This window comes from Nitrospira sp. (genome assembly GCA_029194665.1).
Taxonomy (GTDB): Bacteria; Nitrospirota; Nitrospiria; order Nitrospirales; family Nitrospiraceae; genus Nitrospira_D.
The window spans coordinates 1-57,671 of sequence record JARFXO010000001.1 but is presented as its reverse complement, the minus strand read 5'-3'; the positions used below and the strand labels follow the sequence as shown (position 1 = coordinate 57,671).

53 protein-coding genes, 4 tRNA genes, 1 other RNA gene and 1 pseudogene (1 of these 59 running past the window's edge) are annotated in these 57,671 nt (G+C 55.6%); 21 read left to right on the top strand and 38 right to left on the bottom strand.

The window, feature by feature from the left end; genetic code table 11:
- Positions 1-2,240 carry the 5' portion of a PAS domain S-box protein gene (locus tag P0119_00295; GenBank protein MDF0664490.1) on the bottom strand. It extends 2,023 nt beyond the left edge of the window, so 2,240 of the gene's 4,263 nt are visible here — the first part of the coding sequence; its start codon is at positions 2,238-2,240; its stop codon lies beyond the left edge, outside the window.
- A 268-nt stretch (positions 2,241-2,508) separates the two neighbouring features.
- Positions 2,509-2,592 (bottom strand) — tRNA-Leu (locus P0119_00290).
- Between the two features lie 130 nt (positions 2,593-2,722).
- Here P0119_00290 and P0119_00285 point away from each other — a divergent pair.
- The 5 genes from P0119_00285 to P0119_00265 all read left to right on the top strand — a co-directional run bounded on the left by P0119_00285 (position 2,723) and on the right by P0119_00265 (position 7,477).
- Positions 2,723-3,238, top strand: a complete 516-nt coding sequence (locus P0119_00285) for an HAD-IB family phosphatase (protein ID MDF0664489.1) — start codon at positions 2,723-2,725, stop codon at positions 3,236-3,238.
- A 240-nt stretch (positions 3,239-3,478) separates the two neighbouring features.
- On the top strand, positions 3,479-4,114 hold the full coding sequence (queE, locus tag P0119_00280; GenBank protein MDF0664488.1) for a 7-carboxy-7-deazaguanine synthase QueE: 636 nt from the start codon (positions 3,479-3,481) through the stop codon (positions 4,112-4,114).
- A gap of 99 nt (positions 4,115-4,213) precedes the next feature.
- A complete protein-coding gene (locus tag P0119_00275; GenBank protein MDF0664487.1) occupies positions 4,214-5,719 on the top strand; it encodes a leucyl aminopeptidase in 1,506 nt (501 codons plus the stop codon).
- Between the two features lie 23 nt (positions 5,720-5,742).
- Positions 5,743-6,840, top strand: coding sequence for a beta-N-acetylhexosaminidase (nagZ, locus tag P0119_00270; GenBank protein ID MDF0664486.1), 1,098 nt, complete (start codon positions 5,743-5,745; stop codon positions 6,838-6,840).
- Positions 6,841-7,033: 193 nt separating this feature from the next.
- Positions 7,034-7,477: a hypothetical protein gene (locus P0119_00265; protein ID MDF0664485.1), complete on the top strand. Its 444-nt coding sequence runs from the start codon at positions 7,034-7,036 to the stop codon at positions 7,475-7,477.
- A gap of 25 nt (positions 7,478-7,502) precedes the next feature.
- Here the strand turns inward: P0119_00265 and P0119_00260 are convergent, their stop codons facing one another.
- The 4 genes from P0119_00260 to P0119_00245 all read right to left on the bottom strand — a co-directional run bounded on the left by P0119_00260 (position 7,503) and on the right by P0119_00245 (position 10,807).
- Positions 7,503-8,951, bottom strand: a complete 1,449-nt coding sequence (locus tag P0119_00260) for an amino acid permease (protein ID MDF0664484.1) — start codon at positions 8,949-8,951, stop codon at positions 7,503-7,505.
- A 132-nt stretch (positions 8,952-9,083) separates the two neighbouring features.
- Positions 9,084-9,824: a gamma-glutamyl-gamma-aminobutyrate hydrolase family protein gene (locus tag P0119_00255; protein ID MDF0664483.1), complete on the bottom strand. Its 741-nt coding sequence runs from the start codon at positions 9,822-9,824 to the stop codon at positions 9,084-9,086.
- 14 nt (positions 9,825-9,838) lie between these two features.
- Complete coding sequence (locus P0119_00250) at positions 9,839-10,219, bottom strand: hypothetical protein (GenBank protein MDF0664482.1); 381 nt, start codon at positions 10,217-10,219, stop codon at positions 9,839-9,841.
- Positions 10,220-10,336: 117 nt separating this feature from the next.
- Positions 10,337-10,807, bottom strand: coding sequence for a hypothetical protein (locus P0119_00245; GenBank protein MDF0664481.1), 471 nt, complete (start codon positions 10,805-10,807; stop codon positions 10,337-10,339).
- Positions 10,808-10,878: 71 nt separating this feature from the next.
- Between P0119_00245 and P0119_00240 the strand changes: the two genes are divergently transcribed.
- Together P0119_00240 and tatA are read left to right on the top strand one after the other, a co-directional pair.
- Positions 10,879-12,081, top strand: coding sequence for a M24 family metallopeptidase (locus P0119_00240; protein ID MDF0664480.1), 1,203 nt, complete (start codon positions 10,879-10,881; stop codon positions 12,079-12,081).
- A gap of 111 nt (positions 12,082-12,192) precedes the next feature.
- Positions 12,193-12,993: a twin-arginine translocase TatA/TatE family subunit gene (gene tatA / locus P0119_00235; GenBank protein ID MDF0664479.1), complete on the top strand. Its 801-nt coding sequence runs from the start codon at positions 12,193-12,195 to the stop codon at positions 12,991-12,993.
- Positions 12,994-13,122: 129 nt separating this feature from the next.
- Here the strand turns inward: tatA and P0119_00230 are convergent, their stop codons facing one another.
- The 6 genes from P0119_00230 to P0119_00205 all read right to left on the bottom strand — a co-directional run bounded on the left by P0119_00230 (position 13,123) and on the right by P0119_00205 (position 17,792).
- Positions 13,123-13,641: a PilZ domain-containing protein gene (locus tag P0119_00230; protein ID MDF0664478.1), complete on the bottom strand. Its 519-nt coding sequence runs from the start codon at positions 13,639-13,641 to the stop codon at positions 13,123-13,125.
- 48 nt (positions 13,642-13,689) lie between these two features.
- On the bottom strand, positions 13,690-14,208 hold the full coding sequence (locus P0119_00225) for a TIGR02266 family protein (protein MDF0664477.1): 519 nt from the start codon (positions 14,206-14,208) through the stop codon (positions 13,690-13,692).
- A 173-nt stretch (positions 14,209-14,381) separates the two neighbouring features.
- Positions 14,382-15,638: an ATP-dependent Clp protease ATP-binding subunit ClpX gene (clpX, locus tag P0119_00220; GenBank protein ID MDF0664476.1), complete on the bottom strand. Its 1,257-nt coding sequence runs from the start codon at positions 15,636-15,638 to the stop codon at positions 14,382-14,384.
- Between the two features lie 13 nt (positions 15,639-15,651).
- A complete protein-coding gene (gene clpP / locus P0119_00215; protein ID MDF0664475.1) occupies positions 15,652-16,290 on the bottom strand; it encodes an ATP-dependent Clp endopeptidase proteolytic subunit ClpP in 639 nt (212 codons plus the stop codon).
- Positions 16,291-16,354: 64 nt separating this feature from the next.
- Positions 16,355-17,665: a trigger factor gene (gene tig, locus P0119_00210; protein MDF0664474.1), complete on the bottom strand. Its 1,311-nt coding sequence runs from the start codon at positions 17,663-17,665 to the stop codon at positions 16,355-16,357.
- A gap of 44 nt (positions 17,666-17,709) precedes the next feature.
- Positions 17,710-17,792: transfer RNA gene (locus tag P0119_00205), tRNA-Leu, on the bottom strand.
- A gap of 822 nt (positions 17,793-18,614) precedes the next feature.
- Between P0119_00205 and P0119_00200 the strand changes: the two genes are divergently transcribed.
- Both P0119_00200 and P0119_00195 read left to right on the top strand, forming a co-directional pair.
- Entirely contained in the window at positions 18,615-19,040 is a 426-nt protein-coding gene (locus P0119_00200) for a hypothetical protein (GenBank protein ID MDF0664473.1), read from the top strand.
- Positions 19,041-19,048: 8 nt separating this feature from the next.
- Complete coding sequence (locus P0119_00195) at positions 19,049-19,327, top strand: transposase (protein ID MDF0664472.1); 279 nt, start codon at positions 19,049-19,051, stop codon at positions 19,325-19,327.
- Between the two features lie 56 nt (positions 19,328-19,383).
- Here P0119_00195 and P0119_00190 read toward each other — a convergent pair.
- A pseudogene (locus P0119_00190) lies at positions 19,384-19,878 on the bottom strand (IS3 family transposase).
- Between the two features lie 221 nt (positions 19,879-20,099).
- On the opposite strand from P0119_00190, the gene istA reads away from it, so the two are divergent.
- Entirely contained in the window at positions 20,100-21,368 is a 1,269-nt protein-coding gene (istA, locus tag P0119_00185; GenBank protein ID MDF0664471.1) for an IS21 family transposase, read from the top strand.
- Complete coding sequence (gene istB, locus P0119_00180) at positions 21,365-22,147, top strand: IS21-like element helper ATPase IstB (GenBank protein MDF0664470.1); 783 nt, start codon at positions 21,365-21,367, stop codon at positions 22,145-22,147. The genes istA and istB overlap by 4 nt, the downstream gene beginning before the upstream one ends.
- A 66-nt stretch (positions 22,148-22,213) precedes the next feature.
- On the opposite strand, the gene P0119_00175 is transcribed toward istB, so the two are convergent.
- Positions 22,214-22,450, bottom strand: coding sequence for a hypothetical protein (locus P0119_00175; protein ID MDF0664469.1), 237 nt, complete (start codon positions 22,448-22,450; stop codon positions 22,214-22,216).
- A gap of 344 nt (positions 22,451-22,794) precedes the next feature.
- On the opposite strand from P0119_00175, the gene P0119_00170 reads away from it, so the two are divergent.
- Complete coding sequence (locus P0119_00170) at positions 22,795-23,136, top strand: hypothetical protein (GenBank protein ID MDF0664468.1); 342 nt, start codon at positions 22,795-22,797, stop codon at positions 23,134-23,136.
- 68 nt (positions 23,137-23,204) lie between these two features.
- On the opposite strand, the gene P0119_00165 is transcribed toward P0119_00170, so the two are convergent.
- Positions 23,205-23,651, bottom strand: coding sequence for a transposase (locus tag P0119_00165; protein ID MDF0664467.1), 447 nt, complete (start codon positions 23,649-23,651; stop codon positions 23,205-23,207).
- A gap of 604 nt (positions 23,652-24,255) precedes the next feature.
- Between P0119_00165 and P0119_00160 the strand changes: the two genes are divergently transcribed.
- The gene (locus tag P0119_00160) at positions 24,256-25,854 is read left to right on the top strand and encodes a hypothetical protein (GenBank protein ID MDF0664466.1); all 1,599 of its coding nucleotides are present in this window, start codon (positions 24,256-24,258) and stop codon (positions 25,852-25,854) included.
- Positions 25,855-25,898: 44 nt separating this feature from the next.
- On the opposite strand, the gene P0119_00155 is transcribed toward P0119_00160, so the two are convergent.
- From P0119_00155 to P0119_00130, 6 genes are all read right to left on the bottom strand, one after another.
- A complete protein-coding gene (locus P0119_00155) occupies positions 25,899-26,348 on the bottom strand; it encodes a TraR/DksA C4-type zinc finger protein (GenBank protein MDF0664465.1) in 450 nt (149 codons plus the stop codon).
- Positions 26,349-26,435: 87 nt separating this feature from the next.
- Entirely contained in the window at positions 26,436-27,038 is a 603-nt protein-coding gene (recR, locus tag P0119_00150; GenBank protein MDF0664464.1) for a recombination mediator RecR, read from the bottom strand.
- A gap of 2 nt (positions 27,039-27,040) precedes the next feature.
- Positions 27,041-27,364, bottom strand: a complete 324-nt coding sequence (locus P0119_00145) for a YbaB/EbfC family nucleoid-associated protein (GenBank protein MDF0664463.1) — start codon at positions 27,362-27,364, stop codon at positions 27,041-27,043.
- Positions 27,361-29,154 carry a DNA polymerase III subunit gamma/tau gene (gene dnaX / locus P0119_00140; protein MDF0664462.1) on the bottom strand — a complete coding sequence of 598 codons (1,794 nt, stop codon included), beginning with the start codon at positions 29,152-29,154 and terminating at the stop codon, positions 27,361-27,363. The genes P0119_00145 and dnaX overlap by 4 nt, the downstream gene beginning before the upstream one ends.
- Before the next feature lie 113 nt (positions 29,155-29,267).
- Positions 29,268-29,367, bottom strand: an RNA gene (ffs, locus tag P0119_00135) — signal recognition particle sRNA small type.
- 245 nt (positions 29,368-29,612) lie between these two features.
- Positions 29,613-29,702: transfer RNA gene (locus tag P0119_00130), tRNA-Ser, on the bottom strand.
- 188 nt (positions 29,703-29,890) lie between these two features.
- Here P0119_00130 and P0119_00125 point away from each other — a divergent pair.
- Together P0119_00125 and P0119_00120 are read left to right on the top strand one after the other, a co-directional pair.
- Positions 29,891-29,966, top strand: a tRNA-Ala gene (locus P0119_00125).
- Between the two features lie 390 nt (positions 29,967-30,356).
- Positions 30,357-32,198, top strand: a complete 1,842-nt coding sequence (locus P0119_00120; protein MDF0664461.1) for an ABC-F family ATP-binding cassette domain-containing protein — start codon at positions 30,357-30,359, stop codon at positions 32,196-32,198.
- A 68-nt stretch (positions 32,199-32,266) separates the two neighbouring features.
- Here the strand turns inward: P0119_00120 and P0119_00115 are convergent, their stop codons facing one another.
- Positions 32,267-32,626 carry a PilZ domain-containing protein gene (locus tag P0119_00115; protein ID MDF0664460.1) on the bottom strand — a complete coding sequence of 120 codons (360 nt, stop codon included), beginning with the start codon at positions 32,624-32,626 and terminating at the stop codon, positions 32,267-32,269.
- An 83-nt stretch (positions 32,627-32,709) separates the two neighbouring features.
- Entirely contained in the window at positions 32,710-34,005 is a 1,296-nt protein-coding gene (locus tag P0119_00110; GenBank protein ID MDF0664459.1) for a replication-associated recombination protein A, read from the bottom strand.
- Between the two features lie 79 nt (positions 34,006-34,084).
- On the opposite strand from P0119_00110, the gene P0119_00105 reads away from it, so the two are divergent.
- The gene (locus P0119_00105) at positions 34,085-34,912 is read left to right on the top strand and encodes an alpha/beta fold hydrolase (protein MDF0664458.1); all 828 of its coding nucleotides are present in this window, start codon (positions 34,085-34,087) and stop codon (positions 34,910-34,912) included.
- 32 nt (positions 34,913-34,944) lie between these two features.
- Here the strand turns inward: P0119_00105 and folE are convergent, their stop codons facing one another.
- The 9 genes from folE to P0119_00060 all read right to left on the bottom strand — a co-directional run bounded on the left by folE (position 34,945) and on the right by P0119_00060 (position 43,512).
- Complete coding sequence (folE, locus tag P0119_00100) at positions 34,945-35,511, bottom strand: GTP cyclohydrolase I FolE (protein ID MDF0664457.1); 567 nt, start codon at positions 35,509-35,511, stop codon at positions 34,945-34,947.
- Positions 35,512-35,609: 98 nt separating this feature from the next.
- A complete protein-coding gene (locus P0119_00095) occupies positions 35,610-36,014 on the bottom strand; it encodes a 6-carboxytetrahydropterin synthase (protein ID MDF0664456.1) in 405 nt (134 codons plus the stop codon).
- 124 nt (positions 36,015-36,138) lie between these two features.
- Positions 36,139-36,459 carry an iron-sulfur cluster insertion protein ErpA gene (gene erpA, locus P0119_00090; GenBank protein ID MDF0664455.1) on the bottom strand — a complete coding sequence of 107 codons (321 nt, stop codon included), beginning with the start codon at positions 36,457-36,459 and terminating at the stop codon, positions 36,139-36,141.
- A gap of 76 nt (positions 36,460-36,535) precedes the next feature.
- A complete protein-coding gene (locus P0119_00085) occupies positions 36,536-36,871 on the bottom strand; it encodes a 2Fe-2S iron-sulfur cluster-binding protein (protein MDF0664454.1) in 336 nt (111 codons plus the stop codon).
- An 8-nt stretch (positions 36,872-36,879) separates the two neighbouring features.
- On the bottom strand, positions 36,880-38,184 hold the full coding sequence (nuoF, locus tag P0119_00080; protein MDF0664453.1) for an NADH-quinone oxidoreductase subunit NuoF: 1,305 nt from the start codon (positions 38,182-38,184) through the stop codon (positions 36,880-36,882).
- Between the two features lie 232 nt (positions 38,185-38,416).
- Positions 38,417-39,004: a urate hydroxylase PuuD gene (locus tag P0119_00075; GenBank protein MDF0664452.1), complete on the bottom strand. Its 588-nt coding sequence runs from the start codon at positions 39,002-39,004 to the stop codon at positions 38,417-38,419.
- A 141-nt stretch (positions 39,005-39,145) separates the two neighbouring features.
- The gene (gene mdh / locus P0119_00070; protein ID MDF0664451.1) at positions 39,146-40,093 is read right to left on the bottom strand and encodes a malate dehydrogenase; all 948 of its coding nucleotides are present in this window, start codon (positions 40,091-40,093) and stop codon (positions 39,146-39,148) included.
- Between the two features lie 14 nt (positions 40,094-40,107).
- Entirely contained in the window at positions 40,108-40,515 is a 408-nt protein-coding gene (locus P0119_00065; protein MDF0664450.1) for a hypothetical protein, read from the bottom strand.
- Between the two features lie 12 nt (positions 40,516-40,527).
- Entirely contained in the window at positions 40,528-43,512 is a 2,985-nt protein-coding gene (locus P0119_00060; protein ID MDF0664449.1) for a VWA domain-containing protein, read from the bottom strand.
- A 108-nt stretch (positions 43,513-43,620) separates the two neighbouring features.
- On the opposite strand from P0119_00060, the gene P0119_00055 reads away from it, so the two are divergent.
- From P0119_00055 to P0119_00040, 4 genes are read left to right on the top strand one after another with little or no spacing between them, the layout of a single operon-like run.
- Positions 43,621-44,061, top strand: a complete 441-nt coding sequence (locus tag P0119_00055; protein MDF0664448.1) for a ferredoxin-thioredoxin reductase catalytic domain-containing protein — start codon at positions 43,621-43,623, stop codon at positions 44,059-44,061.
- The gene (locus P0119_00050) at positions 44,058-44,675 is read left to right on the top strand and encodes a hypothetical protein (protein MDF0664447.1); all 618 of its coding nucleotides are present in this window, start codon (positions 44,058-44,060) and stop codon (positions 44,673-44,675) included. The genes P0119_00055 and P0119_00050 overlap by 4 nt, the downstream gene beginning before the upstream one ends.
- A gap of 51 nt (positions 44,676-44,726) precedes the next feature.
- Entirely contained in the window at positions 44,727-45,410 is a 684-nt protein-coding gene (locus P0119_00045; GenBank protein MDF0664446.1) for a response regulator transcription factor, read from the top strand.
- Positions 45,407-46,843, top strand: a complete 1,437-nt coding sequence (locus tag P0119_00040) for an ATP-binding protein (protein ID MDF0664445.1) — start codon at positions 45,407-45,409, stop codon at positions 46,841-46,843. Before P0119_00045 ends, P0119_00040 begins: the two co-directional genes overlap by 4 nt.
- 1,579 nt (positions 46,844-48,422) lie before the next feature.
- Here P0119_00040 and smpB read toward each other — a convergent pair.
- Positions 48,423-48,896, bottom strand: a complete 474-nt coding sequence (smpB, locus tag P0119_00035) for an SsrA-binding protein SmpB (GenBank protein ID MDF0664444.1) — start codon at positions 48,894-48,896, stop codon at positions 48,423-48,425.
- A 61-nt stretch (positions 48,897-48,957) separates the two neighbouring features.
- On the opposite strand from smpB, the gene P0119_00030 reads away from it, so the two are divergent.
- The gene (locus P0119_00030) at positions 48,958-49,461 is read left to right on the top strand and encodes a DUF721 domain-containing protein (GenBank protein MDF0664443.1); all 504 of its coding nucleotides are present in this window, start codon (positions 48,958-48,960) and stop codon (positions 49,459-49,461) included.
- On the opposite strand, the gene P0119_00025 is transcribed toward P0119_00030, so the two are convergent.
- The 5 genes from P0119_00025 to dnaA form a co-directional block, all read right to left on the bottom strand.
- Complete coding sequence (locus P0119_00025) at positions 49,388-49,999, bottom strand: hypothetical protein (protein ID MDF0664442.1); 612 nt, start codon at positions 49,997-49,999, stop codon at positions 49,388-49,390. The genes P0119_00030 and P0119_00025 overlap by 74 nt on opposite strands.
- A 25-nt stretch (positions 50,000-50,024) precedes the next feature.
- Complete coding sequence (gyrA, locus tag P0119_00020; protein MDF0664441.1) at positions 50,025-52,502, bottom strand: DNA gyrase subunit A; 2,478 nt, start codon at positions 52,500-52,502, stop codon at positions 50,025-50,027.
- A 109-nt stretch (positions 52,503-52,611) separates the two neighbouring features.
- Positions 52,612-55,080 carry a DNA topoisomerase (ATP-hydrolyzing) subunit B gene (gene gyrB, locus P0119_00015; GenBank protein MDF0664440.1) on the bottom strand — a complete coding sequence of 823 codons (2,469 nt, stop codon included), beginning with the start codon at positions 55,078-55,080 and terminating at the stop codon, positions 52,612-52,614.
- A 99-nt stretch (positions 55,081-55,179) separates the two neighbouring features.
- The gene (dnaN, locus tag P0119_00010) at positions 55,180-56,307 is read right to left on the bottom strand and encodes a DNA polymerase III subunit beta (GenBank protein ID MDF0664439.1); all 1,128 of its coding nucleotides are present in this window, start codon (positions 56,305-56,307) and stop codon (positions 55,180-55,182) included.
- Positions 56,308-56,327: 20 nt separating this feature from the next.
- The coding region (gene dnaA, locus P0119_00005) for a chromosomal replication initiator protein DnaA (GenBank protein ID MDF0664438.1) at positions 56,328-57,671 on the bottom strand (1,344 nt) is incomplete at its 5' end.

The window sequence follows — 57,671 nt, the reverse complement described above, 5'->3', positions numbered from 1 at the left end:
CTCAACGGTCTGCCGAGGCGAATGGTCTCGCTGCAGTACGATTCAGACAGAGACACGTGCATGCCCTGATGGAACCCCGTGCCGGGCGCGTTCACTTGCCCCACCTCCAACTCACGGCCCCGGACAAAAGTCTGCATCCCGATCGGCAGATCGAAGAAGCGGCACCCGAGCTGAAGCAGAGCGTCGACCCGTTCCTCAAACGACTGGCCCTGCGCCGACGAGATATCGTGGAGCTCACGGATTGCCTGCTGATTCTTCCAAAGGGCTTGCTCCGTCTGCTTGCGCTCGGTGATGTCGCGCATGAAGCAATGGTGGCCGAGGAAACCGCCGACGGACGGTTTGCTTGTTACCATCAAGACCTGTTTAAAGAAGCTGGAGCCGTCTTTCCGAACAGCTCGACACTCGAACTCTGCTTTTCCTTTTTCCAGCAACTCCTCATACGCATGTTGGGCGAGACACAGGTCTTCTGGGTGCACTGTCGGCTCCCATGTTCGCCCGAGCAACTCGGACGGTTCATACCCCAACATCGTCGCATAGGGCCGGTTCACCTCCAGGTACCGGCCTGCTACGTCGACTCGGGCAATGCCTGGCATGGCCTGGGATAAGGCCAGGTTCATTTCTCGCATACGGTCTTCACTCCGCTTGCGCTCGGTGATATCGGAGAACAGGCAGAGGATGGCCGGCGTACCGTTCCACGTAATCCGAGCTACCTCAACCTGAACCGGAATCGGCGTTCCATCCATTTTCAAATAAACTCGTTCCGCACTATGGATGGACAGGCCGCCGTTCAGCAGGCATTTCACGTTCTCCTGGACTTCTTGATGATAGTCCGGATGGACGAACTCCAATGTCAACCGGCCGAGAATTTCATGAGGATCCTTCGCTCCCATGATGAAGACGCCCGTTCGGTTGATGTAGACCGTCCGCCCTTCACACAAGACGAGGGCACCGCATGGGGCCAGCTCGATCAACATCCGGTAACGCTCCTCGCTCTCGCGCAGGGCCTCCTCCATCCGTTTATGGTTCGTAATGTCGGTGTGCGAACCGAGGAGACGAATCCTTCGACCATCCCGCTCGGACACAAACGAAGCCCGCGCTTCGATCCATCGATACCCCTCATCCTTGTGCTTCAGCCGAAATTCCTGTCGATAGTCTCCCTCGCGACGAGACACGTAATCTCGTACATAGGCCATCGCCGCTTCCCGATCCTCCGGGTGCAGCAGCGCCGTCCAGGCCTCAAAAGCATCTGAAATCTCCGCCGGCTCATATCCCAACTGGCGTTTCCATTCCTGTGAAAGGACTACTTCGTCCGTTTCCGTGTTCCAGTCCCATAGTCCGGTCCCTGAGGCACGGAGGGCTTGTTCGAGCTTTTCTTGGGAGGTCCGTAGCATCTCCTCGGTGTGCTTCCGCTCGGTAATGTCCCGTGAATTCACGACCACGATGCATCGACTATGTTGATCCCAAGTCGCCCTGCCGATTCCTTCCAAACTGCGCCACGAACCGTCTTTGTGGCGAAAACGGAATTCGGCCGTTTGAGGCGTTCCGGGACGCTGGATGAGCAACTGGAACCGCTCGATCACGGCAGGAAGATCCTCTTGATGAACGAACTCGAAGGCGATTCGTCCGTCGAGCTCGCGTTGTGCATACCCGAGCAGTCGTTCGAACGAGGGGCTTTCAAACTGGATTGCCCCGTTCGAATCGAGAACCGTAATGATGTCCGAGGAATGCTCGATCAGCGTACGGAAGTGAGCCTCGCGCTCCTGTAGTGCCGACTCTGTTCGTTTCCGATCGGTCACGTCCAAAGCGGTCCCGGACATACGCACTGGCTGACCGCTACTATCGCGCAAGAACTCTGCGCAGCAACGAATCGTCCGTACTTCGCCATTGGGGCGAACGATTCGGCATTCCATATCGTATGGCGCGGCCCCTACCAACGCGCCGTCGATCAACGCCAGAACCCGGTCACGATCGTCCGGCACTACCGCCGACACAAAACTGTTGAACCTCATCGCACGTGATTGAGGCGCATAGCCGAAGATTCGGTAGAGTTCATCCGACCATTCTACCTCGCCGTTCGTGATGTCCCAACTCCAACTTCCCAAGTGAGCAAGAGCTTGTGCGGCATGGAGGTGGCGAGTCCGTTCGTGCAGTACTCGGTCTCGTTCGGCCAATTCACGCGCGAGATCGGCTACCTGTCTGCGCAGGAGATCCAATTCAAGAAGGTCGCTCGTAGCACTCATGATAGGGCTCCTTGCTGGGCGACATCGACGATGCATCAAGAGCCGGTTCAGCTCATGGGAGTAACCGGTTCACGGTACGAGGATCGAGTACGTCGCTTGCCTCACGAACACTTTTTCTCCTGGACAGAAAGTTATTGACCCCAAAAGTTATTGGTTCCTAATTAATGTCATGAGGTGAGCAGTGTGCTATGACAAAAGGAGAAAAGTCTAGATCCAAATGGCCCAAGGCCTTTCGCCGGACGGCATCTGGTAGGAGCAGTCAGATCGATGGTGCCGAAGGCGGGACTTGAACCCGCACGGCTTTCGCCACACGCCCCTCAAACGTGCGTGTCTGCCATTCCACCACTTCGGCCACCGCATGATTCGAAACGTCCTACAGGACGCTTGACTGAAGGGCACTATTATAGGAGGAGGGTAAAATTCTTGTCAATCAACCAGCCCTCCGGTAGAATCTGCCCCTCAATGTCGTAAGGCGCTCTTCCATGGTACGAACAGACCAACGAGGTCTCTCCTCTTCCATTGCGGCATTTTTTGATGTCGACAACACCATATTGCCGGGCGAAGCGAGCGAAGTGCGATTTTTTCGCCGGCTCTGGAGCCTCGGTATCGTCGGTTGGCCTGAAGCGCGCGCGAGTGCGGCTTGGCTCATGCGACATCTCCCGACATTGTCGTTGCACCCGCTTCGCGAGCGAAAGCTGTACCTAGCCGGAAAACCTTCCCAAGTGATTCAACCGTTGGGTGAGGAGTTTTGTCGGGACGAATTATGTCCTCGTGTCTCTCCCGTCGCCATGCGGATGCTGGACGAGCATCGTCGTGCCGGCCATGCCATCATTTTCGTAACGGGATCCATTGATTTCCTGATCGCTCCGATCGCTGAGGCCCTTCGAGCGGACCGATGCTTTGCGAGTCGGTTGGAGCAACGGAACGGCCTCTATACCGGTTCCCTTGTACCCCCATTCCTTATGGGGAGGGCAAACGCCAACTCATTGATCGGTTGACCCATGAACTGACGCTGGATCTGTCCCAATGCTATGCCTACGGAGACAGCCCTGGTGATTTAGGCCTGCTCCGGGCCGTAGGGCATCCGACGGTGGTGAATCCGATTCGTGGCATGGCCTCCATCGCACGTCGCATGAACTGGCCGCTTGCTAAATGGTAACGGGCTGCTGCTTGTGATCGAATCAACCACCTCCGCGGCGAATCATCCATCGATTACTCGGTAAGCCCATACAACCCTCATGCGCATCACCGAAATTTTTCATAGCATTCAGGGTGAATCGACCTTTGCCGGCCTCCCCTGCGTGTTCGTACGTCTGACCGGTTGCCCTCTGCGTTGCACCTGGTGTGACACGGAATATGCTTTCTTTGGTGGAACGGACCGGTCTATCAATGACATTCTCGACGCGGTGCGATCCTATGGTTGCCGTTTAGTCGAGGTAACGGGAGGTGAACCATTGGCACAACCGGATGCGGCTACGCTGCTGCATCGGCTGTGCGAAGAAGGCTTGACGGTTCTTCTTGAAACGAGCGGAGCGGTGGATACAAGCATGGTCGACCGATCGGTCCGTATCATCCTGGATGTGAAGTGCCCGGGAAGCGGCATGACGGAACGGATGTACTGGCCCAATGTCGAACGATTGCGGCCACAGGACGAAGTGAAGTTCGTCATCCAAGACCGAGGTGATTATGAATGGGCTAAGAGCATTCTGGATCGCTTCCAGTTGACCGATCGCTGTCCGGTCCTCTTTAGCCCGGTATTCGGTGTGCTGGATCCACGACAGTTGGCTGAATGGGTTCTGGCAGATCGCCTACCGATTCGCCTTCAGTTACAACTGCACAAGCACATCTGGGCACCCGAGCTGCGGGGAGTGTGAAGATTTGCTCCATCGATCGAGATGTAGGAGTCCTGATGACCACGATCAATAGGCTGAGGACCCTCGGTGATTGACACATCAAAGGAGAATCGAATGCATATGATGTCGGTTGCAGCGAAACAAGGACGAGTCGACACCGAGACCACCGATGCGCTTGTCCTCCTGCTTTGTGAAGGAGAGGGACTGCCGAAGGAAGACGGGGTCATCCTCGATAGAGCGCTCGGAGGAGCGCTCCGTGAGCTTCTGCAGTCCAAGGAGTTTGATGGAAAGGCCGGTGAGGTGGTCGTATTTCATACACAGCGAAGAATTCAGGCCAAGCGCGTGATTCTTGTCGGCCTCGGGAAGAAACCTGAGCTGGGGTTGGATCAGATCCGACAGGCGATGGGATATGCCGTCAAACGCGTACGTCAAGCCAAATGCGGCACCTTTATGGTTGCGTTACCAAGCGTCGTGCCACATGGGCCCTCACCGATCGACGTTGCCCAGACCATGACGGAAGGAGCCCTCTTAGGGAGCTATCAATTCACCATCTATCGCAGTGACACTCCGACAGGTAGGGAAGTGGCGGCGATGACCATCCTGGCTCCGCAGAAAGATCACCTGCGCCAGTTGTCTGAAGGGATTCGTCGCGGTGTCGCGACTGCTGAAGCGACGATCTTCGTTCGAGATCTCTGCAACCATCCGTCCAATGTGATGACACCGACCAGGATCGCCAGCGAGGCGAAGACCGTGGCGAAGGAAGCCGGTGTGAACCTAAAAGTCCTTGAACAAAGGGAGATGGAAAAGCTTGGTATGGGTGCCTTGCTGGGAGTGGCGAAAGGCAGCCACCAACCGCCGAAGTTCATTATTCTCCAGTACCAAGGAGCCAAGAAAAGAGACGACCGCCCGGTGGTGCTCGTCGGTAAGACGATCACCTTCGACACGGGTGGGATCTCGCTCAAGCCGGCGGAGAATATGGAACAGATGAAGGCCGACATGACCGGTGGAGCAGAGGTGCTAGCGGCGATGCGGGCCGCGGCTCGTCTGAAGTTACCTCTTAATCTCATCAGCATCCTCCCGGCGGCGGAGAATATGCCGGGAGGCCGGGCGATGCGACCCGGCGACGTGGTCAAGACCCTATCGGGAAAAACCGTGGAGGTGCAGAACACAGACGCCGAGGGCCGCCTGATCCTGTCCGACGGTCTCGCCTACGCCACTCGATTCAAGCCGGCTGCACTCATCGACATCGCTACACTGACGGGAGCTTGCGTCGTCGCCCTGGGCCAGTTCGCGATCGGAATGTTCGGGACCGATGCAACGTTGAAAGAAGCGATTCGCAAGGCCGGCCTTCGAGCGGGCGAGCGGGTATGGGAGATGCCGTTGTGGGAAGAATATTTTGAGCAACTGCGGAGCGATGTGGCCGATATGCGCAACATCGGGGGACGCGGGGGCGGCATGATCACGGCTGCACTCTTCTTGAGCAAGTTCGTCGGCGACGCCCCTTGGGTGCATCTCGACATCGCCAGCACCGATTGGAGCGAAAGGGAGCGGGCCTACATTCCCAAAGGCCCGACCGGCATCGGGACCAGACTGTTGATCCAGTTCCTCATCGATCGCTCACTGTAAGACGAGAGAAAGACCGCTCGACGATGGCTTACGACCAGATCGGCCAGCTCTTCATGATAGGGTTCGACGGCAACGCCGTCTCACCTGAACTCACCTCCTTCATCAGGGAATATAAGCCCGGGGGCGTCATCCTGTTTTCGAGAAATCTCGAATCGCTCGCGCAGATCGTCGCGTTGACAAACGATCTTCAACGCTGCAGTCCGCACTCCCCTCTTCTTATCTCTGTCGATCAGGAAGGCGGACGTGTCTCACGGTTGCCGAAAGACTTTACGATCTTCCCCCCGTGCGAAGTCCTCGGGCGCTGCCGTTCCTCCGAATTGGCCTACGCTGCAGCAGCAACGACCGCGAAGGAGCTCAAGGCCGTCGGCATCAACATGAATATGTCCCCGGTGCTGGATGTGAACAGCAACCCCGCCAATCCGGTGATCGGCGATCGAGCATTCGGCACAAGTCCTGATGTCGTGTCTGAATTGGGGTTGGCGACCGTGGGCGGCCTCCAGGACAATCATGTCGTGGCTTGCGGGAAACACTTTCCCGGCCATGGCGATACCAACTCGGACTCGCACAAGGAGTTGCCCATCGTACAGGTGACGCGCGAACGACTCGAGCGTATTGAGTTTCCTCCATTCCGGCGCGCAATTGCACACGGCGTGGCAACGATGATGACGGCCCACGTTGTGTATCACGCTTTGGATGAGAACCGGCCGGCAACCCTGTCCCCGACGATCATTGGGAGATTTCTTCGTGAAGAGTTGCGTTACGACGGTGTGGTGTTGACGGATGATCTTGAGATGCATGCCATCATCGATCATTATGGTATCGGCGACGCGACGATACAGGCTATACAAGCCGGTTGCGACATGCCGTTGATCTGTAAAGACCGCAACCGAGTGGTAGCCGCGCTGAATGCCGCTGACAAGGCCGTTGCCGACGGGGATATCTCTGCCGGGCGGCTGGCCCAGTCTCTCGCACGTATCCGCCGCTTAAAAGAACGTTTCCTTCTTCCCTATCGACCCGTGATGATTTCTGATGCGAAACTTGTGGTGGGCTGCCGAAGCCACAAGGCTCTCTTGCGCACCATCGACCAGACTCGGCAACGATTCGCGAAAGCTGATGTCTGATCCTGCCTTCTTTCTTTGCACAAAACAAAGGCGGACGACTTTGAGCATTGTCTCCGGAGAGAACTTCCTGATCTCCATCACGATGAACAACCTCGCCTCATGAAGTAAGGAAGCGAAACCTCCACGCTCCCCGCCGAATATCTTGCCCTCTTCTCGTCTGTTATGGCATCATAGCCCTCCCTTGGAGGGCCTTATGGCCTCATTGCTAGAGCACGTTGGATCCGTCCATATTTTTCTTGGGCCCTACCGGGGTAATCCGATCGCTTTGTATTTGCGGAGGACGGAATCGGGATGCCAGATCGGACCGAAAGTCTATCCTTGGAACGATGTCATGGGTGTCGGGGAAACACCGAATAAAGCGGCTGCTGATTTCGAGGAGAAATGGAAGACAAAGGGCCTAGCAGCGAACATGTATTCGGGTCCGGCCTGGGAAGGAGGTATTAAGCCGGAAAGACCAGCACCGCCCAAACCGGCTCCTCCCTCGAAGCCCGCGGTCGCTCCAGTAGGGACGGCCGCTGGATCGCCTGTCCCGACTGCTCCCGTCACGAACACGGTTCGCCCTGCCCCGGTTGCTGTTGAAGGGGCTGCTACCACTGCACCCGCTTCCGCAACCCAACCATCTGGAAAGTCTGATTAACATCCGTCGGGCATTGCCCCCTCTTTCATCGTGACAGCGAACCATTATTGACGGCCTGTGCGGCCAGCTTGCTGTGTTTTATCCCGTAGGCGGCATACACGAGAATGCCGATGATAGTCCATACCACAAAACGGATCCATGTCGCCCAGGGCAAACCAGCCATCAGGTAAAGACACGCTGTTATGCTCAAAACAGGCACGAGCGGCATCAAGGGAAGGCGAAAAGGACGAGGGCGCTCCGGCTTCGTGTACCGGAGCAGCATCACGCCCAGGCACACCAAGACAAAGGCAAAGAAGGTCCCAATGTTGGTCATATCGGCTGCTTCCCCTATCTGAAAGAATGCTGAAAGAATTGCGATAGCGACTCCGGTGAGAATGGTCGCGCGATGCGGGGTCCCAAACGTCGGATGGACCTTGGACAGTCCGGGGCTTAGGAGTTGATCGCGCGACATGGCAAAGAAGACGCGAATTTGTCCCAGCATCATCACGACCAACACGCTCGTAATACCAGCCACAGCCCCGATGGCGACAATGGCGGCGCCCCATTTGAATCCCACGAGGTTAAGCGCTTCAGCCACCGGAGCATAAATGTCGATTTGGGATACGGGGACCAGGCCGGTGATCACGGCTGCCACGGAAATATAGAGCACCATGCAAATAGCCAGCGAGCTAATGATACCGATCGGAACATCTCGTTGAGGATTGCGGGCCTCCTCAGCAGCAGTCGAGACCGCATCAAACCCGATATAGGCAAAAAAGATGATGGCTGCAGCTGACCGCACCCCCTCGAAACCGTTCGGCATGAACGGCATCCAATTATGGGCGTTGACAGCGGGAGCCCCAACCGCGATGAAGAAGAGAATCACCCCCAGTTTGAGAAGCACGATCAGACCGGCCACGCGCGCACTTTCTTTGATTCCAATCACGAGGAGGGCGGTGATCAACAAGACGATGATCGCGGCAGGAAAATTGGCAAGGCTTCCCTCCGGCCCCCCCGCCCAATGTGGTGGATTGGTCGCCCAATAGGGCAGTTCGAGGCCTCCGAGCTTCAGCAACTTGTTGAAATACCCGGACCAGCCGATGGCAACCGCCACGCACGCCACACCGTATTCCAGAATCAGATTCCATCCCGTGAGCCAGGCAAGAAACTCACCTAGTGTGGCATAAGAAAAAGTGTAGGCTGACCCCGCGACCGGGATCATTGCTGAAAATTCGGCATAACACAGCGCCGCTAACGCACAGGTGACGCCGGAGAGAATGAAGGAGAGGATGATTCCCGGTCCGGCTCCCGGTCTATGCGCATCACCGACGATGGCGGTACCGATCAGGACGAAAATGCCGGTCCCAATGATCGCTCCGATCCCAAGCGCCGTGAGATCCCATGCCGTCAATGTTTTCTTGAGCCGATGCTCCGGATGGTCGGCGTCGGCCAGGATTTGATCTATTGGCTTCGTCCGGAAAAGTCGGCTGCTCACGGTTTCGCTCGATCCCACCCTGTCAGGATCCGCCGGGATGGGGTCACTGGGCTGCGGCTCCATCTGAGGTTAAAGTGTTGCAGGAAACCATAGGAACAAGGTGGTTGTGATTGTTGGAACGATCCCGAGAGATCATGCATGCGTCCGGCGGGCCGCCCGTAACAGGGCTTCAAACAACCGACGATGGACCGCATGCCGTTCAAACAAGAATTCCGGATGCCATTGGACCGCGAGTAGAAATCGATGCGGCGGGGATTCGATTGCTTCTATAATCCCATCGGGGGCCACGGCACTTGCCTTCAGCGACGGCGCGACCGTTTTGACCGATTGGTGATGGGAACTATTCACCATGAGCTTGCTCTTTGCGACCACCTTGTTCAGGAGGCTCCTGGGCGCCACGGTCACCGGGTGAGCGACATGGATCGCCTTCGCTTTCTGACGATGATCCAACGCGCCGGGAACTTCCGCGGGAATGTCCTGATACAGACTCCCGCCACAGGCGACATTCACGGCCTGCATCCCTCCACAGATTCCCAGGAGCGGGAGATCCCGTTTCCTTGCTTGATGGACTAATTCCAACTCAAAGTCGGCGCGGCGTTCACTCACGAGTGGAAATTTGTAGCGCTGCCGCTCTCCGTAGAGATGCGGCGGAAGGTCCGGCCCGCTGCCTGTGATGAGCAGCCCATCGACACTGTCAAGAAGCCGTCGTCGGGCGAACGGTTCCGCTACTAACGGAAGGATCAGTGGAATCCCGCCCAGTTCTTCAACGGCTCGGATATACCGAGCCCGCAAGAAGTAGGTTGGCTCATGCCCACCCATGTCCTTCCTGTCACCGGCATTAAAGTCTGAGGTCACGCCAATGACGGGTTTCATGCTCGATGAGCAGCCTAGTTGGTCGGTGCAGGGGTGGTCGGCATCGCCTCACTTTCAGCCGCAACGCCCAGGAACCGTACCGGAACATCACCGTTGAGATGCTCCGGAGTAATGACATAAGTACCATACATACTGGGGACCCAGACACTTTTCGCCGTTGATTCACTAAATCCCGAGAACAGATAAGCAAGACCACCGACTAGTCCACCTCCGATGGCAAATGCCGCTTTAAATGGGAAGTACAGGATTGTAGAGACAGCCGCGGCAGCTCCCATGCCGGCCCCGTTAGCCGTTCCTTGCTGTGCGTCAGTGGACGACGACTGGCTCCAAGCCGGTGCCACTAGCATCGAACAGTAGGTAATGATAACGATGAGAATTACGATTGGGAGTCTCACGTGAAGCGCCTCCTTCCTTTTCAGATCGACAACGATGGGATGACGAACGATCATACACTAGCTTCGGCATGCGTTATAGCAAATTCGGTGCTGAATGCAACCCCTATGGACTTGGCATTAACAGGATGATGACACCGAATGTTCAGGGACCAGATCCAACTCTCCCAAGATATAGGCGAGAACATAGTCTACGCGATTACCGGCTTCCTGATCCAATTCGGTTGTCAACTCATCGGCTTGGATTCGCTGATTTTCTTGGGTCAGCCCCTCCTGCAGCCTGAGATGGAGTTTGCACCAACAAACTGCTTGTGCAAAGAGCTCCGCTATGCGTTCTTGATAGTGAGGACACTCGTTGGAATCGAGCGTCCTCAAACTTATCGCGAGTCGATCAGTAAGGCGCATTTTCTCTCGAAGAACCGAGAGTTGGTCGATCCTCATCTCGACAGAGACCTGGATGCCTGCTTTCCAACTCCGTTTTTTCACGTTGAACACACAGGTCAGCACGTCGGGTCGTCCCTCAACTGACTCAGGTCCGAAGAAGAACGTGACTCGATAAGATGGGACATCTCGGGGTGATTCTGGAATCATGCGGCGCCATTGTACCATGAATCACATGGAGACTTGAGGGCTTGATTGACACCCCTGTAAGATAGAACCCCATGAGCGCCTTGGCCCACCAAATGCGGATCGTTGCGATCCAAGAAGCACTCCGGGACATGGGCACGGTAGATGGATGGCTTTTTTACGACTTTCGCAGCAGTGACCCGCTTGCCTATCGGATTTTGCTCCTTGATCCGAACCGGCATGTCACTCGGCGCTGGTACTATTGGATCCCTACGTCGGGGGAACCGGTCAAACTCCTTCACCGGATCGAACCACATGTGCTGGATGAGCTACCGGGTCAGATCCAGCAGTACGTCTCATGGGAACAGCAACGTCTACTATTGACCTCCCTGCTACGAGGTCGACAGCGAATTGCCATGCAGTACTCACCGTTCAACGCTGTTCCATATCTTTCCAGAGTTGATGCCGGCACCGTCGAGCTGATTCGCAGTGTTGGGTTGGAGGTGGTCTCATCAGCTGATCTCGTCCAACGATTCGAGGCGGTCTGGACCGATGAGCAACTGGAATCGCATCGGTACGCCGTGACGATGCTCAGGAACATCGTCGACGAAGCCTTCGCCCATGTGGCGTCTTGTCTCACCAACGAACGTCCGTTATCTGAATATGGCCTCCAGCGGTTCATTCTCTCACGTATTCGCGATGCGGGCATGATGACGTCCAGTGCTCCGATCGCAGCTGTTGACGGCCATAGTGCCGATCCACATTATGGACCGACTGAGTCTGGCTCCTCGCTCATCACGCGTGACAATTTGGTTCTGATCGACTTATGGGCAAAGCGAACGGCACCGGGCTCGGTCTATGGAGATATCACTTGGACAGGCTATACCGGCAGGAAGGTCCCGGCCAAGCACCGTATGATTTTTGAGCATGTGCGACAGGGGCGCGATGCGGCCCTGTCCTTTGTCCAAGATCAGGTGGCTACCGGCCGATTTCCTTGCGGATGGGAAGTCGATGATATCTGCCGCAATACGATTCGAGCGGCCGGCTACGGCGACTGCTTCATTCATCGAACCGGCCACTCGATCGGTGAAGAGGTCCATGGTAATGGAGCCAATATCGACAACCTGGAAACGCAGGACGATCGTCGGCTCCTGCCAAGAACTTGCTTTTCTATCGAGCCCGGGATCTACCTGCCGGGAGAGTTTGGGATTAGGAGCGAGCTTGATGTCTATATATCGGATCGAGAAGTCGTCGTGCATGGCCTACCGCTCCAAACCGAAATCATGTCGCTTCTCTGACCTTTCATATCTGACCGTTCTGCTCTGACCCTTTCTTGACACTAGGTCTAAGAGGCAGCTAGATTCACTCATCCGGCAGGATACTTTCCCTAATCACATGCGAGGCCGTACATGTTCGGCACAATGGGTTTCTCGGAACTCATTATCATTCTAGTCATCGTGCTGATCATTTTCGGAGCGGGCCGTCTGCCGCAGATCGGCGAGGGTGTCGGCAAGGCATTAAAAGGGTTTCGAAAAGAAGTCAATGAAGTGCCCCAGGCCGCTTCAGGCCAGACTCAACAAGAAGCCGAGCAACCACAAGCACTTCAGACTCCGGCAAACCTTGCAGCGACACGACCTCAGACCGTAGAATCATCGCCGGTAACGGCTAAGCCAAATACTCCCCGTACCCCTGGTCCAGAACAGACGCCCGGCACCACTGCCTCGTTGTTGTACAATACAAACCCTCAGCCTCCGCAAACCTCCGCTCTTCCCCCAAATCACGCGACGGCATCTGCCTCAAACCAGGTGCTATCGATGGAGGAACGGGCTGCCGCTTCAACTCCGAGGGCCCATGCTTCATACCCACCATTGCCGGCTGGCTCTCAATCAAGAACGACCCCCAAACGTCCTTCAGCCATCATCAATAAGGATGCGGTCGCTCGCGTGCAAGCACAACAAGCCGCACTCAAAGCTAAGCAGAGACCATCAGCGGTTGGAGTATCGCCCGCTGACATGCAGCATCTCGGTGAAGGTCTCGGAGAGGTCGTGCGAACCTACCGGCAAGCCGTGACAGATCTTCGCAATGGCGTCGATCCTCAGCTATGTACGATTCAAGCCGAAATGGACGCGGCCAAAAAAGAAATCCAGCAATCCATCGAAGCGGCTAAAGAGCTACCGCAGGTGCAAGAGGATCCTCAAAAATCTGCGTGATGTTCAGCTCATCCGTCCCGAGGAGCGCAGCTTACCACTTCGGTCCTTGAGAGACGGATCGACATCGGCCACATGGTCGCCATTGCCTGATAGAACAACCATCTTACTATCAGAATAGGCCGGCTGTTCTCACGAGGGGTTTCGGCTTCGATTCAAGGCCTCAACCAGTCCGACCAGTTGCTCCTGTACCTTCTTATCCAATTCCACGAACTGAATGCCCATGCCTGGAAATAAAAGATATCGCTCCGGCTTATTGCGGACCCAGGCGACCTTCGCCTTCGCTTTCAACTTGTCCAACGGCCGATCCGGAAGCGCAAATTCGACCGTCAACTCGGTGCCCGGGCTGAGAGGGGCGCCACTCTCGATAAAGAGCCCACCGCCGCCGATTCCCCCGGTTAGACTGTCGAACTGCTTTCCTTCTGACGTCGTATACCGGACCTTCAGCGCAAGAGGTGCGCGGGGCTGCGTACGACAATGAGCGAACCGGGCATCTTCACCGCTGACAAATACGCGCTCGATAATTGCTCCCCATGACATGCTGCCCACAAGCCGGCCCGAGGTATCGTGTACGTCGATCGTCTCTCGCCCAGAATCAACCACGAGGTATTTCCCCTGATGCCCGGCAGTGCGAACGACAGGAAACGTCATAGAACCATCCCTTTTCCCCTTTCCTGGTGATCTAAGTCAGGAACGGAATCAGGCTGCGTGACCCATGTTCTGGATTGATTTCACTAACTCGTGGATTCGGTCACGGACATCCGCCGCTATCTCAGTGAACCGTACTCCCATTCCAGGACTGAACGTATATTGGTCGGCTTTCGGACAAACCCAGGCGACGGTTCCCTTTGCCGGCATCCATTCTTCGGATTTCTCCGGGATCGAGAACTCCATGGCCAGCCTGGTCCCTACAGGAAGTGGGGTCTGACTTTCGATAAACAAGCCTCCGCCACCAATGCCACCTGCTCGACTTTCGCATCTCGGTCCCTCTGGACTGTTGTAGCGCACCCGAAACGTGAGCGAAATGCGAGGCTCTGACCGGTCTTCCTTCTGAACTGATATCTTACGGTAAGCAAGAATTTGATCGATGACAAAGTCCCAGGACAGGCTGCCGATGACATCCCCGTTGGCTCCCAACAAGACGACCATTTCGCGTACCCCGTCAAGTTCGATGACTTTGCCTTTGTGCCTAAGGCTCGATGCCACGGGGTACTTCACAAGCCCTCCATCCGATACACGCACGAGGAAAGTATAGCGCGGGGTTTCTGATTGTCGAGAAAGATCAAGGTGTTTAGACCTGATAGAGAAAAGCAGCTTGCGTGGGAAAAACGATCGACTTGACCTCTACTAGTTATAGGCGAAGGCCGGGCACCTATAGAACTTTCTAGTCTTTACGCCGTCTTAGCGTCCTTTTCCTGTTCGAATATGCGTATCGGCTGATTTTTTCCCAAGATCGCATCTTCCGTGATCACTACCTCGACAATCTCTTTCTGAGAGGGAGCATCGTACATGACGTCAAGCATCACCTCTTCCAGGATTGCCCGAAGGCCTCTGGCACCGGTCCTCTGCGCATAGGCTTTTCGTGCTACCGCCCCCAGCGCCCCTTCCGTAAATCGGAGCTTGACCTTTTCGAACGACAGCAACTTTTCGTACTGCTTGGTCAAGGCATTGCGTGGTTCGGTAAGGATACGGATCAAAGCACGTTCATCCAACTCCTCTAACGTAGCCACGACCGGTAACCGTCCCACGAATTCGGGTATCAGGCCGTACTTCAAAAAATCCTCGGGCTGAACCTTAGCCAAAAGGTCACCCAAACGAACGTCGCTCCTTCCCCGGATTTCAGCTCCGAATCCGATAGCTTTTCGATTTAGACGCTGTTCGATGATTTGTTCCAAACCGACAAATGCTCCGCCACAGATGAATAAAATATTGCTGGTGTTGACCTGAATAAATTCTTGATGCGGATGTTTTCTCCCTCCTTGGGGCGGAACATTTGCAACTGTGCCCTCGATCAGCTTCAGCAAGGCTTGTTGAACCCCTTCGCCGGAGACGTCCCGTGTGATAGACGGGCTGTCGCTTTTTCGACTGATCTTATCGATTTCATCGATATACACGATCCCGCGTTCGGCCCTTTCTACATCGTAATCCGCAGCTTGCAAAAGCTTCAGAATGATATTCTCAACATCTTCACCGACGTAACCGGCTTCTGTCAGCGTCGTGGCATCAGCGAGGGTAAAAGGGACGTCCAGATACTTGGCCAAGGTCTGGGCCAGGAGGGTCTTCCCCGTGCCGGTTGGACCCACCATTAGAATATTGCCCTTTTGGAGTTCAATATCATCGACCCCCTTTTCCCTTGACGAGATGCGCTTGTAATGATTATGCACGGCCACGGAGAGAATGCGTTTAGCCCGCTCTTGCCCGATGACGTACTGATCGAGGTGATGTTTGATTTCCGTCGGCTTCTTGAGTTTCGACGAAATTTCTTCTTTGGCCTCTTCCCAGTCCTCCGCAATGATGTCATTACATAGATTGACGCATTCATCACAGATATACACCGTCGGTCCGGCGATCAGTTTTCGCACCTCATCACGGCTTTTCCCACAGAAAGAACATCGCAAGTGTCGGTCCATCTTTTCCTGCTTGGCCATGTACCCTCCTGCGTTACTTCCCTTTGATCCCGTCTTTTGCCCCGTCGCCGGATTCCACGACTTTCATAAACTTGGGTGGTCGTGTAATCACCTCGTCAATGAGACCGTATCGCTTGGCTTCTTCGCCGGACATGAAATAGTCCCGTTCCGTGTCATGCGCGATCTTCTCGATCGGCTGCCCAGTGTGTCTAGCCATGATTTCGTTGAGACGTTCACGAATCTTGAGAATCTCTCGAGCATGGATGTCAATTTCCGTCGCCTGTCCTTGGAATCCACCCAACGGTTGATGGATCATCACCCGGGCGTTGGGCAGGGCAAACCGCTTGCCTCTTGTTCCGGCGGTCAATAGGAGGGCTCCCATGCTGGCGGCCTGACCGAGGCAGATGGTATTGATCGGGGGCTTCACATATTGCATGGTATCGTAGATGCCCAACCCGGCTGTCACACTACCTCCCGGCGAATTGACGTAGAGATTGATATCTTTCTCAGGATCTTCCGCTTCAAGAAAGAGAAGCTGGGCAATCACCAAGTTGGCAAACACATCGTCAATTGGGGCGCCAAGGAAAATGATGCGATCTTTGAGAAGGCGTGAGTAGATATCATAGGCTCGTTCGCCTCGATTAGTTTGCTCGACTACGATCGGAACCAACATATTGCTCAATTCCTTTCCTGGACAACTTCCGGCCGGCGCAATCCGTGTACAACGATCGCGGCGTTTATCCTTGAATGACCGCTTGACGATACACAACATCCAATGCCTTGTCGGCCAGGATCCTCGCCCGTAATTCCTCAACGGAGTCCTGACCTCCAGCCTGGATCATTTTCACGAGATCGGCCATCGGTACCCTGAGCTCCGTGGCTAGTCGAGCCACTTCATTGTTCAGATCATCCTGGCTCACCGACAAGCCTTCTTTTTCAGCTATGGCTTCAAGAATCAAGCTGGCTTTCACACGACGATTTGCCTCCTCACGGTGTTCTTCGCGAATCCCCTTCAGCACTTCCATCTCTGGCGCGGGAAGAGAATCGGTGACTTTGCCGCGCTGCCGCGCCTGTAATTTCTGCCGCACAATCGTGCTGAGCTCTTGTTCTACGAGTGTGTCAGGAAGATCGAAATGATGGGTGTCGATGAGGCGTTTGAGAAGAGTGTCCTTATAGGACGCCTCGATATCCTTCTTGAGCGCATTCTCCATTTCACCGCGTAGCTTTTCCCTTAACTCGTAAAGCGATGCGTACGGTCCGCAGTCCTTGGCAAATTCATCGTCAAGGGCAGGGAGTTTCTTCTGTTTGACTCCCTGTATGACTAGTCGGAAACCGACAGTTTTTCCCGCGACTCGCTGGTCCGGATGGCTCACCGGATAGGTCTGAGGAATCTCGACAACATCCCCTTCCTGTCTTCCAATAAGATGAGCATCTATTTCAATCCCCAGCAACGCGGCCTTCGAACCCACCCTATGGAGCTGACCCTCCTTTTTAGTCCCTTCAAGAGGAGCTCCGTCCAAGAATCCTTCGAGATCGACAATGGCATAGTCCCCTTCGGTCAAAACCGTGCCATGTGTGGCCGCATCCAGACGAGCCTGTTGCTCACGCAATACCTCTAGGGCGCGATCTATCTGTTCTTCCGCAACTGTGCGCTTGTCCGCCTGGAGCGAAATTGGATTGGGGGGCTTATAGTCGCGAAGTTCGATCGTGGGTTTGATTTCGACTGTCGCCGTAAAAGTAAACGGGGAGTCCTTTTTGATTTTGACCCGATCCAAAGGGGGAATATCCACCACTACTGGACTGATCCCAGCCTGTTTAATCGCTCGACCATAGAAATCCGGCACGAGCTTGCGAATGACATCTTCTTCCACTGCCTTAGCATAACGTTTTTCTAGAATAGTCAAAGGGGCTTTTCCTGGTCGAAACCCTGGAATTTGAACCTGACGGTTGAGCTCCGAGTACGCTCGTGAAAATTCTTGTGTCACCTCATCAGCCGGCACCTCGATTTTCAAGGCGCGTTTCATCGGTCCTATCTCGGTCACTTCCATTTTCATCGTCGAGATTGGGCGCCCTGCAAAGGGCATCGTACGTCTGGTGCGAGAGGGGGGACTTGAACCCCCACGGTTGCCCACGAGATCCTAAGTCTCGCGCGTCTGCCAGTTCCGCCACTCTCGCATGGTTGAGGATGTCGCGGAGCTGTCACTCTATCTAGATCCAGCAAAATAGTAGATGGCTCACACTGGAAAACACGAGATGTCGTATAGCGTTGTACCGTTGGGCACCTGTAATGTCAACCCATACGACCGAGGGTGGCCTATACTAGGTATGAATGGTCCAGCAGACTGTTTGGTGATCTCGGCCATCTCCCATCGCTCATCGAAAACTTCGGCCATACGTTCGTCCTGGTACACCTCAGGATGACCTTCCTGATATGGGAATTGCATCCCGCCAAACTGTTTGGCAATGGCGAGGGCAGTTCACTCACCCTATTTTCCGTAACGATATTGAACATCTCTTCTGGGCAAACGGGGTCACCCATGAGTCGGCAAGTCAAGTGGGCCCAGACGTTCCCATGAAAAGAATGCTCTTCTTTCCCCACGCCAATCTTCTCGCCACGGCAGCGATGGTTCGATCTCGCAGCCTCATTTTCGTTTCATAGGAGGCCAGACCGTTGGCTCACACCAGTCACTCATCAGAACCACGGCATGAGAACAAATCTTCATCGAGACTTCTTTCCACCCCTGGCACCCTTCCGTGCCCCAGAACACTGTCGCTACCACGCCGTCTCCAACAGGAGCGGATTCACAGATCCCGTGGCTCCCTTGTTGGTCCAACCCCTGTGTGACTCGCAGGGCGAGCGCACCGCCGATCACAACCCGTGCGAGTGGTATGTGAGGGACGAGGCAGCGGTTCATCAGAGCTTGTAGGTCGCAGCCAACCCCAGGGCACGCTCACGGCCCCATCCCAACCAGATACATGTACTGCGCGCCGAAAGAGATGCTCAGATCAAACGCGACCCGGTTCCGCATTCCGGATCATGGAGTAACAAGCCCGACACAGCTTGTCCGAGACCGTTTTGAGTGCCACGACCATCTTGGTCCTGGCCGTCATTCTCTCCGTCTTTCTCTCATAGAACCGATTGCTCTGGGCGTTGGAGCGCACCGCGAAGTGGGCGGCTTCGACAACAGTCCAGGACAGATACTTGTTGCCGTTCTTGGCCAGGACGGCGACTATCGGAAGGACCGGCCCTGTGTGCGCCGGTATCTGGCTGTGCGGATTCGCCGACGCCAAGACGAGCGGTTCCCCGATGGCAGCACGGTGAAACACTTTGCGATCGTGACCAACCTGAAGGAGGGCGGTCTCACCCTGATCCGTGGCATCGGGAGAAAGCCGGCCCCGTCGAACATGCTCCTCATGTCCTGAAAAACGAGTTGGCCGCTGCGACGCTGCAGAGCAGTAAGTTTGGCACGAATGCCGTCTGGTTCCGGCTCAACGTGCTGACCTACAATCTGCTCAGCGCATTGAAGCGGCTGGCCTTACCCGGAGATTTGTCAGAGGCCCGGCCGAAGCGATTGCGGTTTCTGGTGTTCAACCCGGTCGGGAAGGTCGTGCAGCATGCTCGACGCACCCTGTTACGCCTCACCTCAAGTGCGCAGCAGGCCCTCTTGACCCTCACGCGCAGCCACATCCTGGCGCTCAGCCCTCCTTAGTCGGAGAATAGGGAACTGACCCCGGTTGTCAATAGTGGACGCCATGAGTTACAGCCTCACGCCGCCGGCTGTTGACGAGCCCACTGAAGGGCAAATGCCGCGGGCGAGCGATTCCCCAGCCGAGAATGCCGCCGCCGGTTATAGAAGAGCTCGATGTACTCCGCGATCTCGCGCCGAGCCTGCTCACGGGTCTGGTAGCGGCGATGATGCACCAGCTCATTCTTCAGCGTGCCCCAGAAACTCTCCATCGGCGCATTGTCATAGCAATTCCCCTTCCGACTCATGGAGGGGATCATGCCGAACTGCCTCAGGGTGGCTTGATACCTCTGGGCACAATAGTGAGACCCGCGATCGGAGTAATGAATGAGCCTGCGGGCTGGGCGTTTGGTGTCGATGGCCTTCAGCAGTGCATCCTGCACCAAGTCCGTCGCCATCCGGGCGTCCATCGCATGGCCGACCACCTCACAGGTGTAGAGATCCTTCACGCCAGCCAGATACAGCCACCCTTCCATGGTCGGCCCATAGGTCATAGCGGATAGTAGGGACGCAGCGTCCTCATGAGCGCGTACCGGGCAGCTGCGCCTTCGCAAAGTACGCGGTGGCTTTTTTAAGATGTCGCGCTCCATCCGTGTCAGCGGTCATGCAATAATCCCCAGATGTGGTCAATGAATTCTCCCCACCCTCTCACCGAAGGAGGGATGTGATGGAACTTGACGATAGCAAGGAGACAACGATCATACCGTCCCAGGTAGACCACACTCGGGAGGTATGTATGGTGGATCAAGAGCGGTGGGCGGAGATTCGACGGTTGCGTCATGAAGAGCGGGGATCCATTTCAGGGATTGCGCGGCGGTTGGACCTGGATCGGAAGACCGTGCGGCGCAGTCTGCAGCAGACGACGTGGCAACCCTATCGCCGAGCGGCGATGACGGAGACGCTGCTGACCGCCCATGCCGACTTTGTGCGGACCCGTGCGTCGCAGGTTAATTATTCGGCGCGGATTCTCTATCAGGAACTGCGAGCGAGCCACGAGTACATCGGCAGTTATGAGACGGTGAAGCGAGGGGTGGCGCCGCTGCGTGAGGGTCAGCTGCAGGCGGAGCGGGCCCTCCTCCGCTTTGAGACACCGCCGGGCCAGCAGAGTCAGATTGATTGGGGCCAAGCCACCGTGCCCTTCCGCGCCGGCCCGACGGTGGTGCACGTGTTCGTGTTGACGTTGGGGTTCAGCCGACGTGGGTTCTATTACGCCTGTGCCGATGAGCGGCTGGCGCAGTTTCTCGAGGCCCATGAACGGGCTTTTGCGCATTTCGGTGGCCACACGCGAGAGCATCTGTATGACCGACCGCGAACCGTCTGTTATGCGGATGAGACGGGGCGGCGGCTCTGGAATCCCACCTTCAAAGCCTTCGCCGACTATTGGGGCTTTGAGCCGCGCGTGTGTCGGCCCTATCGGGCCCAGACCAAGGGTAAGGTCGAATCCGGCGTGAAATATCTGAAACGGAACTTTCTGCCGGGACGAACGTTTGTCGATCTGGTGGACTTTCAAACCCAACTTGACGAATGGACCGCGACAATTGCCGACCGCCGCATCCATGGCACGACGCATGAGGAGCCACTCGTCCGGTTTGCGCGAGAACGCAACCACCTGGTCCCGCTGGCGGACCAGCGCGCCTTCCAGCAGGAGGCGCGCGTCTCACGGATCGTGGCCGAGGACTATTTGGTCAGCCTGGCGACGAACCGCTACTCCGTGCCCTTCCGGCTCATTGGTCAGCGGGTTGAAGTGCAACGACGGGGGGACACGGTCCACATCTTTCACCGTGACCAAGAGATCGCGACGCACCCGGTGCTCCCGGGCCAGCACCAATTCCGAATCCAGCCCGAGCACGGCCCTGGAGCCAGTGCGCGTCTCGCCCGCCACCGTCGGTCCACGGTGAGCGATCGGTCCCCTCGCCCCGATGCCTTGCCGGAGGTCGAAGTGCGGGATCTGGCCTGGTACGAGGCGGTGTGTGAGCGCACGGCGTCGCAGGAGGGGCGGCCATGAACGCGGCGCAACTGGAACGGCTCCGTGACCAACTCACGCGCCTACGGCTCTTGAAGAGTCGGGAGCGGCTGGAGGCCCTCTTACAAGAAGCGGCCGTCAAGGAGCTGCCCTATGCCGACTTCCTCGACCAGGTGCTCGGCGAAGAAGTCGCGTCCAAGACCGCGAAGAACATTGCGATGCGGACGAGTTTGGCGCGATTTCCATTCGTCAAGAGTCTGGAGGTCTTCGACTTCAGCTACCAGCCTTCGTTGGATAAGAAGCAGATTCAGCAGGTGGCGACCTGCCACTTCATCGAGCACGGCGAGAATGTCGTGATCTTGGGGCCGCCCGGTGTGGGCAAAAGCCACCTGGCCATCGGGCTAGGGCTGCAAGCCATTGCCCAGGGCTATCGGGTGTTGTTCACGACAGCCGCCGCCATGATCGCTACGCTGACTCGGGCGCTCACGGAGAATCGGCTGGAGGACAAGCTGAAGCTCTATACCATTCCCCGGTTGCTGATCATTGATGAGATCGGCTATCTGCCCATTGACCGCACCGGGGCCAACTTGTTCTTTCAGCTCATCTCACGCCGCTATGAGAAGGGGCCGATGATTTTGACCAGTAACCAGAGTTTCGGGGCTTGGGGCGAGGTGTTTGGCGACCGGGTGCTGGCGACTGCGATCCTGGATCGGGTGCTCCACCACGCGATCACCATCAACATCCGGGGCCATTCCTACCGGCTGAAGGAGAAACTCAAAGCCGGACTTGTGCGGGTCGAAGAAGCGTCAACGACAACCTAACGGGGTGGGGAATTTTCGATGACCATAACTGGGGCAATTTGGATGACCCTTGACACCATCCGCGCTTCAGCGAGATCGCGCGTGAGCCGAGACACCTCGGCCTCCAGTTCCGTCACGGGCCGTCGGCTCTCGCCCAGCGTCGCAAGCTGGCCCTGCAGAGCGCGACACACCCAGCGCGAGCGTCCTGCCCGACATGCTCAGGCGTCGGGCGGCCTCCGGAATCGTCAACCTCTGTGCCAGGACCAGCTGCACGGCTTGCTCCCTGAACTCCTTCGTATACTGCTGTCGAGGAACCCGTTCCATCGCACCCCTCCAGACCTCTGATTGTAGGTTGAAGGCGTCCACTTTTTCGAGCCTAGCACACCGCGCCACGCATGTGGTGGAAGAACACCTGAATGGGACGTTGCGACTCACGCATCAGGGGCGTTTGTTCGACGCCCTCACGATTCCGGGACAGCCGTGCCGGCCGCAGGAACGAGGACCACAATCGGCGGCAGCCGTGATATAAACCGGCATTTCTATTTGGGCTTGACAGACGCAATTCGGACACTGGACGGAACAAAGGATTTCGGCTACACTTCCGATTGTCTTTGTGACGTATCTGCCTAGAGAAGCTTGTACAGAGATTGAAACAAGAGAGGGCATGTATGAAAGCAACGATGAAGGTTGTCGGATTCATGATGCTGGCTCTGGTCGCACTAGGTTGTAGCACGACGCGCCAACAGAGTGCAGGCGCCGACGATAGAGAGTACACTCCTCCAACAAGTATTTACAATATCCTGGACAGCACCGCATTGGTCTACTCAGACCCGGCGGCTGGATCACCCATCAACGATCACCCTCTTCGTTGGTTCACATTTGCCTCACATCCGATTGGCCAAGCACTTGATTATGGAATCAATCGTCCGATCTATACACTGGCGAGTGGATTCGCATATCTATCCGGCTACACAGCTGAAGACAATATGGTGAACGCACAACGTCGGTAGTACACCCAGTCGTTCTACTAAAATGAGGCCCGCTCTTCGAAAGAAGAGTGGGCCTTTTAGTTTGGTACTTAGGGTGTTTCGTGGTCAGAAGGTACGCTGGAGGCCTTCTGGTTCTTGGACCGAACCAGGTAGCTGGAGGTGCAGCCAATGTTTGACCAGGCACGCCGTGCGAGGTCCGCGACTCGTTCACGGTCAATCGGACGCGACGCGGCTTCCATCTCCTTATCCTGTCCCCGACGTTCCGGCAGCAATTGGCTCCGATAGCCCGCAGCACGATCTCGCGGAATAGACAGGTGCACCCGTCCCAGCCCCAAACAATTCAGGGGCCGGGGTCGATACCCATTCCGATAGTTGGTGGCGGTCTCCGCCCGTTCGTATTGCGGACGGCCCAGCTGCTCTGTCAACTCAGCCTCCAAGAGCCCATTGATCCACTGCTGAATCTTTTCCAGTAACCACGGATTCAATCGACCTCTGGCCGTTTCTTTCAGCTCCACGTTGGCTGTATCTTGCCTCATCGGGATGCCTCCTTCTGGTAAGAGGTGATCTCTCGGCCAGCTCCTGGCCCACAGGAGCTGACCACCTGTCAGACCGGATTCCTCTCGGCACTTCCATCCCCCCACATCCCGATTCATACACATTATGCCGCACTACCCGTGTGAGCGGCGCTGTCAGGCGGGCGACGGTCAGGAATCGGGTCTGCTGCGCTTCGAACCATTCGAGCAGCGGATGGTCAGAACACCCTTATGTGGGCGCGGGTCATGCGTCAGCAGACTCGGGCCGGAATTTTCGCGACGCGCCCCGCGAGCACGGCGCACCTTCCGCTGGGGGCCTGGGTATTGCCCTGGCCAACGCACCCTGTCAGAAACCCTGGCGCTGCTCTTCGAAACAGCGCGGCGGATGGGACGGTAGCTGTCCCCGCAGGATCTGGGTGTAGCCGATCTTGGCCTCCTCCTGTTGGTCCGAAGGGGACGAGCAGGGTCGAGTCACCATCGACGATCAGTGGCGACGAGGATGCGGATGGGTGATCCTGCAGGCAAGCAATCGTGCCTTTGTGCGCCGCTGCCGGAGGACAGGTAGCGCCCTGCGAGGCAGGACCCGCGCCAGTGGGTTCGGACTAGGATGGGACTGCAGCCCTGTGAGTTCGTGCTACCCACTATTCTGGACCAGCAGGTGAGTGGGCTCGCTGTGTTCCAGCACGAGGCTTACCGGAAAGAGTACGGCGCGCCGCATCTCACCAACGCTGGAACGGGTGTTCCGTGGCACGACACGGCTGTCGTGGGCAATCGCAAGCTTCAATCCGATACGCGTCGGGAATCGAAGGATGAGAGAGATGCCATCGGCATGGATCAACATCTGGGCACCAAACATCACTCGGAGAGTTCCCGGTCGGCTGGGCATTGGACGGAATCTTACCTCTGCGGTCGGGCTCCGCCCAACGCGCCTGAACGGGCATGCTGTGGGGGGCTGGTGGTGCAGAACGATCAGACCCCTCTGGCTTACGCCGGATCAGGACTAATTTTCTCATCGCGAAGCCCCCACCAAATCATGTACTGTCTGCGAGTGAATCGCGTGATGACCCTATTCAGGTGCTTCGGGTCAGCCGGTGCCCTTATCGCTTTCAGCATGGTGACGGGATGTGGCTCAGCCTCTCCCAGCCGCCCCCCTCTGCCTCCCTCAGAGACCGATCTCGTTTTGGTCTCATCAACGGCACTCTGTGAGGGCAAGGCGGAATTCCTCAAGAACCATCCACCAAGCACGCATACGGTCAAGCCGTGGGGGAGCGGCCAGGAAGTCATGATTCCTGAGGAGAAAGGCATCTTACACGCAGAAGAGGGTTATTTTTTTGACGAAGATGGTGTACTGGTTGGAGCTCTCTTTACCTTTCCCAAAGGTCTGGATCTTGAACCCTACTCTGTACTCCGAGACACGCTCTCACGGCTGAAACCCTCAGTGGAATTCTACTTGAACGTGGCTCAACTCGAGACGCAAGGGAACATGGAAAGCAGTGCGCTCTTCGAAACAGGTGATGAGAAAACCACGATGCAATACCTCGTCACGGGTCTGCAAGAGCGCCCGGTCCTGCTCCTAGCCTCATTTAGCATTGATCCCTACGTGCGACTCTTCTCTCCATACCGGCGGGAGTTCCTTGATCGTCTTCGCAACCCGGCAGGGGGCAATGGAGGGCAAAAAATGGAACGGCAGGGAATCGAGGATAAAGAACCGTTTTTGTCCTTGCAGCAATTTGCTCGTGGCCAAGCTGCCCAGCTCGCATATTGCGGTGACAAGAACTATGATATCGCGGCCGACGCGTATCAAAAGGCGATCGCCGGTGGATTCACAAATAAGGTGTGGCTTGCCGAAGCTCATCATAAGTTGGGCCTCGCCTGGGAAGCCAACGGTCAGCTCGACAAGGCAAAAACAGAGATGCTGCAGTCGCTCGCCCTCAGGCCCAATATCCCGGAAGTGCTCAACAATCTTGGCACGGTCGAGATGAAACTCGGAAACAAAGCTGCTAGCCTAAGCTTGTTCGAAAAAGCGGTGATTCTTCGCCCCAATTATGCCTTGGCTAGGTACAACTTGGCCGAAGCCAGTGAGGACACGAACCCTAAGCGCGCTATCTCTGAGTACGAAACCTACCTTGCACTCTCCGAAGGGATTCCGGAAGAGGAAGCGCGGATTGCGCATGCCAAAGAACGCGTCAAGGTTTTGAAGCAGTAGTTTCGAGCCCTACCGGGATTTTTCTACTCGCGTGAAGAAACAATTCAGCCTCGACCTTGCTCTTCCTGTTCTTGAAGGGTCTTGCACTCGATACAGAGGGTGGTTACCGGGCGGGCTTTGAGTCGCTTGTAGGGAATGTCGCCGCTGCAGCGTTCGCAGATCCCATAGGTCCCTGCATTCATCTGATCCAATGCTTCATTGATTTTCTTCAGCAACTTCCGCTCACGATCGCGAATTCGCATGGAAAAATTCTGGTCGACCTCGGCGGATGCTTGGTCGCTGACGTCGGGAAATGTCGCGAGGTCGCCTCGATGTGTCAGGACTTCTCCGACATCATTAAGGATGGCGGCGCGTTGGCGTTCGAGGTCACGGCGGATGTCGGGATACTTGGCCTTCTGGGAGGCTGAATCCGGCTTGTTCAGGGAACCCCTGGCTCCCACCGAGCCCTTCGATTTTGCCGATGGAGTACGTGTACCGGAACGGCGTATCTTCATGGTTAGGGTTCTGCGTGTAAGGGAAACAGGGAACTATACCAATCTAGATGAGAGGGGGTCAACGAGGGTCGGTACGCGCTGAATCGGCTATACATCGCGCCGACCCTCGATCGATTTCAGCAACGTCACTTCGTCCGCATACTCTATGTCCATACCCACTGGAATTCCATAAGCAATTCGAGAAACGCGCACGCCGAAAGGCTTGAGCAATCGGGTCAGATAGATCGCTGTGGCTTCTCCCTCGATAGTGGGGTTCGTCGCGAGAATGACTTCTTCAACCCCACCGAGTTTCACGCGTTCGATGAGTTCATCAGCTTTGATATCACCAGGACCCACACCGTCAAGTGGAGAAAGTGCGCCCAACAGGACGTGATAGAGCCCGCGATAGGCGCCTGCCCGTTCGACGGCATACAGCGTACTGGGTTCTTCAACGACAAAGATCTTGGTGCGGTCGCGTTTCGGGTCGAGACAAAACTCGCACAAGTCTGCTTCGGCAATATTCCGACATTGTCTGCAAAACGCTAACCCATCCTTCACCGCACGAATGACATCCGCCAGTCGCAAGGCATCCTCTCGCTCGGCCTTCATGAGGTGAAAGGCCAAACGCTGGGCGCTCTTGTGACCGATTCCGGGGAGACGGACCAGTTCCTTGATCAATCTCGCCAACAAGCTTTGTTGATCGACGGGCATCGCTAAAACAGACCCGGAATTTTCATTCCACCCGTCAGGGCTTTCATTTCACCTTCCATCAATTCCTTGGCCTTGCGGAGCGCCTCGTTCGTCGCAGCCACCACAAGATCCTGGAGCATATCGACATCGCCGCTCTTGACGACCTCGGGATCGATCGCCACGCCAACGACCTGCATCGCGCCGTTCGCCGTGACGGTGACGATCCCGCCGCCGGCCGTCCCGCTGGTGGTTTTTGAGGTCGCTTGCTCCTGGATCTTGGCCATCTGTTCCTGCATGGCCTGCGCTTGCTTCAGTATGTTGCTCATGTTGCCGAAAGGATTTTTCATTCGCTTGCCTCCTGCTGGGCTATAATATGAACGTCGGCCAATTCGACGCCGAATATCTCGAGGGCCTGCTTCACCGTCGGGTTCGACTTCGCACGTTCGAACAACACCAGCCGTTGTTCTTGCTCCTTGGCCGCTCGTACTTGGGCCATGGTTGGCCCCGGTGGATGTGTCTCCGTCAGCTCGATAATCCGGACAGGTATGGGATATCCCAACTGGCGCTCGCACAACCTTGACAACACCAAAAGATTTTCTGCTTTCTCCAATCTAGCTTTCGCTACGGTTGCTTGCTTGCCGAATCCGATAATGACAAAGCCACCCTCCATCCCAACAAACCTGCCGGATTCGAGAAAGGGTGCGATATTGGGAAATGAAGCCGCAACCTCTTCTTGGACTAACTCCCACTGCAACATCGGTTGTGGACAGACGGCTATGGGAGGTATGGTGGTGTGGGTGGCTGTTCCCTCATTGATCGGTGGAATGTGAAATAGTACAGATGAAGTCGATCGCCCTTCATCTGTTTCCGCCATGGACGTCTGAGCTGCTTTAGGGCTGGACCTTGGCGTAGCCGGTACGTCCTGACGCAAAGGCGGCGGAGGTGGCGGCCCACTCTTGCGTCCTTCCGACCCAGCCGGAGGTTTCTGGTTGGAAGACGGCGATGTCTGTACTGGACGCGCCTCTGTACCCTGCCGTCGACACAACAGCCGTGTGGCTTGAACAGCCGCGGTCTCCATCACAAAACGAGGGTGACTGCTGAATCGTAAGGAATCTTCCGCTTGAACGAAGATTGCGAGCAACTCCTGAAGCTGCTCAGGAGTCAGTTCCTTGGCATTCATCGACAGTTGGTTCAGATCGTCCTCCGAGGTCTCAATCAAGCTACGCAGTTCGGCCCTACCGGGAACGACTGCCGCCACGAGCAGATTGCGTATGCATTCCACCACCTCCGCGCAGAACGCCCGCAAGTCATGCCCTCGGTCCATTAGCCTGGCCAGGCTGACAAGGGCCGCATGGCTGTCTTGGGTGATAATCGCCTTAATGATCTCCTGCACCAGTTCTTGCGGGACTGCTCCCAACAGAAGTTCAAGATCTGCGTGGCAGATGGCCTTGCCACCATATGCAACGGCCTGATCAAGCAAGCTCAGGGCATCGCGCATACTCCCTTCACTGGCGCGAGCCAGTGCCACAAAACTCCGTTCTTCAAGCGTCAACCGATCTTGCAGTGCCACGTGCCGAAGTCGTTCAATGATTTCGGTTCTGGCAATACGGCGAAAATTGTAATGCTGGCATCGCGAAAGAATCGTTGCGGGGATTTTGTGAATCTCCGTGGTCGCAAAGATGAAAGCCACATGGGCCGGTGGTTCCTCGAGCGTTTTCAACAGGGCATTAAACGCTGAGTTTGAGAGCATGTGGACTTCATCGATGATATAGACACGAAACTGACCACGAAACGGCGTGAACTTGACGTTCTCACGAATCTCTCGCACATCGTCCACGCTGGTATTGGACGCACCATCGATTTCGATGACATCAACCGAGTTCCCTTGCGTAATCTCACTGCAATTCTCACAGCTGTCGCAAGGATGGCTGGTCGGTCCTCGTTCACAGTTGAGTGCTTTCGCGAGAATTCGTGCGACGGTCGTTTTCCCCACGCCTCGCGTGCCTGAAAAGAGATACGCATGCGCAATCCGTTTGGTCGAGACCGCGTTCATTAACGTTTGGACCACATGCGGCTGACCGATCACATCGTCAAACGTACTGGGTCGATATTTACGCGCGGAGACTTGATAGTCCATTTCTCGCTATGCCTACCCTACGCAGTTATGCGCAGTCGATGCTGGGTTAAACATTCCTGGTCGAACAACGCAAAACTCATAGCTCGATGCTCCGCTCTTCTTCTCCAAGAAAGTGGGGCCAGGTGATCCTGCGGCACACAGAACTGGCTGCTTACCGTTGCTTCCTTCCGGACCTGGCGGGGTTCACAGGGTTCTATTGCACAGGGCCCAGCCCCTATGTTCGATCTAGCAGTCTGCTGAACAACTCGATTTGTGTGCTTCGACAAGCTGAGCACGAACGGAAAACCTCAGGATATTCAAGGACCGCTCCGTTCATCCTTCGAGAACCTTAGGGCGAACGGATGGTTGTTCTTCAACCTCCTAGACCCTCCAACACCGTCAACACTTCAGGCATCTATCTGCCCGCAGAAATTACGATGCACCGAATAAAGAGCGGGCGGTACACACGAAGTGCGGTTTGGCGGAGAGGGTGGGATTCGAACCCACGGTCCCGTTGCCGGGACGCATGCTTTCCAAGCATGTCGATTCGTCCACTCTCGCACCTCTCCGCATCGAGAAGTGAAAAGCGCGGTATCTTAGCATGCGTGTTCATGACCGGCAAGGTGACGCATCGTTTGTGCCGAATTGCGTCGTCGATTGGTCGATTGACTGACTCTAAGCTGCGTGTTAGCATGCGCAAAGTCGGTGCGATACTGCATTTTCTATATTAATTTAGCGCTCTGAATTATTCTAGACTGGGGCTGTGGCGCAGTTGGGAGCGCGCGTGAATGGCATTCACGAGGTCGCCGGTTCAATCCCGGCCAGCTCCACCAACCCGCACTTTGTGCGTACCGTCGGCTATTTTGAGGTTTTTCGTAATTGTGCCGACGGATAAAACCCACAAGTGTTTTGCAGTTTTCTGATAATCGGTTGAGTCGATCGCTAAGTTTCACAGTATCGTAATTGGCGCGATCGGAAAGAGTCTTCAACCCACGTTGGCATTCATAAACGTTCCGCTTGCGGGCGCGGGCCGCTCTTGTGAGATAGATCGTAATCCTCTCGGGGGGATGAGCGCCTCCATTGTCCAAAGATTCGGATTCTAGAATGTTTACTCTGTTTAATTTCATCACATTGCCCCGCCTCCCAACCTCCTAACCGTTCACTTCCTTCGAGCTCATCTCGGGTGACCCAGTCGTCCGATTTCACACGGAAGGTTTGTGTCGATGCTCCAAATTGAATCCATCAGCAAGCAATATTCCACGAAGCTGCTGCTCACTGAAGCCTCCGCGCATCTTCGCCCGAATTCGCGAGTGGGCTTGGTTGGCCCGAACGGCGCCGGAAAAACGACGCTCTTTCGGATGGTTCTTGGTGAAGAGTCGCCGGACAAAGGCTCGATCCGCAAGCGGCCTCGGCTCCGGATCGGTTACCTTCCACAAGAACTCGAAACGATTACCGGAAAGACCGTCCTCGATGCTGCGCATCGCGATGAGTACCCTGAACACGAAGCCAAGCGCATCTTGATGGGGCTGGGCTTTACGGAAGTCGATTTTGATCGGCTTGTCGAGAAACTGTCCGGAGGCTACCGAATGCGGGTCGCGCTGGCCCATCTGCTTCTATCGAACCCAGATGTGCTCATGCTGGACGAGCCGACCAACCACTTGGATAAGCCGACTCAGCGTTGGTTCGAGCAGTTTCTGCTCCAATCCGGCATGACGCTCCTGATCATCAGCCACGATACCGCTTTTCTGGACCGTGTGGTCACGCACATCTGGGAACTACGGCATCACAAGATCGAGGAGTACCGAGGCAACTATTCCCTCTTCCGCAAGTTGAAAGCGGAGCGGGATTCCCAGCTACAAGCCTCGGCGGCTCGACAGTCCAAAGAGATTGCCCGCGTTCAGAAGTTCGTCGATCGCTTCCGGTACCAGGCCAACAAGGCCAGCCAGGTTCAATCGCGTCTCAAACAGCTTGAAAAGGTCAAGCGGATTGAAATCCAACGAGATCCAAAGCGGGTCAAGTTCCGGTTTCCCCTTCCCTCAGCGAGCGGCCGCCAGGTATTGGATCTAGCCGGAGCTAGTAAGCGCTATGGTGAAAAGGTGGTCTACAAAACCCTCGATTTTTCCGTGGAGCGGGGCCAACGTATCGCGCTGGTCGGTGAAAACGGGGCGGGAAAAAGCACTCTTCTGAAGATGCTCGCGGGCGTACTCCCACTGGATACCGGCACCAGAACGGTAGGGCACGGAGTCACCTTGCACTACTTTGCGCAACATCAAGCGGAGACTTTGAACCCAGAGCACTCGATTCTTGAGTCACTCGAAGAAGTCACGAGACATGCGGAAATGAATTTTCTACGAGGAATCGCCGGTGCCTTCTTGTTCTCAGGACAAGATCAGAAAAAGCCGATCAAGGCCCTGAGCGGCGGCGAGCGGAACCGGGTCGCCTTAGCCCGCATGTTGGTTGAACCGGCGAATACGTTGCTTCTCGACGAGCCGACGAACCATTTGGATCCGGCCTCGGTGGATGTGCTCACTGATGCACTGGCTGAATTCCCAGGGACCATCCTCTTCATTTCCCATGATCCGACGTTTCTTGCGCGCATCGCCACCAGGGTCGTCGAAATCGAAGGGGGTCAGGCTCGAAATTTTATTGGTGATTATGAGTACTACCTGTGGAAGAAGGCTCAAGAGTTCGAATCGATAAAGGAAACAAGCGAAGAACTCGAGGGAACCGCAAAACCATCTGCTTCCGGCCCTACACGCGCGATGGCCCAGCAAGTCCAGCCAAAAGGGCGGGGAGGAGAGCGACGCGATCTAACCAAAACCCAGGCACGCTTGGAAAAGCAGGTGTCCCGAGCGGAAGCAGAAATTACCGAGGCCGAGACCAAGATCAAGGCGCGCGAAGCGGAGTTGGCCGATTCGACTCTCTACGCCGAGTTCGATCGTTGGAACCTCCTGCATCAAGAACAAGCGGCCTGGAAGCGTGATCTCGAACGACTGACCTCGCGCTGGGAATCGCTGTCTGCAGAATTAGAAAATGTAAAACGACAGCTCGTGTCGCTGGCTTAGCGCGGCCTTCCATATAGGTCGGCACGCTGGTGTTCATCAATGGCGCGATGGTGTTGTGGAAGAGAACCTTAAACAGAGGCCTTGAGGGTTTCCTCGAGGTAGTAATACAGCCAGCGGTTCTTCTCTTTCGTCACCAATTCGTCCCACACAACTCCGATCAAGAAACCTTTCTTGCCCCAAGGCTTGACCCAGGCGACGGTTCCGTCGAGCTTTTCCTGTTGCTCGACTCGATCGGAATCGAGGAAGGCGAGCGAAACAGTAACCTTTTCATTCGGAGGGAAGCGATCTTTGGTGTGAAGACCGGCCCCGATCTTGTTTACATTATCCAGGACGGCGGTACAGGCGCGCCCGCCGCTTTTCGGCGACACCAAGGCGGAGCCGACCAACGTCGCCCGGACAAACTTCCTCCGCTCGCTCAGTGCAGCCACGCCAACTGGCGATTTTCCTTCTACTCGCTTCATCGCTCTAAGTATAACCGATTAGACTACAAAGTAAAAGAGGATAATTGGCCCTATTCCCGCGGCTTCGGGCGGTAATACCGTCGATCTTTCAGTGGTGGTGGTAGGTGGGTTTGTTCAGTTCGTGCCGATGGGTCATCGTGGACATAACGATACTCCTGCCCATACCCTAATCCCTTCATCAGCGGGGTCACGGCATTCCGAAGATGCAGGGGAACTCCAAGATTTCCATGGGCTTTGACGTCCTGGAGGGCCTCCAACAGACCGACATACGACGCGTTGTCTTTGGGTCGCGAAGCGAGATACGTCGTGCCTTGAGCCAGATTGATCTGCGCTTCAGGCAACCCCACGAATTGAACGGCCTGCGCGACCGACATGACGATTATCAGTGCGAAGGGGTCGGCATTGCCGATATCCTCGGATGCAAAGATCACCATCCGCCTCGCGATGAATTTCGGATCTTCGCCGGCTTCCAGCATACGGGCGAGCCAATAGAGCGCCCCGTTCGCATCGGAATCCCGAAGGCTTTTAATGTAGGCCGAGATGATGTTGTAGTGTTCTTCGCCGGCCTTGTCGTACCTCAGCACCTTCCTTCCCAACGCGGCTTCCACCTTCGCTTTATCGATCACACGCCTGCCATCGGGTCCAGCAGACGCTTGCGTTACCACGAAGTCCAACGATGTGAGCACCGCCCGTGCATCACCATTGCTGAACGAGATCAGCCGCTGCCTGGCCTCCGGCGAGAGCTGCGCTTTGTACTCACCTAGACCTCGGCCGACGTCGGCGAGCGCGCGATCAAGAATCAGACCTAACGCCTCCTCAGTAAGCGGTTTGAGGACAACAACCAGCGACCGCGACAGTAGCGGGCTGATGACCTCGAAGGAAGGATTCTCCGTGGTCGCCCCGACGAGAATGATAGTGCCACGTTCGACATACGGAAGAAACGCGTCTTGCTGTGCCTTGTTAAAGCGGTGGATTTCATCCACGAATAAGATGGTCCGCTGCCCGCTGACCGCTCGGCGCTGCTCGGCCCCCTTGAGGATCGTGCGCAACTCGGGTACGCCGCTGGTCACAGCCGAGAATGGAACAAACTGCCCCTTCGTATGCCGGGCAATGAGATGACCTAGCGTCGTCTTCCCTGATCCGGGTGGTCCCCAGAAGATCGTGGACGAGAGCTGATCGGACTCGATGGCCCGCCGCAGCGGTCGATCCTGCGCCGTGATGTCATCTTGCCCTACAAAATCCCCAAACTGCTGCGGCCGCATCCGTTCGGCGAGCGGGGCTACGACCATATCTTCATGGTCGTGAGAGGTGAATAGATCAGGAGTCTGATCACGAGAGGGGCTCATTTCACTCCTTGAGAATCGCGGGGATTGTATACGCCGCTTGGCATGATCGCAAATGACCTCTTGACCCTGCAGACAGTCAGTGGTACGAACACCTCAGCCTACGGAGAAGGTCGTGCAAGGCAACATCAACGGCATCACCCTCGCCTTCAATGATCAGGGAACCGGCCTTCCCCTTGTCTTTCTCCATGCCTTTCCGCTCAACCGGACCATGTGGGCGGACCAGGAGAACGCGCTTTCATCCCAGCACCGAGTCGTTACGATCGACCTGCGCGGGCATGGCGAGTCCGATGCACCCCTCTGGCATTATTCTCTCAACCAAGCAGCTGATGATGTACGCGCTCTGCTTGATTATCTGTCGATCCAGCAGGCCGTCTTCGTCGGACTTTCCATGGGAGGGTACATTCTCTTCGCATTGTATAGGAAATATGCCGAGCGTGTGAAAGGACTGGTTTTGGCCGACACGAGAGCCCAAGCGGATACAGACGAAGGGAAACAGGCGCGGTTCGACATGGCTCGGATTGCGTACAAACAAGGTGCGCGGGCGATCGCTGACGTCATGATTCCCAAGCTGCTAAGTCCCGCAACGATCCAGACGAGGCTGGAGCTGGTTCAACGCGTGCGTGCGATGATCGAGGGCAACCAAGTCAGCGGTATAGCGGGCGCCTTAATGGCGATGGCTGAGAGGCCAGATTCCATCCCTCTTCTCACAAGGATGGCATGTCCTGTTCAAATTATCGTCGGTAGCCTAGATCTGCCCACCCCACCATCCGACGCGAAGGTTATGGCAGACAAAATCATCAATGCCCGCTTGACCATTATTCCAGGCGCCGCCCATCTTTCGAATCTGGAACAACCCGACCTGTTCAACGAAACCGTCCACTCTTTTGTGTCGGATGTCACAAGATAAACGAGGTGGCTGAGCGGGCACTCAGCAAACCATCACTCGGGATCGCCGACGCTACCACGTCGAATCAGTTTCAAAAACTCCTCGCGAGTCTGTGATTGGCTGCGAAACGCTCCCAACATGGAGCTGGTGACGGCGACCGTGTTCTGTTTTTCCACCCCGCGCATCATCATGCAAAGGTGTCGTGCTTCGGCGACGACCCCGACGCCATGTGCATTCAGCTTGGTGCTCAACGTTTCGGCGATTTGAACCGTCAACCGTTCCTGAACTTGTAGTCGCCTCGCGAACATATCGACGATTCTGGGGATCTTGCTAAGACCGACGACTTTCTTGTTGGGCAAGTACCCGACGTGCACTCTGCCGAAAAATGGGAGCAGGTGGTGTTCACACATGCTGAAGAAATCGATGTCTTTGACTATGACCATTTCGTCGTACTCGATCGGAAAGAGGGCGCCGTTCAACAGATGGTCGATATTGCGCTGGTAGCCCTGCGTCATGAAGGCCAGCGCGTTGGCAACACGCTCCGGTGTTTTGAGTAGCCCATTACGACTCGGTTTCTCCCCTAAGGCGAGCAGCATCTCTGTGACCAGTGATTGGAGCACCGGTAGATCCGCGGGCTTTCTACTCCCGCTGCTGTCTTCCAGCGATTCCCGTCTCCTCTCTCTCTTCGGTTGCTTATTCACCGCGCTTCCTCGTCGCCTTAGGTGACGCCTGCGTATTCGAAATAGTTGTCCCTGGTCTCGATGACTCCAACCTTTTGTAGACAGCCGTTAGTCACTAACGGCTCCAGGATGTCCCAAATTAGCTTGACGATGTTCTCTCCAGTTGTGGTTAGTTCGGCAAACGCAGGGTCACGATTGAGGTCCACATGATCGAAGCGATCGATGATCCTCTCGTTAACCAACCGGTCGAGTCGATCAAGGTCACACGATTCCTGCACCGCTCCGCTCTTGATTGTGACCAGCACAACGTAGTTATGCCCATGACCATTTGGATTATTACATTTTCCGAAGGCAGCCCAATTTTCTTCGGCCGAGAGGAGGTCGGTGTGAAGCCTGTGTGCAGCGCAAAAACGATACCGTCTTGTCACATGTACCTGTGACATTCGATTGTGTGTCTCTTGGAGTGGAGTAAACAGTGAGGACCACTCAGGATATGAGCGGCCCTCACCCGGAGGTCCATTGCCGACATTCTACGACGATCCCGTGGCGACGCTTCCGCGGTCAAGGTTACGCGCTAAACGAGCTGCCGCAGCCGCACGTCGTTTTGGCCTGAGGATTCTTGATTGAAAAGCCTGAGCCTTGCACGCTGTCGACATAGTCGACTTCCGCCCCTTGAAGCAATGGGGCGCTCTGAGAATCCATAATGAGCTTCACTTCACCCTTTTCGATAACGGTATCGTCTTCGGCCATTTTGGATTCAAAGGCCATCCCATACTGATAGCCATGACACCCGCCGCCGCGGACGTACACCCGCAATCCGACGACGTCTTTTTCCTCGGCCATCAACTCCTTGATCTTCTGTTCCGCCACCGACGTAATTGTAACCATCGCCTTCCTCCTCTATGGGTCAGTCCAACCCGCACCAACGGGTTAGAACGTTAGTCTAACACCTGTTTCTTGAATATCAACCCCGCGCTTCCGTCGCCGCTGTTGCCGGATTCTCCCATTTGGTTTCTGGGACGCGCACGACGACATCCCCCAAGACACGTGCCTGACAGGCAAGGCGATGCCATGGCTCTGTCAAGGCTTCTCGATCCAGCAAGTCTTGCTCATCGAAATCGATCTCCGAGAGGTGCTCATGCCCCATCTGAACTTCCACTCGGCAGGTAGTACAGGAGGCATTTCCTCCACAGTCATGATTCAACCGGAACCCCACTTCTTTTGCGGCATCGAGGAGAGAAATATTCTCTTCTACTTCCCCGCTTCGCCCGTCCGAATGAAGAAAAGTCACCCGTGGCATGACTCCTCCTAAGAATGAGCACCAATCCCCGCCGGCGCTTCCTGATAGGGACACCTCTGGAGCCGAATGTGGTCCTCATATTCGTGACGAAACAGCTTCAAACTACTTTGCACCAATACTGAGGCTCCGGTTACGAGGGTACAGTACCCAGTCCCTTTGACGAATCCACACAGTTGGAGCAGACTGTCCAAGTCTTTTTGCGTACCCTGCCCCGATTCAATCTTAGTCATCAGCGCAGCTAGATTGATGGTCCCCATTCGACAGGGGGGACATTGCCCGCAACTCTCGTTCTTGAAAAAATTTGAAAAGTGCAACGTCTTGGCCACCATACAGGTCGCATCATCGACGATGATCACACCGGCCGATCCTAGCCCCGTCCCAGCTTTCTTCAACGAATCGAAGTCCATGGGAAGATCGAGCTGATCAGCCGTTACCATGGAAAACGCCGGACCACCGGGAAAGACCGCCTTGATCTTGCGACCATTGGGAACTCCGCCACCACATTGCTCGATCAGATCACGGATGGTCACACCCATCGGCATCTCGTACACGCCGGGACGATTGATCGCGCCGCTCAATGAAAACATCATTGTTCCTGGACACTTCTCCGTTCCAACTTGAGTAAACCACGCGGCGCCTTTGTGAAGAATCCTAGGAATGTTGCACAACGTCTCCACATTGTTGACGAGAGTCGGCTTGCCATACAGGCCGAAGTCCGTCGGATAAAATGGAGGTTTCTGCCGTGGCATCGCAGGGCGCCCCTGCATCGACTCAAGCATGGCCGTCTCTTCACCGGCCACGTAGCTACCATGGCCTTCAAAGACCTCCAGCTCAACATCGACTCCACTGCCCAACACATTCTTCCCTAGAAGTCCCCGTTCTCTCGCTTGTGCTAAAGCTTTCTTCAGATTCTGCTGCTCTTCATGGTACTCATGATTCACGTAAATGAAGGACGCTTTCGCTTGCACCGTATGAGACGCGATCAGACAGCCTTCGATCAATTGGTGCGGCAAGGTTTTCAATAGATAGCGGTCTTTGAACGTGCCTGGCTCGTGCTCACCGGCATTACAAACAAAATATCGCTCTGGGACTCGGTGGTTCAAAACCTTGTCCCATTTGATTCCCGTCGGAAACCCTGCTCCGCCTCGCCCTCTCAGTCCGGCTTTCTTCAGTTCATCAATAACTTGAGCCGCCTTCAATTCTTTGACACAACGCTTCCAGGCTTCATACCCACCGACTTTGAGATACCCCTCGATCTCCCAAGGAGCACCCTCCGTCTGTTGTACAAGGCGTGGTTCTGCAGTCGTAGACATACTTTTTCCGATCTACGTCCTCAATGTAGAAATCGTACTATACGGCTCCATCGCTTCGCCCGTCAAGGCAATGGACAAGGCAACAGTCCTAAATAGGTCAGAATCTCAAGAAGTTAAGGCTAGGGGACCTACTCTGAGGCTGGGTCTAGAGGGCAGGAGAAATAAGGTTGAGATGTAAACCTGGCCGGTAGAATTTACTCCCACCGGCCAAGATCAGGATAAGGCACAGGCTCTATCTAAAGTGGCTGCCGGCACCCATGAAAAGCAACATGGGGATCGACAGCATGAAATTCACACGCGAGGCCAGCAATGCGCTCCGTCCCCACTGAGCCATCTCAGGGGGGGTTGGAGTCCCCTGAGCCGCGGCAGTGACGGCGGCAATGATCTTCTTCTGGTTCGGCCAGATAATCCCATGGACATTGCCCATCATGATAATGCCGAGCAGCCCACCGATCGCCAAAGCCACGGCTCCCGTTCCGCCCTTGTGGTACATGTGGCCATACAACAACACACCGGCCAGCACGGTTACCGTCGCTCCGTGTCGGAACCAATTGAGCGCCATCGGCATGAGCTTCGGAATCACAATATTTTTGGTGGGACCATCCAAGCTTTTCAGGAAGGTGGCATTGATCAAATTGAAGAAGTACAAGAGCCCGATCCACGTGATCCCCGCTAGGAAGTGAATCCAGCGAAGGATCAGCGAGGCCCATTCGGCATCACCCGCGCCAATTCCGGTTAAGCCCAAATATATCACTATCAATACGATGGACAGCGCAAATCCTGCCCCCATCGTCTGCATCGGATCTTCAAGAAATTTCATTGCTTCCTCTCCTGTGAACGGTTGATTGTCTAGTCCGATGTCTGTACTGTAGCTTTTCTCCGATTGTCAAGCCGCCAGGTTGGACTGGTCGTCGGTCACTCGTCAATGATGAGGGACTCGTCTTCTTTCCACTGACTCATCCTAATCCTGTGTCATCAACCGATCGACCGTGGCACAGAGTTCCCGCACCGCGCTCGCCGAGGTTTCCAACGCCGCCCGTTCATCACTGGTCAGTTCGTACTCCAGGATCTGTTCGGCTCCTCCACGTCCAAGCTTCACCGGAACCCCGACGACGACGTTTTTGAGTCCATACTCCCCTTCACACAGCACCGCGCACGGCATCACCTGCTTCTCATCTTTATGGATCGATTCAACCATCGCCACCGCTGATGCTGACGGCGCATAGAAGGCACTGCCCGCTTTCAAAAGGCCCACGATTTCGGCTCCGCCCTGTCGCGTTCGTTTGACGATCGCATCGAGTTTCTCCTTCGACATGAGTTCCGACACCGGCCTACCTTGCACGGTTGTATAACGCGGCAACGGCACCATCGTATCGCCATGTCCGCCCAATACCATGGCCTGCACCTCCGTAGCTGGTACATTCAATTCAGCGGCAATGAACGTCCGCATTCTTGCCGAATCCAAGACTCCGGCCATCCCGATGATTCTCGATTTAGGGAGACCGCTGACAGAACGCGCCACATGAACCATGGCGTCCAATGGATTGGTGACGAGGATCAGGATAATATCCCCGGAGCGGGAGACTAATTCTCTGACGACGGATTGCACGATTTTGGCATTCGTCGCCAGCAACTCGTCTCGACTCATCCCGGGCTTTCTCGGCTTGCCTGAGGTGATCACGGCGATCGATGATCCGGCTGTTTCGGCGTAATCGTTGGTGCCGACCACCTGTGTGCTGTACCCACAGACCGGCCCCGCCTGTGAAATATCGAGGGCCTTTCCCTGTGGAACTCCTTGGGCAATATCGAGCAGTACCACGTCATACAGATTCTTCTCAGCCAACCGCTGAGCCGTCGTCCCTCCGACGTTCCCCGCACCTACTACCGTCACTTTCGGTCGCTTCATCATGACCACCTCACTCTTCACGCGTGTTCGTGCTCCGTCCAGCCCGCAACTTTGAAGTTGATCGTGCAGACGAAATTATCTCCGTCGTAGAAATTGACCTTGATCTTCTTTTTGCCGAATGTGTTTGCCAGAAACTCCTCCGGGTTATTGACAAGTTCTTGAAAGCCGCCCGGAGGATACTCATCCAGGTCATGAAAGACCACGATCATCCCTTCTTTGACCTCCTGCAATACTTTCACTCGGCAACGCGGGTAGACTTCCCAGAACTTTGCTTCGATCATCTCCTTCGTCGGCTCCGGGCGGTCTTCACCCGGCTTGACGGTCTGTCCGAACTTGGCCAGTCGACGGACATAGGGATACTGATGCCCTGTGAAAAGCTTGTACAACCATGCAGGGATGGTCGTCTTTCCGATCGAGTTCGTCATGCCCTCGAGCTCTTACGCAGTCAATTGCTTGTAAATTCTCGGCAACTTCGCCGGAAATGCTTCGACGTGGTCTATGACGCAGTATCGTGCATCGGCGTACATGCTGCGTAGATAATCTTCAGCTTCCCGATCGATTGTGATACAAAAAGGTTCGACTCCCTGTTGTCTTGCCTCACGAAGTGCCACCTTCGTATCTTCCAACGAGTACGCGTCCTTGTACTGGTCGTCCAATGGTCTTCCATCGCTCAACAGCACGAGGAGTCGGTTCTTGGCTTCCCTGGTCAGCAGCTTCGCTGTTGCGTGCCGAATCGCCGCGCCGTCGCGATTCTGATGACGAGGAGCCAGACCACCAAGACGATGGGCTGTCTCTCCCCCGAGTCGATCGTCAAAGTCCTTGATCGTGAGAAACTCTATCTTCCCTCGTCCTTGGCCCGAGTAGGCATAGAGTCCATACTGATCGCCGACGGCATCCAGTGCTTCACAGAGGAGTATCAGGCCTTCTTTCTCAATGTCGATGACCCGACGACCGGTTCCAAGATCTCGGCTTGTGGATCCACTGACATCAACGAGGAAGGCCACCGCCACGTCGCGCTCTCGTTTTTCCCGCCGGATGTACAGCCGATCGTCGCCTACCATGCCCGCCCGCTGTTCCGCTGTTCGCCGGACAACCGCATCGAGATCCACCTCTTCCCCGTCGGGTTGCCCCGAGACGCGGCGAAAGGTTGGGGGACGCAAGCCTTCAAAAAACCTGCGCAGTGACTTGACAGTACTCTGGTGCGAGACCAACGTCTCCGTGACGAAGTCGTCGGATCCCAGATCCGCGGGTTGCTCCACCACGCGACACCAATTCATCCGGTAATCCTCAATCCGATAGTCCCACTCAGCGTAGAGGGTGGCTCGCTCGCCATGAGCGCTGACTTCCCGAATCGGTCGTGCGTCCAACTCAAGCGTGAGACACTCATCCACAATGGACGGCAATGAATACCCCTCGCTCAACGTATCTTTGCTTCGGAGATCTTGTTCGCCCCTCCGGACATTCTCCTTCGTTCGGCCGTCCGATTGTGCCCGAGACTCGTGGTGCCGGTCGAATTGTTCCTGCCTCCACGTGATGAACTCCGGATTCATCGAGCCACGATAGGCCACATCGGTCACAGCCCGGTATTGGTCATCCGATTGCTCCCATTTCGTCCCTCCCAATTCTGTATCCTTCCGCTTCTCGCGTCGGTCTGCGCGTATCATCTCGTCGCGAGCCACCAGCAGCTCCTCCAACCGCATGTAGACACCATCGACCACACGAACCGCTTCTTCCGCCGTGGCCGTAGTCTTGAGAACGGAACGGCACATACTCCAGAGGATTGAGACTTCTTCACTGACAGCCTTGGGCACTGCGGTATCTACTGCTTCACCGGTGGAGAGTCTCAGGAGACCATCGACGATCAATTCTTTGGCCGTTACTCCGTGAGCTGGATCGCGCGGAGCGATGGATTCCGTAGCGAATCTCGCAAGGTCGCACCGGAGTCCCGGATACTCGATTTGCAGCAGGAATTCGATACGCGCATCCTCCAGCACCGCCCATAGATCCCGCACCAGCGTAGGGTTCGGATACATCTGAAAGAAGGCGGCTAGTGTCTCTGGTCTCGCCTTATTGGATCGACCATATCGGCGCCGTACGGTTTCAACCAAGTCGGCGAGAGATTCAAGCGGGAGTCGATAGGTACCGAATTCCAAATGTCCAGCTTCATGCGCCGCCATCACGAGATAGAGCCGTTCGTTTTCCGCGGCCGTCGAGTACCGACGGAGCAGCGCCGGCAAGGAAATAGTCTTCCCGTCTGGACTGACCGTCGCCCGGGCTGGGGAAGTCACAGCATCAGGAAGCGCCATCACGGTCACATCGGTTCCACAGAGTCCTTGAACGAACAGTTTCACTCGTCGCGCGACCCGCCGAAACGGCACCCCGCTCAAGGCTTGTTCGATCGAAGCCAGCGCTTTTCTTGACGCTACTGAAAAATAAGCACGTGCTCCCTCTGGGCTGTAGGCTGCTACTTCCATCCCGGTCTTAAACCAATTCTCGAATCGCGGGAGGGCTTCGGGTCCATTTCCGATGAGTCCCACGAGTTCGGGGGCGCGACGCAGGTAATCGACCGTCACTTCAGCCTGCTTCTCGGCAAGCAGGGCGCCGTACTGCACCAGCCGGATCCGCCATTCCATTGACGGTAACCGACTTAAGAGGGCGGGTGATTCTGCGAGCCACGTTAGGCTGGACACGGGTGAATGTTCGGCCAACAGAAGGCACAGGGATACCACCTTTCCCCGAACCGGAGGGTCTTCGATATTTCCAAGAATCGATGGGCTGGTTCTTAGAAATTCCATGGTCGCCACATAGTCCGGCTTCCCGAGGCTATTCGGCACAACCAATTTCATGCCCACCGTGGCCCAGCTACGCACCGCCTCCCAAGGCAGCACGGAAGCCAGCTTGGAGATTTGTCGGATAAACTCAAGACCGACGACGACATTGACCTGGGTCAGTTCGAGGCCGATATCGAGCCAGGGTCGCAACTGCGTGGCAGGCACCTCTGACAGAATCCCCGGGGCATGGCGGATGTATTCGAGCGCAACGTTGGCGTCTTGCTCAGCAATTTCCAGACCGATTGTTAAGACTTCTGTGCGCGCATCGCCTTCCTCGATCAGCCCAAGGCTCAAAGGACTGTCCTTGAAATACTTCAGCGCGGAGGCCCCTGAGGACTGAGCCAGCGTCACTCCCAGGTCGAGCCACAAGATGCTATGCGAGAGGCCCGCCCGCCGGTTCAGCTCGGGCAATGCCGCCATCGCTGAGCCTGCTGCCTTTTCGGACAACTCTTGGAGCTCATCCAGCAGGGTCAGTACCCGCGCCTCGGCATCCAGCATGTGGGTGGCCCGCAAGGCAGCTACCACAGCCTCCGCGACCGCCGGACTCAACTCGGAGACCAGCCGCTGCAGCAAGATCTGTCGACTTGACATGTCCTTCATGACTTGTTTACGAGAATCAGCTGAGAGCACGGATTGTAAAGCAGCGAATTATCCTTGTAAACTAGCGACTCTGCCCGCCACCGCTGGAGGAAGAAGTCCATGGCCGAACCGACGCAGGAAAGTCTCGATAAGATCCGGAAGTTCATACAGGGTTTTGCCGAGAAAAGCGGAACCACGATGCATCCCAACACTGCCGTGACGGAGGCGGTCGTCAAGGGATTAGCGTCCCATATCGACGAACTCGGGAAACCGCTCTGCCCTTGTAACTTTTACAAGGATAAGGAAGCCGAAGCTAAGCTTCGACGGTGGATCTGCGCCTGCGACGAAATGCAGATGTACAAGTACTGTCATTGTCTCCTGTTTGTTCGTGAAGATGGGATGCCGATTACGGAATATTTGCCGGACGGCCACGAAGGTCGCGAAGTGTATGGTCTTGTCACCGATCCGACCCCGGACAAAGGCCGCGCCCTCAAACACAAGTCCCTCCCGGCTTCAACCGTGCCCGACGAGCCCGCCGCAGCGTCGGCTTCCTCGACATGACGAGGCGCGACAGGCAACTCGGGTGCTGGCTTGCAGGGTTGTTGCTGATCAGCGGCTTCCTCGTCGCACCGGCACAGGCGGTGACGTCGGGCTCATCGAGCCCACCAGCCTTCAATGAGAAAGAATTCTTCGCCTACAGAGCGAAAGGTCGGGGAAGTGCGGCCGGACAGGTGTTCTTGCGCACACCCTCTGGAAAAGCCGTGACGCAGGCAGGGGCCTCGATCTACTTGATTCCAATGGTTCCATATACTCGCCATTGGTTCGATAAACATGTGCGAGATTACTCCTGCTCTCTCAAAGGTGCGACATCTTCGTCAGAGCCCCTCATGACGCAGGGCTCGCCTGTGGAATGCCTTCGTGAGGTCATGGCCCAACTGCTGACCGATAAACGACTGATTCCCTATCTCCGTACGACGAGGGCCAATCCAACCGGCCATTTTTGGTTCACGAAAGTTCCCGGTGGCCGGTATTATGTCGTCAGCCTCCTTGAGGGGAGCGGTGGAGCCCATCAGGATGAGCGGGCGATGGGAATCGCCTGGCTGACCATCGACCTCGAAGCAGACGAAAAAGCAACCAACCTGGTGGTCACAGATTGCAAGAGCAGCCTATGTTGAGCAACCGATTCCTTGGCTGCCGATCTGCGTGGTTCTGTCATGAGGTAGACCATGAGAATTCTGCTCGTTGAAGACGATGCGGACCTTGCTCAATTCATCAAAAAAGGATTGAAAGAAGAGTACTATGCGGTGGATGCTGCTGCCGATGGCGAAGCAGGATTGGCGTTGGCGCTGAACAACCCTTACGATCTCGTGATTCTAGACGTGATGCTGCCGAAGCTTGACGGTTTGACCCTCTGCCGCCGCGTTCGAGACAAGGGCATCACAACTCCGGTGCTGCTCATCACGGCGCGCAACACGGTGGAGACGAAGGTATCCGGCTTTGACACGGGGGCGGATCAATTTCTGCCGAAGCCGTTCGCCTTCGCGGAGTTGCTCGCCCGCGTTCGGGCGCTTTTGCGCCGAGGCAGTTCCCAGCAAATTGCCCATCTTCAAGCGGCTGACCTTCGATTGGACCCGGCGTCTCACCGTGTCTGGCGCGCCGAGCAGGAAATCTTCCTGACGAATAAGGAGTATGCGCTCCTAGAATTTCTGTTACGGAACAAGAATCGTGTGCTCACGCGAACCGCGATCATTGAACATGTGTGGGACATCAGCTATGACCCCATGACGAACATCGTCGACGCCCATATCCGGGCTCTACGCGCAAAGATCGATCGGGATTTTTCGCCGCCCTTGATCGCCACAGTGCGTGGTGCCGGGTATATGCTCGAAGAGCCGGACTCACCTGCATGAAATCTCTGCGCAGTTTGATCAGCTGGTCCGCCGTCGTCCTGATGACTGGTCTTCTCGCGTTTTCTGGGCTCGTGTACGCTGCCAGCGAGGTCTTGTTGCACCGCTTACTCGATGGACAAATGTTGGTATTGGCCGAGTCCCTTGCCGAGATTGCGGAGCGGTATCCCGACTTCATGAGGACCAACACCAAGGACACCGCGCCGGCTAATGACTTAACCCACGGCACGCTGGAACAGCACCTATTGCCCAACATCTCGCACGCCCTTCGGATCTTTTCGGCTGATGGCCGGCTGGTGTGGAACAGTCCCCGTGCGGATGCGCAAGTCTCGATTTCGCCGCATGTGCTTGAACGAGTTCGGCTTTCGAAGATCACGTTTGAAACGATGGACTCGGCCGATGGGATGCCGGCGCGGCATTTGTTCTTCCCCTTCGCCGGGAAAGACCATGTGCGGTATGTTTTGCAGGCGGAAACGTCGCTGCTCCATTACCAGGAAACTCTGCATGGGCTTGTATTCCTGCTGACGCTTGGATCCGGAGCCACACTTCTACTCGCCTGGATCGGGAGCCTCTGGCTGTCAAAGAAGGTGCTGGCCCCCATCGAAGCCTTGTGCGCCGGGGCAGAAACGATGTCGGAAGCCGACCTCGGAAAACGACTGGCGGTAGATTCACCCTATCGGGAATTTCGGCGACTCACCCAGGCGGTCAACGCGGTGCTGGATCAGTTCCAACGAAGCAGCGAAGTCCAACGTAACTTTTGTGAAATCGCCGCCCACGAGATGAGGACTCCTTTGACCATCTTGCAAGGTAATCTGGAGGTCGCCCTCATGAAAGCCAGGACTGTCGAAGAATATCGCGAGGTGCTGCTCAACAACCTCCAGCAAGTGGATCGGCTCATTGCCTTGACTCGCCCATTGTTGACGTTGGCGAAATTCACCAGCAGCAAACCGCCGGTCAATCTCGTGCCCCTCGCCCTGGAACCGTTGATTCAAGAGATCGTGGATGAACTGATGGTCTTGGCGGATGACCACCGGATTGCCCTGACATTTGAGTCCCAACCGGTTCCGTCCGTCCTCGGCGATGCACAGTGGCTCAAACAAGCATTGATCAATCTGCTCGACAATGCGCTGCGGTACACTCCATCCGGTGGTTCCGTCACGGTTCGTCTACAAACGATCAGTTCTAAGGTCACCGTGGCCGTCGAGGACACGGGCCATGGGATCGAACCGGAGCATATTCCCCATCTCTTCGAACGATTCTACCGCACTGATTGGGCCCGCGCGAAAGACTCCGCCGGTACCGGACTTGGATTGCCCATCGTGAAAGAAATTATGGATGCTCATGGGGGTAGTATTTCTGTCACCAGTGAAGTCAACAAAGGCTCTGTCTTCACCCTGCGTTTACCAGCACATGCCCAGCAATCGGGCCCTGCTTAGCGGCTCTCGAAGCACTTTGACCTCGTCCACCTACGTTCTGACTCCATTTTAGTTCACCTCGTCTCCTCCCAGCGTTTTGTCCTGCCAAGTGAGTCACCCACTTCCAAGACGACTTTCCCTTGCAAAGGTTGTCATGACACTCCACTTCGTATGGCCATCACACGTTTCGCCACACACAATTCGCACGACCATAACCGGGGCGAAATGACCTCTCGATAAAGCAGTCAATCGATATAGGTCACGGATGGTCAAGTGCTTTCCTAATGGACGAGAGTTTGGAAACGATGCGCCATCCTCCAGTGACCCCACATGACCCCACATCGACAGCACATGAACTTCTCACGGAGGATGAAATCCGCTTCACCTTGACTTCGTTCTCCCTTTATGTGATGTTGTTAGCTTTCCTTATCATGAAGGGGAGGACAATATGGACAATATTATCGCTGCTTCAATGGTGTGCTTTCCGTACGTCGTTACGGGACTCAGTCAAGCAATCATCGCGGGGACGCACCAGGCCGGAAGAACAGTCCGCAACATGGCCGAGACTACTGGCCGGAGGATCCCTCTCGCGGCATTCGTTGAAACGGTCAAGACGTCACGCAGAGAAGATAGGAGATGCAAGGTCTGTTTCATTCCAGGCTGTTCCGTATTTACCGCCCGTTGAGGGCCTTCACCCATAGGTCCTAGGAGCTTGTTGAAACTGACGAGGGGCGGTGAAATGCAATGATGAGGACTTCTCGACTACGTACTCGCCATGAGTGCTATTAACTTGATACTGTCGACCATCGAACAGATCGGTTCTGGACTACGTCCTCATGAAGGGCCGCCTTAGTCTATTCCGCATTACGCCCCTGAGCCCTAACGATGCTGAAACCCGGCTTCCAACGATCAGGCCCCCTGTTCCATCGAGGACTTCGCACCCCCTTTTGGAGGGGAGATCGAATGATGAAGAATTCTTCACGATCTCATCATGGAAGCTTCATCTTGCAGGCGTAGATACCTTAAGGAAGGTGGAAGGGGGGTGAACGATTATCATGATTTCCATCATCGAAGTGTCCATATTGGCAGCCATATTCGGAGTGTTGTACGCAATGTTCCAGCTCGCAAATCGGTAGCTGACGGTGGAACGATCTGCCGTAGGATAACGGTTGTCAAGAGATCAATAATCTGTTGGTTTATCCAACAGATCGATATGCGGAGCGGGTAGTTTTTCGGGTTATAACGACTTTTCATACTTTCATTTCGTTCATTTTCGAACGGTATGTTTTGTATCGAATAAAAGGAGGTGAAGAGCAATGATGACGATATTTTTTGCGTTGCTCGCGCTGACCGCTGTTTTTGGAGCGATGTATAAGGCGGTGTTCCTTGACGGTGAAAAATAAATAGAACGGTCTCCTCTCACGGCACAGACCGGGGACGGTGCCGTTCATTCGGTAGCCCAACGGACATTCGCGCTCTTGTGCGTCGTTCACAGCGGCGTACCGCGAATGTTTTCTTGTGTCAGTCTAATTCGTTGGACTGGAGGTAGAAAGAGCTTCTCCATCGTCTCAGGCGTGGTCCTCGAGTACGAACTTCGATGCTACTTTCGTTCTTTGATCGCTCGCTCCACTTCCCTGCCCGCTTCACGAGTTTTGATCGATTCTCGGCGATCGTACTGTTTCTTCCCTTTGGCTAATCCTATTTCGACCTTGGCTTGGCCTCTCTTCGAAAAATAGATTCGTAGAGGGATCAGCGTGAGGCCTTTCTGTTGAGTTTTCCCGAGGAGCTTGTTGATCTCCTTTCGATGAAGGAGCATTTTGCGGGTCCTGGTCGGATCATGGTTCATAATGTTGCCGTGACTATAGGGACTGATGTGGCAGTGATGGAGAAAAACCTCCCCTTCTTTAACGTCCGCATAACTGTCTTGTAAGTTCACTCGTCTGTCCCGAAGGGATTTCACCTCGGTGCCCTTGAGCACAATCCCGGCCTCAAACTTTTCTTCGATAAAATAATCGTGGTAGGCCTTCCGATTGGTGGCCACGACTTTCCGATGATCGTCCGTCTCTTTACCCATGGCACCCCTGGCGCGACACCCACGCCTTGATCTATTTTTCCCCTACCGCCTATGATGCCACATGACCGGCCCAGGTACACTCGATTCCTTCGGCAGCATCCTCTCAGGGCTTTCCAACCGGCTCGGTCTCGAATCGAGACTCGTGGAACTTCGTTTGCGGCGTCGCTGGCGGGGCATCGTGGGCGAGCCCATGGCATCTCACACCTGGCCCGCCCAGATTCGCTTCAAGAAGCTTTACCTCATCGTTAAGAATTCCGTCTGGCTACAGCAGTTGACGTTCCTCAAACCAGCACTCCTGGCTAAGCTGCAGGCAGAGGCAGGAACCGGGTCTGTCACGGACATTGCCTTTCGCGTCGGAGAGATTCCCGGTGAAACGGAGGCTTCCCCCGCAAGTCTCGCCAATGCCCTCGAAATCGCTCCATCGGAGAAATCTTGGGTTGAGCTGGTATCGCATACCGCCATGATTCAAGATCCGGTTATCCGTGAGCGGCTTAGAGAGGTGATATCGAGATACCCTCCTCAGTTTCCGCCTCAACCGGCAAAGGGGCCGTCACAAGTCCCTTGAAGAGGATCCGTGTGTCGCTGGTGACCTGCCCATTCTTGAGGATAGGCCCTATTCCTCCTTCTTCATCCTGATCCTGGAGTCGATAGTATCCGCGCATCGACCTTTCATAGTCGTGAACGACCGTCGCGTCTCCGGCCAGATATTTCGCCAGGACTTCTGGATCAGTCCGCCTGTGGTCATCAAACACATAAATCACGATGTGTCTATACCGGCTTTTCGGATCGCCTGGAGTTGTCGGATAGATCTTCATCGGACCGAAATCGCGTGTCTGATGCCCGATCTTTCGAAACCGCTTCACCAGTTTTTCGACCTGGTCATCTTGCGTCCCTGAAGGAACATCTGTCGTCACGAGATAGCTGGATTGAGAACCGACCGTGTAGGGAGGAATCGAGCGATCGGGGCGACTGAGGTACATCCCTCCCCAGATCAAGGCGAAGGATCCCACGAAGACCGCGAGCGCGAATTTGACGATAACATCGAGCGGCTTCACGGTCTTGGGACCGGTGGGAGGAATGGAGGTCGCTATCCGATGGTCCATTGAACAACTGCGCGGCTCGGTCGGGTTAGCCTTCGGGGACCTCTTCCGAACCAGCGTCCTCTCGTTCGACCGCTTCCGCGAGTCTCGCGACACCCACGACTCGATCCCCTTCGCCATCGAGGTCGAGAATGCGAACCCCTTGAGTATTCCGACCGATTTCACGAATGTCGTCCACCTTGCAACGAAGCACTTTGCCCTGCGCGGCGATCAACATGATTTCGTCGCCGTCTCGTACTTGCAGGAATCCAACGGCCGGTCCGTTTCGCTCGGTCGTCTTGACACTGATGATTCCTTTGCCGCCACGGCCCTGAACGCGATATTCGCCCACCGGTGTTCGCTTGCCGTAGCCACCTTCCGTGACGGTCAAGATCGAGGTGGTGGAATCGGGGGTAATGGTTTCCATACCGATGACTTCGTTCCCCTCTTCGAGCGTGATCCCTTTCACACCATACGCGGTACGACCCATCGGTCGTACTTCGTCCTCCTTGAACCGGATGGTAATGCCCTGTTTGGTTCCAAGCAAAATCTCGCGCTGCCCATCAGTCAGCTGGACTTCGATGAGTTTATCGCCTGGTTCCAATCCCAGTGCGATAATGCCGCCTTGCCTGGGATTGCTGAACGCAGACAGTTCCGTCTTCTTGATAACGCCCTTCCTGGTCCCCATCACGATATAGCGATCGTCTCGGAACTCTTCTACCGGCAAGATAGCCGTCACTTTTTCACTACTGGACAGGGCAAGCAGATTGACAAGGGCTTTGCCCTTCGCGGCGCGACTAGCCTCTGGAATTTCGTGCACCTTCAGCCAATACACCCTTCCCGCGTCCGTGAAAAAGAGGAGCGAATCATGGGTGGAGGCGGTAAACAGGTTTTCGACGAAATCTTCTTCTTTGATACCCATCCCGATCTTGCCCTTACCACCTCGTCGCTGCGCGCGATACAGCGATACGGCATTACGCTTGATGTACCCCGCATGAGATATCGTGACGACCACCTCTTCTTCTGCGATAAGGTCTTCGAGGCTGATCTCCGCCTCTTCCTTGACGATCTGGGTGCGCCGCTCGTCCTTATAGGACTCACGAATCTCGGCCAACTCGTCCTTGATGATGGTCCGTACCAGCGCCTCGCTCCCCAGCACCGACTTGAGATATTCGATCTGCTTCAGCACCTCCTGGTATTCTTCGACGAGTTTCGTTCGCTCGAGCTGTGTCAGACGCTGCAGCCGCATATCCAGGATCGCGGTGGCCTGGATTTCGGTGAGGTCGAACTGGCGCATCAGGCCGGCCCGCGCTTCGTCGGGCGATTGGGACCGCCTGATGAGGCCGATGACGGCATCGAGATGGTCGAGTGCGATCTTAAGCCCTTCCAGAATGTGGGCCCGGTCTTCGGCTTTTCGGAGCTCGAACGCCGTCCGCCTCACCACGACTTCGCGACGATGATCGAGGAAGTGAGCCAAGATCTGCTTCAAGTTCAGGATTTCAGGGCGATTGTTGACCAACGCGAGCATGATGACGCCGAACGTGGCTTCAAGCTGGGTGTGCTTATACAGGTTGTTCAACACCACCAAGGGAATTTCACCCCGCTTCAGCTCGATCACCACCCGCACCCCTTCGCGATCTGATGACTCATCACGCAGATCGGAGATACCCTTGATTCGATCCTCTTGAACCAATTCGGCTATCTTCTCGATCAGCTTCGCCTTGTTCACTTGATAGGGAACCTCCGTGACGATCAGGCGCTCGCGCTCGGTACGCTGGTCGGTTTCCACGACCACTTTTGCTCGCAGCGTCAGCAGACCCCGACCGGTCTCGTAGGCCTCCTTAATGCCGCTCATTCCGTAAATGAACCCGGCCGTGGGGAAATCAGGGCCGGGAATCTTCTTCATGAGTTGGGCAATTGTGACTTCTGGGCTCTCCAACAACAGAAGCAAGCCATCGATGACCTCAGCGATGTTGTGTGTCGGGATATTGGTTGCGTAACCGACAGCAATACCGCCGGCACCGTTGATGAGCAGGTTCGGCACCCTGGTCGGCAGGACCAGCGGTTCCTGCCTCGATTCGTCGTAGTTCGGCCCGAAATCGACGGTTTCCCTGTCGATGTCGGCCAACATCTCCTCCGCCAGTTTCGTCATGCGCGCTTCGGTATACCGTTCTGCAGCCGGGGGATCACCATCCATCGAACCATAATTCCCCTGGCCGTCGATGAGCGGGTAACGCATGTTGAAGTCTTGCGCCATCCGGACGAGCGCGTCGTAAATGGGCATGTTCCCGTGTGGATGATAGTTCCCCATGACTTCGCCGACGATCTTGGCCGATTTGCGGTAGGCCCGGTTAGAGGCGAGGCCCATTTCATTCATGCCGAACAGGATGCGGCGATGAACCGGCTTGAGCCCGTCGCGGACGTCGGGCAGTGCGCGCCCCACGATCACGCTCATCGCGTAGCTCAAGTACGACGAGCGCATTTCGTCTTCGATGTCGATATGTTCTACACGTTCATCGGGAGGCATTTTCCCTCGCGAATCGTTAACCGTTAGTTGTCATTCGTTCTTCGTGAACCGTGAAAGCAAGAGTCCATCTCGGTCTTCTCTTGCTTGCGATTCACGATTACGAATAACGTTATACGTCCAAATTCCGCACTTCGAGCGCATGTTCCTGGATGAAATTTCTTCGCGGCTCCACTTCGTCCCCCATCAAAATGGTGAAGATTTCATCGACGCCGGTCACGTCCTCCAGCTGGACCTTCAAGAGGGTGCGTTTCTCCGGGTCCATCGTCGTTTCCCACAATTGCCCCGGATTCATCTCACCCAGTCCTTTGTACCGTTGAATACCGAGGCCTTGCTTCCCGAGTTCAAGAATTGTCCTCACCGTCTCGGCGGTAGAAACCAGCTGCCGTTCTTGACCCTTTGTTTTCAGTCTATAGGGAGGCCGCCCGAGTCCGACGACGGACGGCGCAAGTTTTTGAAGCTCTCGAAAGTCGGCCGATCCCACCAAGTCGTGGTTGATTTCGATGTTGTGCGTCATGCCGTTGACATGAAGCCGACACGTGACTTTGTTGGACTGATGTTCTTCGTCCGCAACGATCTCGAACGTCGGTTCCAACTTCGGAAATGCCAGGAGGAACGAGTTCTTTACACCGACCACTACGTGATTGAGGGCCTCTCGATCCTTGAGAAGCTCGCGATCGAGCCCTGGTTCATCCACAAAACCCCTCAGCATCGCGGCTTCATGAGGCTTCTTATTCAACCGACCGAGCAAGGTTTCGAACGCGATCAGTTTCTTCAAGATCGGCAACAGCCGGCGCCCGGTCACATACCCTTGGGCTCCTTCCGTGTACAGTTCGACGTCTTCAACCGCCAAATCGGCCAAGTACTCGTTCAGCAACCCCTCATCCTTGAGGTACCGTTCAATCTTACCCTTCTTGACTTTGAACAACGGAGGCTGAGCGATGTAGATATAGCCTCGCTCAATCAACTCGGGCATTTGCCGGAAGAAGAACGTCAAAAGCAAGGTCCGGATGTGGCTCCCGTCGACGTCGGCATCGGTCATGAGAATGATCTTGTGATAGCGCGCCTTCGCAATGTCGAAGGTATCTTTCTCCGACTTGTCGCCCTCTTCCCGCTTGCGGCCGATCCCGGTCCCCAAAGCCATGATGAGCGTCCTGATCTCGTCACTCGAGAGCATTTTGTCGAAACGCGCCTTCTCGACGTTCAAGATCTTTCCTTTCAGCGGCAAAATGGCTTGGAACTTTCGGTCGCGCCCTTGCTTCGCAGACCCGCCCGCGGAGTCACCCTCGACGATGTAGAGTTCGCTCAAGGCCGGATCCTTCTCGGAACAATCCGCCAATTTCCCGGGAAGCGAGCCGCCGTCGAGCGCGCTCTTGCGTCTGATCAGATCCTTGGCTTTCCGGGCCGCTTCGCGGGCACGGGCCGCGTCGACGGCCTTGCCGATGATCTTCCGCGCGACCGGGGGGTTTTCCTCAAAATAATTGCCCAAGGCCTCGTTGACCGCGGCCTCGACCACGCCCTTGACCTCGCTGTTCCCGAGCTTGGCCTTCGTTTGCCCCTCAAACTGAGGATTACGGACCTTGACGCTGATCACCGCCGTCAACCCTTCCCGCACATCGTCGCCGGTGAGCGATTCGGTCTCTTTTTTGAGCAAATCGTTCGCGTTCGCGTAATTGTTGATCGTCCTAGTGAGGGCAGCTTTGAACCCCACCAAGTGCGTCCCGCCTTCCTTGGTGTTGATGTTGTTCGCGAACGAAAACAGGTTTTCGGCGTAGCCGTCGTTGTACTGGAGCGCCACCTCCAGAATCATTTCAGGCTTCTCGACCTTGACGTAGATCGGCTTGTGCAGCGGCGTTTTGGCTTCGTTGAGATGCTCGACGAAGGACACGATGCCGCCCTTGTAAAGAAAGACTTGTTCCTTCGCCGGCTCTTTCCGCTCGTCTCTGAGAGTGATGGCCAGGCCCTTGTTCAAAAAAGCGAGCTCGCGTAGGCGCTGAGCCAATACGTCAAAGCTGAATTCCAGCGTCTCAAAGATTTGGCCGTCCGGCCTGAAGCGAACCTTGGTGCCGCGTCGCTTGGTCTTGCCCGTGGCATTGAGCGGCGCGTTTGGCTTGCCTCGTTCGTACCGTTGTTCGAATACCTGGCCGTCCTGCCAGATCTCGAGCTCAAGCCACTCTGATAAGGCATTCACGACGGAGATCCCGACCCCGTGTAGTCCACCGGAAACCGTGTAGGCGCCCTGCTCGAACTTGCCTCCCGCATGAAGCACCGTCAACGCCACCTCGGCTGCGGATTTCTTTTGTGTGGGGTGCATGCCGGTGGGAATGCCTCTTCCGTTATCGATGACCGTCAGACTCCCGTCGATGTGGATCGTGACCTCGATCGCCTGGCCGAAGCCCGCCATATGTTCGTCGACACTGTTGTCGACAACCTCATACACGAGGTGGTGAAGTCCGTCGACGCTGGTGCTCCCGATATACATCGCGGGCCGCTTGCGCACCGCATCAAGCCCCTCAAGGACCTTGATCTGATCCGCGCTGTAGCTGTCTGATTTCGGTTGAAGCGAGTCTTCTGTGGTCATTCGTTTCCTGACTCAATCGTCACACGGTCACCTGGTTTGTCGGCTGTGAGGCGAAAAGAAAGTTTTCGATGTCCATGTTGGTCGGCTAGCGAAGCCTTTTCAGATCTTGATCGGCATCACCACACACTTGAACCCCGGGTTATCCGGTTCCTGTATCAGACAGGGACTCAAAGGGGTTTCCATCTGCATAGAGATGCTTTCCCCGTCCATCACACTGAAGACATCCAACAGATAACGGGCGTTAAAGCCCGTGCTGAGCGCATCCCCCTCGTATCGAACAGGCAAATCTTCCGAGGCTTCCCCGTAGTCCGGACTGCTGGTAAACAGAGTCATCGTGCCGGGCACGAACGAAACTTTCACCGCGCTGGTTTTATCCTTCGATAAGACCGAGACTCGCCGCAGCGCGCTTTCCAGCTCAGCCCGGTTCACGCTGATCTTCTTGCCGTTCTCTTTCGGTATGACCTGTTGGTAGTTAGGATAGTTGCCTTCCATCAATCGAGATGTGAGCAAAAGGCCGCTTTTTCGAAAAATCATGAGGTTCTTCGTAAAACCGATCAGCGGTTCGTTATCCCCTCCCTCTTCCAAGAGATGCCGGATTTCGTGTGCGGCCTTCTTCGGAATAATCGCCTTGATTTCCTGCGGGACGCCCTTCGTGTCGGTCTTTCCGACCTCCTGCTCTGACACGGCGAGACGGTGTCCGTCCGTGCCCACTAGCCGAAGTGACGTCTTTCTATCCGTGGCGAGAAGGGTGACAAGGAGCCCATTCAAGATATACCGAGCATCATTATCTCCAGCGGCGAAGAGTGTCTTTCGGATCAATTCAAGCAGGCCGTCTCCCGAAAGCGGCGTCAATCCCTCACGCTCGATCGTCGGCAACGCCGGGTACTCCGTACTGGGCAACCCCACGACTTTGAATTGGCTCTTCCCGGTCTGAATGGTGGTCCAGTTGTTCTCGGCGGAGGTGAGCTCAACTTCACCGGGTGGCACTTCCTTGATGATTTCGAACAGCTTTCTGGCAGAAATGGTAACCCCTCCCGTCTCAACGACGGTGGCCTTGTACAGGCCTCGCACGCCGATCTCGAGGTCGGTCGCGACGATTTCTATTCCCTCCTGTTTTGCTTCAAAGAGGATGTTCGATAAAATCGGCATCGTGTTCCGCTTCTCAACGACGCCTTGAACCCGTTGAAGCCCGGTCAGCAATTCATCTCGCCCTATCCGTACCTTCATGGAAACATTCTCCCCGATTCTTAGCTCCGAAGAATTTGCTCTTTCAGTGTTTCAATCGTCGTATGCAAGGTCGTGTCTTTCTCCTTAGACTTTGCAACCTGACGGCAGGCATGAATGATCGTCGTATGGTCCTTGCCGCCGAATTGCCGCCCGATTTCAGGATACGATGCGTCGGTCAGCTCTCGACAGAGATACATCGCGATTTGCCGAGGATGTACGAGGGTCTTACTCCGCCGGCGCGATTTGAGTTCGGTTAGTTTGACATGGAACTGGGTACACACCGCCTCTTGAATATCGTCCATTGTCACGATCTTCTTCTTGTCTCCGATCAGATCGCGGAGGACGCTCTTGGCCAGATCGAGGGTAATGACTTGGCCCGTCAACGACGCGTAGGCTCCCAATCGGACAAGACTGCCTTCCAGCTCGCGGATATTGCTCTTCATCGTCGTGGAGAGGAACTGGATCACGTCTTCCGGCAACTTGACTCCCTCATCCTCCGATTTTTTTCTCAAAATCGCGATCCGAGTCTCGACGTCGGGAGGTTGCAAATCGGCGATCAATCCCCACTCGAAACGGGAACGCAGACGTTCTTCGATATCAGGCATGTCTTTCGGAAACCGGTCGCTCGAGAGCACGATCTGTTTATGGCCTTCATACAAGGCATTGAAAGTGTGAAAGAACTCTTCCTGCGTTCGTTCTTTTCCGACCAAGAACTGAATGTCGTCGATCATCAGCATATCGATATGTCGATAGCGCTTCCGCAGATCCATCATCTTGTCATAGCGGATGGAGTTGATCACCTCGTTGGTAAACTGTTCCGTGGTCAGGTAGGCAATGCGTAAATCGCTCTTTTCAGCCACATGATTCCCTATGGCATTTAAAAGATGCGTCTTTCCAAGTCCCACACCACCGTAAATAAAGAGTGGGTTATAGGTCTGTCCAGGCTGTTCCGCCACTGCCATGCAGGCTGCATGAGCAAATTGATTCCCCGCACCAACGACAAAGCTTTTGAATGTATATTTTGGGTTCAGCTGGATTCCCCGTCGAGGCTTGCCCTGCGTTGGGCTCCGAGGCCCGTTCCTGACGCCTTGGGATTCACTTTCCGACCGTGCTCCATTCTCACGGACGGTAAACGCGACAGTCATTACCTCCCCTCCGCCAGCTGTGGTCATGGCTTCTGCCAGCAGGGATCCATAATGAGTACTCAACCATTCTCCAAAGAATTTATTCGGGACTCCAATATGCGCCGTCGAGTCCTCAATCCGGTCTAGACGAACGGGTAGAAACCATGTGTCATACACCTGCCTTGGAACCTTCTCTTGGATATACTGCAGCACTTCCTCCCACACAGCATCAATGCTCAT

What these genes read in the sequence shown, in the direction of transcription:
- istB (MDF0664470.1), top strand. Translation starts at nt 21,365, where the DNA reads ATGAACGCGGCGCAACTGGAACGGCTCCGTGACCAACTCACGCGCCTA.
- P0119_00075 (MDF0664452.1), bottom strand. Translation starts at nt 39,004, where the DNA reads ATGAAATTTCTTGAAGATCCGATGCAGACGATGGGGGCAGGATTTGCG.
- P0119_00200 (MDF0664473.1), top strand. Translation starts at nt 18,615, where the DNA reads ATGCTCAGATCAAACGCGACCCGGTTCCGCATTCCGGATCATGGAGTA.
- clpP (MDF0664475.1), bottom strand. Translation starts at nt 16,290, where the DNA reads ATGTTGGTTCCGATCGTAGTCGAGCAAACTAATCGAGGCGAACGAGCC.
- P0119_00275 (MDF0664487.1), top strand. Translation starts at nt 4,214, where the DNA reads ATGATGTCGGTTGCAGCGAAACAAGGACGAGTCGACACCGAGACCACC.
- P0119_00145 (MDF0664463.1), bottom strand. Translation starts at nt 27,364, where the DNA reads ATGAAAAATCCTTTCGGCAACATGAGCAACATACTGAAGCAAGCGCAG.
- dnaX (MDF0664462.1), bottom strand. Translation starts at nt 29,154, where the DNA reads ATGGACTATCAAGTCTCCGCGCGTAAATATCGACCCAGTACGTTTGAC.
- P0119_00160 (MDF0664466.1), top strand. Translation starts at nt 24,256, where the DNA reads ATGGGACTGCAGCCCTGTGAGTTCGTGCTACCCACTATTCTGGACCAG.
- recR (MDF0664464.1), bottom strand. Translation starts at nt 27,038, where the DNA reads ATGCCCGTCGATCAACAAAGCTTGTTGGCGAGATTGATCAAGGAACTG.
- queE (MDF0664488.1), top strand. Translation starts at nt 3,479, where the DNA reads ATGCGCATCACCGAAATTTTTCATAGCATTCAGGGTGAATCGACCTTT.
- P0119_00085 (MDF0664454.1), bottom strand. Translation starts at nt 36,871, where the DNA reads ATGCCACGGGTGACTTTTCTTCATTCGGACGGGCGAAGCGGGGAAGTA.
- P0119_00255 (MDF0664483.1), bottom strand. Translation starts at nt 9,824, where the DNA reads ATGAAACCCGTCATTGGCGTGACCTCAGACTTTAATGCCGGTGACAGG.
- P0119_00110 (MDF0664459.1), bottom strand. Translation starts at nt 34,005, where the DNA reads ATGAGCCCCTCTCGTGATCAGACTCCTGATCTATTCACCTCTCACGAC.
- clpX (MDF0664476.1), bottom strand. Translation starts at nt 15,638, where the DNA reads ATGGCCAAGCAGGAAAAGATGGACCGACACTTGCGATGTTCTTTCTGT.
- P0119_00040 (MDF0664445.1), top strand. Translation starts at nt 45,407, where the DNA reads ATGAAATCTCTGCGCAGTTTGATCAGCTGGTCCGCCGTCGTCCTGATG.
- P0119_00170 (MDF0664468.1), top strand. Translation starts at nt 22,795, where the DNA reads ATGAAAGCAACGATGAAGGTTGTCGGATTCATGATGCTGGCTCTGGTC.
- P0119_00175 (MDF0664469.1), bottom strand. Translation starts at nt 22,450, where the DNA reads ATGGAACGGGTTCCTCGACAGCAGTATACGAAGGAGTTCAGGGAGCAA.
- P0119_00165 (MDF0664467.1), bottom strand. Translation starts at nt 23,651, where the DNA reads ATGAGGCAAGATACAGCCAACGTGGAGCTGAAAGAAACGGCCAGAGGT.
- tig (MDF0664474.1), bottom strand. Translation starts at nt 17,665, where the DNA reads ATGGAAGTGACCGAGATAGGACCGATGAAACGCGCCTTGAAAATCGAG.
- P0119_00065 (MDF0664450.1), bottom strand. Translation starts at nt 40,515, where the DNA reads ATGACGAACTCGATCGGAAAGACGACCATCCCTGCATGGTTGTACAAG.
- mdh (MDF0664451.1), bottom strand. Translation starts at nt 40,093, where the DNA reads ATGATGAAGCGACCGAAAGTGACGGTAGTAGGTGCGGGGAACGTCGGA.
- P0119_00240 (MDF0664480.1), top strand. Translation starts at nt 10,879, where the DNA reads ATGAGCGCCTTGGCCCACCAAATGCGGATCGTTGCGATCCAAGAAGCA.
- P0119_00030 (MDF0664443.1), top strand. Translation starts at nt 48,958, where the DNA reads ATGACCGGCCCAGGTACACTCGATTCCTTCGGCAGCATCCTCTCAGGG.
- P0119_00230 (MDF0664478.1), bottom strand. Translation starts at nt 13,641, where the DNA reads ATGACGTTTCCTGTCGTTCGCACTGCCGGGCATCAGGGGAAATACCTC.
- P0119_00245 (MDF0664481.1), bottom strand. Translation starts at nt 10,807, where the DNA reads ATGATTCCAGAATCACCCCGAGATGTCCCATCTTATCGAGTCACGTTC.
- istA (MDF0664471.1), top strand. Translation starts at nt 20,100, where the DNA reads ATGGTGGATCAAGAGCGGTGGGCGGAGATTCGACGGTTGCGTCATGAA.
- P0119_00095 (MDF0664456.1), bottom strand. Translation starts at nt 36,014, where the DNA reads ATGTCACAGGTACATGTGACAAGACGGTATCGTTTTTGCGCTGCACAC.
- P0119_00265 (MDF0664485.1), top strand. Translation starts at nt 7,034, where the DNA reads ATGGCCTCATTGCTAGAGCACGTTGGATCCGTCCATATTTTTCTTGGG.
- tatA (MDF0664479.1), top strand. Translation starts at nt 12,193, where the DNA reads ATGTTCGGCACAATGGGTTTCTCGGAACTCATTATCATTCTAGTCATC.
- P0119_00285 (MDF0664489.1), top strand. Translation starts at nt 2,723, where the DNA reads ATGGTACGAACAGACCAACGAGGTCTCTCCTCTTCCATTGCGGCATTT.
- P0119_00155 (MDF0664465.1), bottom strand. Translation starts at nt 26,348, where the DNA reads ATGAAGATACGCCGTTCCGGTACACGTACTCCATCGGCAAAATCGAAG.
- gyrB (MDF0664440.1), bottom strand. Translation starts at nt 55,080, where the DNA reads ATGACCACAGAAGACTCGCTTCAACCGAAATCAGACAGCTACAGCGCG.
- P0119_00055 (MDF0664448.1), top strand. Translation starts at nt 43,621, where the DNA reads ATGGCCGAACCGACGCAGGAAAGTCTCGATAAGATCCGGAAGTTCATA.
- nagZ (MDF0664486.1), top strand. Translation starts at nt 5,743, where the DNA reads ATGGCTTACGACCAGATCGGCCAGCTCTTCATGATAGGGTTCGACGGC.
- P0119_00045 (MDF0664446.1), top strand. Translation starts at nt 44,727, where the DNA reads ATGAGAATTCTGCTCGTTGAAGACGATGCGGACCTTGCTCAATTCATC.
- gyrA (MDF0664441.1), bottom strand. Translation starts at nt 52,502, where the DNA reads ATGCCTCCCGATGAACGTGTAGAACATATCGACATCGAAGACGAAATG.
- erpA (MDF0664455.1), bottom strand. Translation starts at nt 36,459, where the DNA reads ATGGTTACAATTACGTCGGTGGCGGAACAGAAGATCAAGGAGTTGATG.
- P0119_00060 (MDF0664449.1), bottom strand. Translation starts at nt 43,512, where the DNA reads ATGTCAAGTCGACAGATCTTGCTGCAGCGGCTGGTCTCCGAGTTGAGT.
- smpB (MDF0664444.1), bottom strand. Translation starts at nt 48,896, where the DNA reads ATGGGTAAAGAGACGGACGATCATCGGAAAGTCGTGGCCACCAATCGG.
- P0119_00120 (MDF0664461.1), top strand. Translation starts at nt 30,357, where the DNA reads ATGCTCCAAATTGAATCCATCAGCAAGCAATATTCCACGAAGCTGCTG.
- P0119_00050 (MDF0664447.1), top strand. Translation starts at nt 44,058, where the DNA reads ATGACGAGGCGCGACAGGCAACTCGGGTGCTGGCTTGCAGGGTTGTTG.
- dnaN (MDF0664439.1), bottom strand. Translation starts at nt 56,307, where the DNA reads ATGAAGGTACGGATAGGGCGAGATGAATTGCTGACCGGGCTTCAACGG.
- P0119_00025 (MDF0664442.1), bottom strand. Translation starts at nt 49,999, where the DNA reads ATGGACCATCGGATAGCGACCTCCATTCCTCCCACCGGTCCCAAGACC.
- nuoF (MDF0664453.1), bottom strand. Translation starts at nt 38,184, where the DNA reads ATGTCTACGACTGCAGAACCACGCCTTGTACAACAGACGGAGGGTGCT.